Below are 40,863 nucleotides of genomic sequence, written 5' to 3'. Positions count from 1 at the left end.
CGAGGACTTAACAAAACCCTCGCTCTTTGGAGCGTCATAGATTCTTGTCTCGCACCCACTATGTTCTTCTGAAACAACACACAGAAGCACACCCCCTCACACCCCGACCAGGGGACAGGGACACCACTCACCACTAGTGAGTAGTCCCCTTCTGGTCACGGGTGGGTAAAGGGTCGTGCTCCGGTGACAAGTGAATGAAGAGAACCAACGCCTGTTGGTTCACCACACACCGTTGAACGTGTTGTTCACGAATGTGTCGGTGGTCATGGCGAAGGGGAAACGCCCGGTCCCATTCCGAACCCGGAAGCTAAGCCCTTCAGCGCCGATGGTACTGCCCTGGGAACGGGGTGGGAGAGTAGGACACCGCCGAACTTAACGAACGTGGCCCCGCAGGGACCCCGATGGGGGTACCTGCGGGGCCACAGTCATGTCCGGCCCGGGCAGGCGACTTCTTCCCGGCCGGAGACAATGAGCACGACAAGACAAAAGAGGTCGCCGCCACCGAGAGGTGGGGCCGCGGGCCGGGACGTGTCCGGCGGCGGGCCGGCGCTGTCGTTCGTGTGACGACGGCGGTGAAATACGGGTGCGGCGGTTCGGCTGCCGCGGGATACGAGAGAATGATGGGCATGCCAGCTGCTGAGGACCGTTCGGACAGGGACCGCAACTCCAGGCCTGGTGGTGACGGCCGGGGAGAGCGCGGCCGCGAACACCGCGGCCGGAGTGACCACAACAACGGCTTCCGCGACGGCGGCCGAGGCCGCCAGGGCGGCTACCAAGGCCGCGATGACCGCGGCGGCGGCTATCCGCGCCGTGACGACCGTGGCGGCCCGCCGCGAGGCGACGACCGTGGCGGATACCGCGGCCGTGACGACCGCGGTGGCGAACGTCGCGATGACCGCGGCGGTGACCGTGGCTTCCAGCGCAGGGACGACCGCCCCGGCGGGTTCCAGCGCCGTGACGACCGCCCGGGTGGCGACGGTGGTGGATACCAGCGCCGTGACGATCGCCCGGGCGGTGACCGCGGTGGTTACCAGCGTCGTGATGACCGTCCCGGCGGGGGTTACCAGGGCGGCCGCGATGACCGCGGCGGCGACCGTGGTGGATACCAGCGCCGTGACGACCGTCCGTCCGGTGGCGGCGGCTATCAGCGCCGTGACGACCGTCCCGGCGGCGACCGTGGCGGCTACCAGCGCCGCGATGACCGTCCTTCGGGTGGCAGTGGCTTCCAGCGCCGTGACGATCGCCCGGGCGGTGACCGCGGTGGTTACCAGCGTCGCGATGACCGTCCCGGCGGGGGTTACCAGGGCGGCCGCGACGACCGCGGCGGCGACCGTGGCTTCCAGCGTCGTGACGACCGTCCCGGCGGTGACCGTGGCGGTTACCAGCGTCGCGATGACCGTCCCTCGGGTGGCGGTGGCTTCCAGCGCCGTGACGATCGCCCGGGCGGCGACCGCGGCGGTGACCGTGGCAGCTTCCGCGGCCGCGACGATCGCGGTGGCGACCGCGGTGGATACCAGCGCCGTGACGACCGTCCCTCGGGCGGCGATCGCGGTGGCTTCCAGCGTCGTGACGACCGTCCGTCCGGTGGCGGCGGTTACCAGCGCCGTGACGATCGCCCGGGTGGCGACCGTGGGGGTTACCAGCGCAGGGACGACCGTGGTGGAGACCGCGGTGGCTTCCAGCGTCGTGACGACCGTCCCGGCGGCGGCCGTGACTTCCGCGACCGTGGCGACGACCGCAAGCCCTACCGCGACCGTGACGATCGCGGCGACCGCCGTCCTGGCGGCCGCGAAGGCGACGACCGGCACCGCGGTGGGGAGAACCCGCCCGTTCTCGCCGGCGGCAACGAGCTCAACGAGCCGACCCTGCCGGAGGACGTGGACTACCGCGACCTCGACAAGGAGGTCCGCGAGGGCCTGAAGTCGCTGCCGAAGGGCCTCGCCGAGCGCGTCGGCCGCCACCTGGTGATGGCCGGCCGCGTCCTCGAAGAGGACCCGAAGCTCGCGCTTGAGCACGCCGCCGTCGCGCGCCGTCTGGCCTCGCGCATCGGCGTCGTCCGTGAGGGCGCGGGTCTGACCGCCTACCTCGCCGGTGAGTGGCAGATCGCGATCTCGGAACTGCGCACGGCCCAGCGCCTCAACGGCACCCAGGACTATGTCGCGATCATCGCCGACTGCGAGCGTGCCCTCGGCCGCCCGGAGCGGGCCGTGGACGCGTGGCGTGAGGCCGACCAGTCGGCCCTCAACGACGAGGTCCGTATCGAGCTGCTGATCGTGGCCGCCGGCGCCCGCCGGGACCTCGGTCAGGACGCCGCCGCCGTCGGGATGCTCCAGGTCCCCGAACTGACCGCGAACACCGGTGACGGCTGGCTCGCGCGGCTGCGGTACGCCTACGCCGACGCGCTGAAGGCCACCGAGCGCCGCGAAGAGGCGATCGAGTGGTTCACCAAGACCCTTGAGGTCGACCCCGAGGGGGAGACCGAGGCGACCGAGCGTCTGCTGGAACTCGAAGGCGTCGTGCTGCCCGAGATCGAGGACGAGGACGAGATCCTCGCCGAACTGGCGTCGTCCTCGGAGCAGGCCGAGGTGCCCGCGCCCGTCGGTGAGCGCGCCGAGTCGGACGACGAGTCCGATGAGGACGACGACTCCGACGACGAGCGTCCGGAGGAGTCGGCCGAAGCCGAGGACGACGACGAGGACGAGGACGACGAGTCCGACGACGACTCCGAGGACGAGAACGAGGACGACGAGAACGAGGACGAGGACGACGAGTCGCCCTCCGACACCCGCCCTTCCGGCGTGGTGAACCCGCCGTTCTCCGGTGGTGAGAGCCCGGCGGACAAGCCGGACCAGACGCGATGACGGGCCGGCCGACCGTGCTGCGAGGCGGTCCCGAGCCCCTCGCGGCACGGTTCGGCCTGCTCCTCCTCGACCTGGACGGTGTCGTCTACCTGCTCGATCACCCCATCGACGGGGTGATCGAGACCCTCGCCGCGCATCGCGGTGAAGGCGGCCAGGTCGTGTTCGTGACGAACAACGCCGCCCGCAGCCCGGAGACGGTCGCGGGCGCGTTGTCGGGCATGGGCGTGACCGCCGACCCCGACGAGGTGCTCAGCTCCTCGCGGACGGCGGCGACGGTGCTGGCCGAGCGTGTCCCGCAGGGCGCGGAGGTCCTGGTCGTCGGTGCGGCGAGTCTGGCCGACGAGGTCCGCCGTGCCGGCTTGAAGCCCGTCGACGGGACCGCCGGATCGGTCGCGGCCGTCGTGCAGGGCTATTCGCCCGACGTCGGCTGGCGTGAGCTGGCCGAGGCGACCGTGGCGATCCGCGACGGCGCCCTCTGGGTGGCCACGAACCCCGACGTGACCCTGCCGTCGAAGCGCGGCCCGCTGCCGGGCAACGGTGCCCTGATCGGTGTCATCACGACCGCGCTGGAGCGTGGCCCGGACGTGATCGCGGGCAAGCCCGGTCCGGCGATGTTCCGGCAGGGCGCGCGGACGGCTCCGGAGCTGTCGGCGCTGGTCGTCGGCGATCGCTGGGACACCGACATCGAAGGCGCGGTCGCGGCCGGGCTGCCGAGCATGCTCGTGCTCAGCGGCATCACGCGGCCCGCCGACGTCCTGCGCATCCCGGTGAACGCCCGCCCGGACTATCTGGGCCGTGCCCTCGGCGACGTCCGGGTCGCGCATGCCGCACCCACGTGGCGCGACACGTCGGTCGCGTGTGCGGGCTGGGAGGCCCGTGCCGATGGCGATGTGCTGCGCCTCAACGGATCCGGTGATCCCCTCGACGCCCTGCGCGCGCTCTCCGAGCTCGCGTGGGGCACGTCGTCGTGGTCTTCCGTCGAAGCCGACGGCGACGCGGCCGCGGGCGCGCTGCGGGAGTTCGCGATCGCGTGACGGGCCGGGGTTGCGCGCCCTTGTCACCATGTCCGTTATGAGCACACTGCGACTTGTGCCGGGCCTGCGTTGGTTCCGGCGTGAAGAGACCCATGTCCAGTTCGGCGTCGACCAGCGCCGGGCCGTGATCGTCGACGTCGGCGAGCCGGGCCTGATCGGCCTGCTCGACCTGTTCGACGGGAGCCGCGACGAGGGCGCCTACCTGCGGGAGGCGCGGAAGTCGGGGGCCGATCCGCTCGCGGCGGCCGAGCTGCTGCGCGTGCTGCGTGAGGCGGGTGTCGTCGTCGACAGTGCGGCGCTGCTGCCGCCGTTCCCGCTCGCGGCCGCGCCGGTGGAGGTGCGGGAAGGGCTGGTCGGTGAGGCGGCGGCGATCTCGCTGCGCCGGAAGGCCGCGCCGGGGACGCCGGCGGAGATGCTGCGGGCGCGGGCGGCGGCGCGGGTCCTCGTCGACGGGACGGGTCCGCTGGTGGAGCTCGTCGCCGGGCAGCTGCGGGCGTCGGGTGTCGGGAAGGTGTGGACGGACGGTTCGGCGCGCCGGGCGCGGCCGACCTTCGCGGTCCTGGTGGACGTGCCGCAGCCCGCGGGGCTGCTGGCCTTCGCTTACGCCAGAAGGGACCTGCCGCACCTGGCGGTGACGCGGCGGGACGGGACGGTGTGCGTGGGGCCGCTGGTGGTGCCGTCGCGGACGGCGTGCCTCAACTGTGTGGACCTGTGGCGGCGGGACCGGGATCCGCGCTGGGGGACGGTCGTGGCGCACACGCAGACGACGGCTCCGGCGGTGGAGTACCTGGAGACTCCGGTCCGGTTGATCGCGGCGGGGGTGATCGCCGCGCAGGTTCTGTCGCATGTGGACGGTGCCAGGGCGGCGGCGGTGGAGGGCACGATCGACGTCAACGCCCCCGGCGAGGTGCGGCGGAGCGGATGGGCGCCGCACCCGGCGTGCGGGTGCGGGGTCGTGGCGCTGTCGGTGGAGCCGCCTACAGCAGGGCCTTGAGCTTCAGCAGGTCGAAGAGGTTGGCCTTGATCTTGACGCGGCCGGAGGCGAAGGCCTTGCCGAAGTCGAGTTCCCCGGCGACCAGGGCCACCAGGTCGTCGCTGGCGACGATGAGGCGGATCTTGGCGTCGGGGTCGTCGCCGTCTTCGAGGCCGGTGAGGCGTCCGCCGGTGAGCTGACCGTGGAAGCTGATGTCGAGGTCGGTGATGTCGCAGGCGAGGCGGCGGTCCAGGTCGACCTTGCCGCGCAGCGAGTCGGCGTTCTCGGCGAGCTTGGTGGAGAGGTCGTCGAGTGCCGTGCGGCATTCCTCTTTGGTCGCCATCAGTCATTCCTCCGGGTATTCGGATTGCACCGTTGGGCACGGTACCTCATGGGCGGTGGGCGCCTCCGGGGTAGCGTGAGTGAATCAAGCAAACCGGTATGGGGAATGCGGAGGCCGATATGCAGGACGCGTGGCGGGCTTATCTTGAGCTGGCGCTGGGTTTGACCGAGACCTCGCGTAAGCGCGCGACGAAGGTCGTCAAGAAGCTGGCGAAGCAGAGCGGGGCGACCGTCGACCAGCTTCAGACGATGGCCGAGGATCTGATGTCGGCGAGTTCGGCGAACCGGGACGCGTTGACCAAGCTGGTGCGTTATGAGCTCGACCGGAATCTCGGGCGGGTCGGTCTGGCGACGTCGGAGGAGGTCGGTGAGCTCAACGACCGGGTCCGTGACCTGGAGTCGAAGCTGAAGGAGGCGGAGGGCCGCGCGTCGGCCGCCGAGCGCGCCGCCGCGGCGGCGACGGTGAAGAGCACGGCCGCGACCGCCGCGCCGGCGAAGAAGGCCGCGCCGGCCAAGACGGCCGCGAAGAAGACCGCGGCGGTCAAGAAGACGGCGGCGGCGAAGAAGACGACGTCGGCCGCGAAGAAGACCACCGCGGCGAAGAAGACCACGGCCGTGAAGAAGGCCGCGCCGGCCAAGAAGTCGGCTCCGGCCAAGAAGGCCGCGGCGCCGGCCGAGGGTGAGAAGTGAGCGGGATTCCCAATCCGGCGGCGTTCGCGCAGTCCCTCGCGGGACGCGCGGCGCCGTCGGCTCCGTTCGGCGACGGTGACGTCGCGGTGGTGGACGACGCCCTCGCCGGGTTGGACGGGCTCGACGAGCTGTCGTGTGCCGAGCGGGTGGGCGTGTTCGAGACGGTGCACGAGCGGTTGCAGGACATCCTGGCGACCGTCGACGACGCGTGATGCGCAGGTTGCGGCTGGACGCCGAACTGGTCCGCCGTGGGCTGGCGCGGTCGCGTGAGCAGGCCGGTGAGCTGATCGCGGCCGGGCGGGTCGAGGTGCGGGGGATGGTCGCGAAGAAGGCGGCGACGTCCGTTGATCCGGCCGATCCGGTGCTGGTGCGCGAAGGTGACGGTGCCGAGGAGTACGTCTCGCGTGGTGCGCACAAGCTGCTGGGGGCCCTGGCGGTCTTCGGTCCTTCGGGTCTGTCGGTGGACGGGAAGCGCTGTCTGGACGCGGGGGCGTCGACGGGTGGGTTCACCGATGTGCTGCTGCGCAACGGTGCGAAGGTCGTCGAGGCCGTCGATGTGGGTTATGGGCAGCTGGCGTGGTCGTTGCGGACCGATGAGCGCGTTCATGTGCACGACCGGACGAATGTGCGGCATTTGACGCCGGAGGCGATCGGGGGGCCGGTCGAGGTGACCGTGTCGGACCTGTCGTTCATTTCCCTGCGGCTGGTGCTGCCGGCTCTGGTGGCGTGCACGCGCCCCGACGGTGACATCGTGCCGATGATCAAGCCGCAGTTCGAGGTCGGCAAGGAGCGCGTCGGTTCCGGCGGGGTCGTGCGTGATCTGGGGTTGCGGGCCGAGGCGGTCTCGGGTGTCGCGGCGGCGGCCGCGGAGCTCGGGTGGGGTGTGGCGGGGGTGGCGGCGAGCCCGCTGCCGGGCCCGTCGGGCAACGTCGAGTTCTTCTGCTGGCTGCGCGCCGACGCCGGGCCGATCGACGACGGGGAGGTCCGTCGTGTCGTCGCCGAATCGGACAACGCATGATTGTCCGGTGAACGACACGACACCATCGCCGCGGTCGGCGCTTCTCGTCACGCACACCGGGCGTTCCGACAGTGCCGAGCAGGCCCGTTCGGTGGCGAAGATCCTGCGCTCGGCCGGTTTCACCGTGCGGATGCTGGCCGAGGAGGCCGTCGACCTGCCGCTGCCCGATGTGGAGCTGGTCGCGGGGGCCGTTTCGGCCGGTGAGGCCGAGATCGTCATCGCCTTGGGCGGTGACGGGACCTTCCTGCGCGCCGCGGAGCTGGCGCGGCCGGCCGGGGCGCCGCTGCTGGGCATCAATCTCGGGCATGTGGGATTCCTGGCCGAGGCGGAGTGCTCGGACCTGGAGTTCGCCGTGCGGCAGATCGCGGCCGGGGACTACACCGTCGAGGAGCGTTTCACCCTTGAGGTGACCGCCACACTCGACGGTGAGGTCATCGCCGAGTCGTGGGCGCTGAACGAGGCGACCGTCGAGAAGGGCATGCCCTCGCGGATGCTGGAGGTGCTCGTCGAGATCGACGGGCGGCGGCTGTCGCGGTACGGGTGCGACGGGATCGTGTGCGCGACGCCGACGGGTTCGACGGCCTACGCGATGTCGGCCGGTGGCCCGGTGGTGTGGCCGGAGGTGGAGGCGCTGCTGTTCGTGCCGATCAGCGCGCACACCCTGTTCAGCCGTCCGCTGGTGGTGTCGCCGTCGTCCACTGTGGAGATCCGGGTGGAGCCGCACACGACGCTGGCGGTGCTGTCCTGCGACGGGCGGCGGGTCTTCGATCTCCCGCCGGGTTCGCTCGTGCGGGTGCGCCGGGGCACGCGGCCGGTGCGTGTGGTGCACCTGTCGCAGCAGTCGTTCACGGAGCGGCTGGTGGCCAAGCTGCGCTTGCCCGTGGACGGCTGGCGGCAGAACCGCACATAGATAACGGTGAGAAGTTGCGATCCGGATTGGCCATCCGTACGTCCGTGCTACTAGGGTCGGGGCTGTGCTGGAAGAGTTGCGGATCACCGGACTTGGGGTCATCGAGGACGCGAGCCTGCCCCTCGCCGAAGGACTGACCGTCATCACCGGTGAGACCGGTGCTGGCAAGACCATGGTGGTGGCCGGACTCGGGCTGCTGTTCGGGGGCCGGGCCGACGCCGGGCGTGTGCGCACCGATGCCGGCCGGGCCCAGGTGGAAGGCCGCCTGCGGCTCGACGGGCCGGACACGCGTACCTCCTCGGCGGTGCGTCAGCGTGCCGTCGACGCGGGGGCCGAGGTCGACGACGACGAGCTGCTCTTGAGCCGCACCGTCACCGCCGAGGGTCGTTCCCGGGCGCACGTCGCGGGACGGTCGGCGCCGATCGGTGTCCTCTCCGAGCTCGGCGAGCTCGTCGTGTCGGTGCACGGGCAGTCCGACCAGATGCGGTTGTTGCAGCCGGCCGAGCAGCGCGCCGCCCTCGACCGTTACGCCGGTGCCGAGCACGAGAAGCTCTACGCCCGTTTCCGGGAGACCTACGTGCGGTGGCGTGCGGCCGCCGACGAGTACGACAAGCGCCGCCGGGAGGCCGCCGAGCGTGGGCGTGAGGCGGAGCTGCTTGAGCTGGGGCTCGCCGAGATCGCCGACGTGGCGCCGGAACCGGGTGAGGACGAGTCCCTCGCCGAGGAGGCGCGGCGGCTGGAGCACGCCGAGGCCCTGCGGGCCGCGGCGGTCACCGCGCACGGTGCCCTGTCGGGTGATTCCGACGCGATGGACGAGTCCGTGGACGTGATGACGCTCCTGGCCGGTGCGCAGCGCGCGCTGGAGGCGCAGGCCTCGGTGGACTCGTCACTGGGGGAGATGTCGTCGCGGTTGATCGATGCCGCCTCGGTCATCGGTGACGTCGCGGGGGAGCTGGGTTCCTACCTGGCGTCGCTCGACGCCGATCCGGCGCGGCTGGAGGACATCTTCGCCCGCCGCGCGATCTTGAAGGCGCTGACCCGCAAGTACGCCGAGGACATCGACGGTGTGCTCGCGTGGGCGGAGGCGTCGTCGTTGCGGCTGGCCGAGCTGGACACCTCCGATGGGGCGATGGAGGCCCTCGCGGCCGAACGGGACCGGCTCGCCGGTGAGACGGCGTCGCTGGCGGCGCGTCTGCTGGCGTCGCGTCAGGAGGCCGCCGGGCGTTTCGCCGAGGAGGTCAGCGTCGAGCTGACGGGTCTGGCGATGCCGCACGCGAAGGTCCTGGCCGAGGTGACGCTTCGGCCGGCCGCGAAAGGCCCGCATCGACTGGCCGTCGACGGCGGTGAGTGCGGTGTGGGTCCCGACGGTTGCGACGAGGTGGAGTTGCGGTTGCAGGCCAACCCGGGCGCGCCGCCGGCGTCGCTGCAGCGGGGTGCCTCCGGTGGTGAGTTGTCGCGGGTCATGCTGGCCATCGAGGTCATCTTCGCGGGCGCCGGTGGTCCTCCGACGCTCGTCTTCGACGAGGTCGACGCCGGTGTCGGCGGTCGTGCCGCGGTGGAGATCGGGCGCCGTCTGGCCCGGCTCGCCCACCGTCATCAGGTTATCGTTGTGACACACCTGCCACAGGTGGCCGCGTTCGCCGACCGGCATCTCGTGGTCGCCAAGGACGTGTCCGGGGCGGTGACCACGTCGGGCGTGCACGCGGTGATGGACACCGAACGGGCCCGTGAACTGGCGCGCATGCTCGCGGGCCTCCCCGACAGTGATCTCGGCGTGGCGCACGCCGAGGAGCTCCTCGCCGTCGCGGGTAAGGAAAAGCGGGCAATTCACGCCAATTCATGACCGGAGCGCGTGGCGTTACCGGGTAGTCGGGCGACGGATGCGAGGATGGGGCGGATGCGTCTACCTACTCTGCGCCGGTCCCGCGCGGTCGAAGCCGGCACGATTGCCGGCCCGGCCCGGCTGGACCGCCGCACGAAGCGGCTCACCGGGCGGTTGCGGCCCGGTGACATCGCCGTGATCGATCATCTCGACATCGACCGGGTCGCCGCCGACGCGCTCGTGGCGACCGAGGTCGCCGCGGTGGTCAACGTGAAACCGTCGATTTCGGGGCGTTACCCGAACCTGGGGCCGGAGGTCTTGGTCAAGGCCGGGATCCCGCTCGTCGATGACGTCGGCGAGGACATCTTCCAGGAGTTGCGCGAAGGCACCACCGTGCGCATCGTCGACGGTGACGTCCTGGTCGGCGACAAGGTCGTGGCCAGTGGCGTCCGGCAGGACGCCGACTCGGTGACCGCGGCGATGTCCGACGCGCGCGAGGGCCTGTCGGTGCAGCTGGAGGCCTTCGCGGCCAACACGATGGAGTACCTCAAGCGTGAGCGTGAGCTGCTCCTCGACGGTGTCGGCGTGCCCGAGATCGAGACGCCCATCAACGGGCGGCACTGCCTGATCGTGGTCCGCGGCTACGACTACAAGGAGGACCTCGACGTCCTCCGTCCCTACATCCGCGAGTTCAAGCCGGTCCTGATCGGTGTCGACGGCGGCGCCGACGCGCTCGTCGAGGCCGGTTACACCCCCGACATCATCGTCGGGGACATGGACTCGGCCTCCGATGACGTGCTGCGTTGCGGCGCCGAGGTGATCGTGCACGCGTTCACCGACGGGCGCGCGCCCGGCAAGGCCCGCCTCGACGATCTGGGCATCCCGTCGATCACGTTCCCGGCGGCGGCCACCAGCGAGGACATCGCGATGCTCATCGCCGACGAGAAGGGCGCCGAGCTGATCGTCGCCGTCGGCACGCACGCCACGCTCGTGGAGTTCCTCGACAAGGGCCGCGGCGGTATGGCCTCGACGTTCCTGACGCGTTTGCGCGTCGGTGGCAAACTCGTCGACGCCAAGGGCGTGTCGCGCCTGTACAAGCAGAACGTGTCGGTGTCGTCCCTGCTACTCCTCATCCTCGCCGCGGTCGCGGCGATGGCAGCCGCATTGACGGTGTCGACAGTCGGGCGCTCCTATCTTGAGGTCGTCACCGAGTGGTGGGACGGCCTCCTCTTCCAGTTTCAGAGGTTGTTCTAAGTGATCAATTTCCGCTACCACCTCGTATCACTGACCGCGGTCTTCCTCGCCCTGGCGATCGGTCTGGTGCTGGGCACCGCCGCGCTGAACGGGCCCGCGGCGGATCTGCTCAACAACCAGGTGAACTCGCTGACCACCCAGAACGAGGGCTACCGGGACAACATCCAGCAGCTGACCGACCAGGCGGAGTCGCAGGAGGAGTTCGCGCGCCAGATCGCGCCGACCGCGCTGGCCGGCACCCTCACCGACCAGTCGGTGGTGCTGGTGACCCTGTCGGGCGCCAGCGAGGACGACGTCCTCGGTGTCCGGGAGATGCTCGGCTACTCGGGTGTGGAGATCACCGGCGAGCTCGGGATCACCGACAACTTCACCGATCCGGCCAACAACGACGAGCTCCTGGAGCTGTCCACCGACCTGCTGCCGACGTCGGTGGCGGGCCTGCCGAACAACAGCCTCGGTGTGGAGACGGCCTCGGCACTGCTGGCGGCGGTGCTGATGACGGCGACGCCGAACGTGACCGCGGCCGAGCAGAAGAAGGTCCTCGCCGGGTTCACCGAGGCGCAGATGATCACCGGTAAGGAGAACTTCTCCGGCGATCGGGCCACGACGGTCCTGGTGATCACCGGTAAGCCCTACGCCGACGAGAACGCCGAGGCCCGCAACGCCAACGTGCTGACCGCGGCGGTCCAGTTCGACAAGGGCGGTGCCGAGGTGCTGACCAGCCCGGGCATCGGCGGGGCGGGCAACGCCGTCCTGGCCGTCCGCAACGACCCCGCGCTGAGCGCCGCCCTGTCCACCGTGGACAATATCCTGACCCCGCAGGGGCAACTGGCCGCGGCGCTCGCGCTGTCCGCCGAACTGGCCGGGCACATCGGTCACTACGGGACCGGGACCGGTGCGCAGTCGACGGTGCCGATGCCCCCCGCGTAGGGGCCGGCGACCGCGTCGGCCATCGGACAGGAGAACCATGGGAATGTTGTCCCGGCTCGTGCTGGCCGGCACGGGCGTCCTCGTCGCGCGAGGGGTGATGACGGCGGTGCGCCGTTCGCCGCTGGCGTCGGGCCTCGAACGCGTCAACCGCAAGGGCAATCCGGTCAACCTCGCCGCCGGTCCGGCCGCGGCGATCTCGGGCGCGGTGAGCGCCGCCGCGGGTGCCCGCGACCCGCGCACGGCCGCCGCGGCGCTGACGGCCGGGCTGGGTGCCGGGGCCGTCGGTTTCTACGACGACGTCGTCGGCGACCGTCCCGAGCAGAAGGCCTACAAGGGTTTCAAAGGTCACCTGTCGGCCCTCAAGGAGGGCACGGTCACCAGCGGCCTGGTCAAGATCGCCGGTGTGGGCGCCGCGGGGCTCGCCTCGGCGGCGCTGCTCGACTCGCGCCGCCGCCGGGACGGTGACCTGTCGCTGTTCGACACGCTCGTCGGCGCGGGTGTCATCGCGGGCGCGGCGAACTTCTTCAACCTCCTCGACGTGCGCTCCGGGCGTGCGCTGAAGGTCGCGCTGATCACCGGGAAACTCGCCGAGCTGGGCCGTACGCCCGCCGCCGGGGACCTCGTGTCGGGCCCGGTCGGTGCCGCGGGTGCGATCCTGCCCGAGGACCTCGACGAGAAGGTCATGCTCGGCGACGCCGGAGCCAACGCCATCGGCGCGCAACTCGGCCTGGCGCTGGTCGCCAAGACCGGCCGCTTCGGGCGGCTCGGGCTGTTCGCGCTGTTCGCCGCGGCCGCCGCGGCCAGCGAGAAGGTCAGCTTCTCCAAGGTCATCGCCGAGACTCCCGGGCTGCGCGAGTTCGACGAGCTCGGGCGCAAGCCGTGACCGCCGCCCGTTCCACGCGCTGATGCGGCAGGCTGCCGCCACCGGTGAAGGCGGCCGGATCGGCGGAGCGGCGGCCCTCATCGCCGGGATCACCGTCGCCAGCCGCCTCGCCGGTTTCGCTCGCGTCCTCGTCTTCGGGTGGGCCGTCGGCGTCACCGACCTGGGCACGATCTACCAGACGGCCAACACCGTCCCCAACATCATCTTCGAGATCGTCGCCGGGGGAGCCCTGGCGAGCCTGGTGATCCCGGTCCTGGCCGCGCCCATCGCACGCAAGGATCCCGCGACGGTCGCGCGGACCGCCTCGGCGATGCTCACCTGGGCATGCGCGATCCTCGTGCCGATCGCCGTGCTCGTCGCCGTCTTCGCCGAGGAGATCATCGGGCTGCTGTCGGCCAACGCCGGACCCGAGATGACCGCCGTCGGGACGCGGATGCTCCAGGTCTTCGCGCCCCAGCTGCCGCTCTACGGGATCGGCATCGTCCTCACCGGCGTCCTCCAGGCGCACCGGCGGTTCGCGTGGCCGGCGCTGGCACCGCTGCTGTCGAGCGTCACCGTGATCGGGGCGTACACGATCTACGGGCTCATGGGCGAACCCGACGACCTCGCCGGGGTCTCCCGCGCCGGAGAGCTCGTCCTGTCGGTCGGCACGACCCTCGGCGTCGTGGTCCTGTCGGGCTGCCTGGTGGTGCCGACCCTGCGCCTCGGCGTGCGCGTGCGGCCCACGTTCTCCTTCTCCGACGGGCTCGGCGCCAAGGTCAAGAGCCTGGCCCTGGCCGGCGCGGTGACCGTCGGGGCACAGCAGCTCGCCACGCTCGTCGTCATCTACCTGACCAACCCCCCGGCCGGCCCCGGCGCCCTGGTCAACTTCACCATCGCCAACACCCTCTACCTGCTGCCCTGGGCCGTCCTGGTCGTACCGGTGGCGACCGCCGCCTACCCGACCCTCGCCGGTGCCTTTGCCGAAGGCGACGACGAACGCTTCGACCGCACACTGTCCTCGACGACGCGCATGGTCCTGCTCCTGTCCGGTCTCGGAACCGCCGCCCTCGTCGTCCTCGCCCGCCCCCTCGCCGAACTCCTCAACCCGATCCTGTCCGGCAGCCCCGACGCCGACCAGCTCACCACCGCCGTCATGGGCCTCGCACCGGGACTCATCGGCTACGGCCTGTTCGCGTTGCTCACCCGCGCCCTCTACGCCCGCGGCGACACCGCCAAAGCCGCCGGAGCCACCGTTCTCGGCTGGGGCGTGGTGATGGCCGCCACCATGACCCTCGCCGGGATCCTCCCGAACTCCGGGCGCCTTTTCGCCGTGACCGTCGGCAACTCCATCGGCATGGTCGTCCTCGGTGCCGCGCTCATCACCGTCGTCGCCGTCCGCGTGGGACGGTCGGCGCTGGTCGGCGTCCCACGCGCCTTCGCCGTGACCGTCCTCGCCGGCGGCCTCGCGCTCGCCGCGGGACTCCCGCTGGTGTCGGCGATGAACACCGTGCCACCGCTGTGGACCGGGGTCTGCGGAGGCGCGGTCGTGCTTGTCGTCTACGGTGCGGTGACGGTGCTGCTCGACCGTCACGACGTCCGGCCCCTCATCGGCCGTGTGACGCGAAGGTTCGGGCGGGGATGAACTCGGAGATGAACGTGGAAGCATTCGACGGCAAGCGCGTGTTCCTGGTCCTCGGGACCAGCACCGGTGGAGTGGGCGCCCACGTGGCGTCCCTCGCGGAAGGACTGGCCGCCGCCGACGCGCGCGTGACCGTCTGCGGCCCCGCGGCCACCGAGGAACTCTTCGGCTTCACCGCCAAAGGCGCCCGCTTCGTCCCGGTGGAGATCTCCGCCGGCCTCGACCCGGTCACCGACGCCCGCGCCACCCGCAGACTCCGCAAAGCCCTCCGCGGCCCCGGCGGCTCCACCGCCGTCGACCTCGTCCACGCCCACGGGATGCGCGCCGGGCTCATCGCCCGCGCCGCCCGGCCCGTCGGCGTCCCCCTCGTCGTCACCTGGCACAACGTCCTGATGGCCACCGGCACCAAAGGCCGCGTCCTCGGCGCCGCCGAAACCCTCGTCGCCCGCGGCGCCGACATGTCCCTGTGCGTCTCCGACGACCTCGTCGCCCGCGTCCTGCGCCTCGGCGGCCAAGACGTGCGCTTCGCCCCCATCCCCGCGCCCCCGCTGCCGCCCGCGACCCGCACCGCCGCCGAAGTCCGCGCCGAACTCCAGGCCGGCGACCGGCCCCTCGTCCTCGCCATCGGCCGCCTCCATCCCCAAAAAGGCCACGACGTCCTCATCGACGCCGCCGCCGCGCTCGCCGACCGCGACCCGAAACCGCTGTTCCTCATCGCCGGTGAGGGCCCGCAGCGCGAGGAGCTCACCGAACGCGTCAACCGCACCGGCGCCCCCGTGCGCCTCCTCGGGCACCGCGCCGACATCGCCGACCTCCTCGCCGCCGCCGACATCGTCGCCTCCACCAGCGAATGGGAGGGCTACCCCCTCTTCGCCCAGGAGGCCCTGCGCTCCGGAACGCCCTTGGTCGCCACCCGCGTCGGCGGTGTTCCCGCCGTCACCGGCGACGCCGCGCTCCTCGTCCCCGCCGGGGACGCCGCGGCCGTCACCGCGGCGGTCGGGAAACTCCTCGACGACCCCGCCGAACGCGAACGCCTCGCCAAGACCGGCCTCGCCAAGGGCGCGACCCTGCCGACCGTCGAAGACGGGCTCGCCCAGGTCCGCGCGGTCTACCGGGAGCTGACCGGGGCGTGACGAACCACGGCCAACACCACGGGGGAGGACCGCGAGACTGATGTCGACGCCGGCGAAACGATGGTCAGCACAACGCCTGCGCCGCTGGTGGGACTTGCACTGGCGGGGCACCCTGGCGTGGTTCGCGGTCGCCGCGATGATGTTCGTCGCCGGTATCGAACTCCTTCCGCGGCCCTCCAACGGCACCGAGCACGACACTGTCGAATACGTGGTCATCGTCGGCGTGACCGGCCTGCGCTGGGACGACGTCACACCCGAGAACACCCCGCACCTGTGGAACCTCGCCCAGCAGGGCTCGATCGCGTCCCTGTCGGTGCGTTCGGCCCGTTCCCTCACCTGCTCCATGGACGGCTGGTACACCCTCTCGGCGGGCGCCCGCGCCGCCGGTGACGACGAACCGGTCGACGGGATCTGCCCGCCCCTGAACGGCGAAGGCGTCGAACCCGACCCGGGCGGCACCGGCGCCCACATCGCCACGCAGGAAACCGCGGTCAACCGCAACCGCAGCCAGAACAAGGGCGCCGAGGTCGGCGCACTCGCCGAGGCCGTCCGCTGCACCGTCGCGGTCGGGCCCGGCGCCGCCTACGCCACCGCCCGCCCCACCGGCCGCGTCGACACCTACGCCTCGACCCTCCCCGAGAAACCCGAACGCGCCGCCGACCTGCTGTCGTCCTGCGCGCTGTCCGTCGTGGACCTCGGCGCGCTCCCCGAGACGCCCCAGCGGGCCTCGGCCGCCGCCCGGATGGACGCCGAACTCGCGCGTGTCCTGGCGGCGCGGCCGCCGGACTCGCTGCTCATGGTCGCCGGTGTCGCCGACACCGAGGCGCCGCCGCGTCTGCACGCGGCCATCGCCGACGCGCCGGGTATGACCGGCGGCTGGCTGAGTTCGGCGAGCACGAACCGGCCCGGCTACATCCAGCTCGTCGACCTGGCGCCGACGGCCGTGCAGGCGCTCGGGCAGCCCCTGTCGCGGGCCTTCCAGGGTGTTCCGGCCGACGTGGAGGACGATCGTCCCGACGACCTCGCCGAGGCGATCGAGGACCTCGCCGACGCCGACCATCAGGCGAAGGCGCAGCATTCGACGGTCGGCAACTATCTGATGATCTTGACCTTCGGGTTGTTCGTGCTGTTCGCCGTCGCGACGCCGGTCCTGCACCGGATGCGGCGTGGGCACGGCCCGGTCGGGATCACCCCGCCGTCGCCGTGGACGATGCGGATGCTGGTGGGCAGCGCCGTCGCGGGTGCCCTGTCGCTGCCCGCGGCGATCCTGAGCGACCTGGTGCCGTGGTGGCGGGCGTGGAACCCGTTCCTGGTGTTCATGGTCGTGTCGGTGACGATCACCCTCGCGTTGACGGCGGGGGCGCTGCTGATGCCCCGCCGCCGGACGCCGTTGCGGCTGATGACGATCGTGTCGAGCGTCGGCGCGATCGTCGTGGCGATCGACGTGCTGACCGGTGGCGGTCTCCAGCTCAACGGGATCGCCGGATATTCGGCGCTGGAAGGCGGGCGCTACTCCGGGCTCGGTTCGGTCGGGTTCGGTGTGTTCGCGGCCGGGCTGATGATGTCGGCGGGGTGCATCGCGCAGAACACCGAGCGGCGCTGGCGTCCCCTGGTGATCGCCGCGCTGGGCACCATCGGGATCCTCATCGTCGGCAGTCCCCATCTCGGGGCCGACCCGGCGGGCGCGATCGGCCTGACGGCCGGGGTGTGCCTCGCGGCGGTCATCTCGACCGGCGGGTGGCTCACCTTCGCTCGCCTGGCGTGGGCGACACTCGCCGGGTTCGGCGTGATGCTGGCCTTCGCGGCGATCGACCTGACCCGCGCCGAAGCCGACCGCGGCCCACTCGGCCGCTTCGTGGCGGGCGTGACCTCGGGGACGTCGAGCGGGACGCTGAGGGCCATCGCCGAGTCGGACGTGGTCGCGCTCGCCACGAGCTGGCTGACCGTTCTCGTCATCGGCGCGACGGGCTTCGTCGGGCTGGTGCTGCTGCGCCCGTCCGGCGGTCTGAAACGCGCATTCGGGCTCTATCCGGCCGTGCGCGGGGGGTTCGTGGGGGCGGCGGTCGCGTCGGTCCTGGGGGGCCTCCTCGACGGCAGTGGTCTCTACGCGGCCGGAGCCGCGGCGGCGATCACCGTGCCGCTGGCGGTGATCGTGGCCCTGCGGGTCCTGGCCAGGGCGCAGGTGCGCGGCGAGAAGCGGCGGCGGCGCATCGTCACCGTCGGCGGCTCGGTGGGGGACCGCTCCAGCTGAGGACGGGGGCGAGACGGCGGACGCGAGTCTGCGGCTTCCGCCTTCCGGTAACCACCGAACCCTGTCCCAGGCAGGCCGCAAACCCCCCAGCCGGGCCTCAACCACCCCGTCGCCGGGCGTCATCCCGACCCGCCAAGGGCGCAGGTCGGCGCGGTGTTACTGTGGAATCCCGTGGATAGCGTGGCTGCCACAAATTCTGACAAGCCACGCCTGGACGGCTACCACGGGAGACGGCATTGGCCACCTCGGTACGGAACTCGGCGCGTACTACGAAGCACATCTTCGTCACCGGAGGCGTCGCCTCCGCGCTCGGCAAGGGCCTGACGGCCTCCAGCCTCGGCAATCTTCTCACCGCGCGCGGTCTCCGCGTCGTCATGCAGAAGCTCGACCCTTACCTCAACGTCGACCCCGGAACGATGAACCCGTTCCAGCACGGCGAGGTCTTCGTGACCGAGGACGGCGCCGAGACCGACCTCGACGTCGGCCACTACGAGCGGTTCCTGGACCGCGCGCTGTCGGGCCGGGCGAACGTCACCACCGGCAAGGTCTACTCGAAGGTCATCGCCAAGGAACGCCGCGGCGAGTACCTCGGCGACACCGTCCAGGTCATCCCGCACATCACCAACGAGATCAAGGACCGGGTCAAGGCCATGGCCGAACCCGATCCCGACGACGCCGCCGCGCGGGTCCCGGACGTCGTGATCACCGAGGTCGGCGGCACGGTCGGCGACATGGAGTCGCTGCCGTTCCTGGAGGCGATCCGCCAGCTGCGGCACGACCTGGGCCGCGACAACGTCTTCTACCTCCACGTCTCCCTGGTCCCGTACCTCGCGGCCAGCGGTGAACTCAAGACGAAGCCGACGCAGCACTCGGTGGCGGCCCTGCGCAACATCGGCATCCAGCCCGACGCGATCGTCTGCCGCAGTGACCGGGAGATCCCCGAGCACCTCAAGGCCAAGATCGGCCTGTACTGCGACGTCGAGACCGAGGCGGTCATCTCCACCGCCGACGCCCCGAGCATCTACGACATCCCGAAGGTCCTGCACCGTGAAGGCCTCGACGTGTACGTCGTGCGCCGCCTGAGCCTGCCCTTCAAGGACGTCGACTGGTCGGCGTGGGACGACCTCCTCGACCGCGTCCACAACCCCGACGAGCGGATCACCGTCGCGATCGTCGGCAAGTACGTCGACCTGCCCGACGCGTACCTGTCGGTCGCCGAGGCCGTCCGCGCGGCCGGGTTCGCCCATCGCGCGCACGTCGACATCCGCTGGATCGAGTCCGACGACTGCCGTACCGCCGAAGGCGCCGCCAAGGCCCTCGCCGACGTGCACGGCGTGATCATTCCCGGCGGTTTCGGGTCGCGCGGTGTCGAGGGCAAGATCGGTGCCATCGACTACACCCGCCGCAACAACCTCCCGACCCTCGGCCTGTGCCTGGGTCTGCACTGCATGACCATCGAGGTCCTGCGCCACGTCGGCGGTCTGGCCGGCGCGAACTCCGTTGAGTTCGACGAGAACTGCGAGCACCCGGTCATCGCGACCATGCCCGACCAGGCCGACATCGTCGCCGGCAAGGGCGACATGGGTGGCACGATGCGCCTGGGCGCCTACCCGGCCGAACTCGCGCCGGGCAGCATCGTCGCCGAGGCCTACGGCTCCACCAGCGTCAGCGAGCGTCACCGCCACCGCTACGAGGTCAACAACGCCTACCGCGAGGCGCTGACAAAGGCGGGCTTCACGATCTCGGGCACCTCGCCCGACGGGCGTCTCGTCGAGTTCGTCGAACTGGAACGCGAGCGGCACCCGTTCTTCGTGGCCACGCAGGCGCACCCGGAGCTCAAGTCGCGCCCGACGCGCCCGCACCCGCTGTTCACCGCGTTCGTCGGCGCGTCGATGAAGCACGCCGCCGGTGACCGTCTGCCCGTTGCCTCCCTCGACGACGAGCTGGTGTCGTGAGCGGCGGACACGAGTACAAGGTCCGCTCGACCACCGAGCGTTTCACCGGGCCGCTGTTCACGATCGTGACCGACGAGGTCGAGATGCCCGGCGGGTCGGTCGCCGCGCGCGACTACATGCGCCACATCGGCGCCGTCGGCGTCGTCGCCCTCGATGACGACGACCGTGTCCTGCTGGTCCACCAGTACCGCCACCCCGTCCGCGACTTCCTGTGGGAGCTGCCCGCCGGGCTCCTCGACGTCGACGGGGAGGAGCCGGTCAACACCGCCGCCCGGGAACTCGCCGAGGAGGCCGATCTGACGGCCTCGTCCTACGCGCATCTGACCGACGCGCTGGTGAGTCCGGGATGCAGTGACGAGCGCATCCGCCTGTTCCTGGCGCGCGGGCTGAGCGAGATCCCGCACGCCGAACGGCATGTCCGCACCCACGAGGAGGCGGAGATGACGACGCGGTGGTGGAGCATCGAGGAGGCGGTGGCGGGCGTCCTCGACGGCCGGATCGCCAACGCGGCCTGCCAGATCGGTGTCCTCGCCGCCGCGGCGACTCTGCGGAGGTAGCGGGCGGGCACGGGGTACGGGGAGACAACGGGGAAAGCACACGAAGGGCGCGGCCTTGTGGGCCGCGCCCTTCGTCATGCCCGCGAGGTCGGCTGAAGATCCGTAACCCACAGCCCGCCGCTCACTGCTAATCGTGTGCCGCGCTCGATGTGCACATCAGGATTCGTCAGCAAGCAGCCACTCCGGCCTTCCGGCGTCGTTTTCGGCTCCGCAGCGTCACCGGCGCCCTGACGGAACGTGTTGCCCGTCGCGAAGACGATGTTGCCCGAACGCCCCTGACCTGCATGTCCTTTCGTGCAGACCTTCTCTGATTTCAGTGACATCACAAAAAACCGGGCCCTACCGCCCAGTATCTGGGAAGCGGGCCCGGTTTCGGGTCGAGGTCAGCTGCGCAGCAGACGGCCTTCGGAGTCGGTCGCCGTGCTCGACGTGAGCAGGACGATCCCGTCGATCAGCGGCCAGATGGCGCCGATGCCGCAGGTCAGCCACGTCGCGGCGATCTGGCCGATGGCCATGCCGATGTGCCCGGTGTAGAAACGGCCCACGCCGAAACCGCCCAGGAAGATCTGGAGCAGACCGGCCGTCATCTTCGACTTGTCGGACAGCGGACGCCCGGTCATCGGGTCCACGCCGTACCCGCCGACCGTCGAATACCCGGGAACGGGCACGGCCACCGGGACCGGCTGGTACACGGGTTGCGGCTGGTAGACCGGCTGCTGGTAGCCCTGGGCGTACGGGTCGGGCTGCTGAGCGTACGGGTCGGTGTAACCCGAAGGCTGCTGGTTCGGGTAACCCGAGACGGGCTGACCCGAGAGCTCGTAGGACGAGCCGGCGGCCGGGGGCGGCTGCTGGCCGTACTGCTGCCCGTACGGGTCACCCTGGGACGGATACGGAGAGGTCATACCCGCACGATATCCCACGGTTGCCCATGGTCGACCACCGGAAATACCGTCCGTCCGGTCAGTCTCTTTCCCCACCACTCCCGAACCTTCCCCACGCGCCCCCCGACACCCCCGCCGCCGCCCCGCGAGCGCGTCCCCGTGACCCGCGGGCCACTACCCCGACCGACCTGACCCCCGCTCCGACCTCACGTCTTACACTGCCGCTTGCGGGTGGGCGTGCCATCAGTGATCGACGGCACGGTGCCGTCGACGCGCCAGCCCCGCGACGAAGGAGTCGCAAGCATGAAGGTCGGTATCCCGAGCGAGGTCAAAAACCACGAGTACCGGGTGGCGATCACCCCGGCGGGGGTCCACGAACTGGTCCGCCACGGGCACGACGTCCATGTCCAGGCCGGAGCCGGGATCGGCTCCTCCATCCCCGACGCCGACTACGTCGCCGCGGGCGCCACGATCCTCCCGACCGCCGACGACGTCTGGGCGACCGGCGAGCTGATCCTCAAGGTCAAAGAGCCCATCGCCTCGGAATACCACCGCATGCGCAAGGGCCAGGTCCTGTTCACCTACCTCCACCTCGCCGCCTCCCGGGAGTGCACCGACGCGCTCCTCGAACGCGGCGTCACCGGCATCGCCTACGAGACCGTCGAGTCCGCCAACGGCGCCCTCCCGCTGCTCGCACCCATGAGCGAAGTCGCCGGGCGCCTCGCGCCCCAGGCCGGCGCCTACCACCTGATGCGCTCCGGCGGTGGCCGCGGCGTCCTCATGGGCGGGGTCTCTGGCGTCCACGCCGCCCGGACCGTCGTGATCGGCGCGGGCGTGTCGGGCATGAACGCCGCCGCTATCGCCCTCGGCATGCAGGCCGAGGTCCAGCTCCTCGACAAGAACATCGACAAGCTGCGCGACGCCGACCGCATCTACCAGGGCCACCTGCAGACCGTCGCGTCCAACGCCTACGAGGTCGAGCGCGCCGTCCTGGAAGCCGACCTCGTCATCGGCGCCGTCCTCGTACCCGGCGCCAAGGCCCCCACGCTCATCAGCAACGAACTCGTGTCGCGGATGAAGCCCGGCAGCGTCCTCGTCGACATCTCCATCGACCAGGGCGGCTGCTTCGAGGACTCCCGGCCCACCACGCACGCCGAGCCGACCTACAAGGTCCACGACTCGATCTTCTACTGCGTGGCCAACATGCCCGGCGCGGTCCCGCACACCTCGACCTACGCGCTGACCAACGTCACCCTCCCCTACGCCCTCGAACTCGCCAACCACGGCTGGCGCGAAGCCCTCCGCCACGACCGCGCCCTCGCCCTCGGCCTCAACACCCACGACGGGCACGTCACCTACGGCCCCGTCGCCGACGCGCACGGCCTCAACGCCGTCAAACTCGACGAGGTTCTCGCTTGACGGGACAGCGGATCGGTCAGGTGGTCGCGACATACCTCGACCACCTGGCCGTCGAGAAGGGACGGTCCGGCAACACCCTCGCCGCGTACCGGCGAGACCTCGACCGCTACATCGAATGGCTCATCGCCAAAGACCTCCCGGGCATCGACGACATCACCCCCGACGACGTCGAGGCCTACCGCGCCGACCTCACCCGCGGCTACGGCGAACACCAGCCCCTGTCGGCCGCCTCCGTCGCCCGAGCCGTCAGCTCACTGCGCGGCATGCACAAATTCGCCGTCGCCGAACGGCACGCCGCCGCCAACCCGCTCGCCGACGCACCACCCACCAACCTCCCGACCCGCCTCCCGAAGGCCATCAGCGTCGAAGAGGTAGGCCAGCTCCTCGACGCCGCCCGCTTCGGCGACGGACCCATCCCACTCCGCGACACCGCACTCCTGGAATTCCTCTACGGCACCGGATCCCGCATCACCGAAGCCGTCACCTGCGCCATCGACGACCTCGACCTCGGCGCCGGAGCCGTCACCCTCCACGGCAAGGGCGGCAAGACCCGCACCGTCCCACTCGGCAACTACGCCGTCGCCGCCATCGAGGCCTACCTCGTCCGCGGCCGCCCCGCCATGAACCCCAACGGCCCCGGCGTCTTCCGCAACTCCCGCGGCGGTCCACTGTCGAGACAAGGCGCCTGGGCCATCATCCAGAACATCGCCGAACGTGCCGGACTCACCGTCCACATCTCACCCCACACCCTCCGCCACTCCTACGCCACACACCTCCTCGACGGCGGCGCCGACGTCCGTGTGGTGCAAGAACTCCTCGGACACACATCAGTGGTGACCACTCAGGTCTACACACTTGTCACGGTCGATAGACTCCGAGAGGTGTACGCGACTTCCCACCCACGAGCCCGCCGATGATCGCGTCAACGCGACACGCCGATCGAGCAGCGCAGACAGATTCATGTCGCATATGGATCCCCGCTGCACTACAGTCGCAACCACGGGCGCACCGCCCTCTGCGCGCGAGAACCGTGGCGGCGCCGACCTCACCGGGAGGGGCGTGACATGAACGTCGACAGAGACGACAAGTGGGCCGCGCTGCGGCAAACACCGCCCGCGCCGGACGGAGCCGACGGCGACGCCGGCCCCGCCGACCCCGAGGCGTACACCGGCAAGCGCGACATCCCGCAGCCGCAACCCCTCGAACGCCACGGCCCGGCACGCGTCATCGCCATGGCCAACCAAAAAGGCGGCGTCGGCAAGACCACCTCGACCATCAACCTCGGCGCCGCACTCGCCGAGTACGGCCGCAAGGTCCTCCTGGTCGACTTCGACCCCCAGGGCGCGCTGTGCGTCGGTTTCGGCGTCAACCCGCACACCCTCGACCTGACGATCTACAACCTTCTGATGCAGGACGGCGTCAACATCGAAGACGTCGTCATCAAGACCAACGTCGCCGGACTGCACGTCCTCCCGGCCAACATCGACCTCTCCGCCGCCGAGATCCAGCTCGTCAACGAGGTCGCCCGCGAGCAGACCCTCACCCGAGTCCTGCGCCCCGTGATGAGCGAATACGACTTCATCATCATCGACTGCCAGCCCTCCCTCGGTCTGCTCACCGTCAACGCCCTCACCGCCGCCCACGGCGTCCTCGTACCCCTCGAATGCGAGTTCTTCAGCCTCCGCGGCGTCGCCCTCCTCCTCGACACCGTCGACAAGGTCCGCGAACGCCTCAACTTCGACCTCGAACTCGAAGGCATCCTCGCGACGATGTACGACTCCCGCACCACCCACTGCCGCCAGGTCCTCTCCCGCGTCGTCGAAGCCTTCGGCGACCGCGTTTACCAGACGGTCATCACCCGCACCGTGCGCTTCCCCGAGACCACCGTCGCCGGCGAACCCATCACCACCTGGGCACCCGCCTCCAGCGGAGCCCGCGCCTACCGGCAACTCGCCAGGGAAGTGCTCGCCGCACACGATCTGAGACGCTAGGGACTTGATCTACGCTCTCGGCCAGCCGGCCGCACTCGCCGGACTGGTCGCGGCCCTCGCACTGGGCCTGGGCATCAGGCACGTCACCCAAGCCCTCGCCGCACGAGGCCCGGGCCGCGCGACGGCCACCACCGTGCTGCCGCACTGGCGACGAGACCTCGACCCGATCGGGCTCATCGCCGCCGTCCTCGGCGGCACAGGCTGGGGCGCCACGGCACCCACCACCGGACTGCCCCGCCCACGAGCGATCTGGACGGCGCTCTCCGGGCCCGCCGCGACCCTCACCGCCGGCATCGTCGTCCTCGCCGCCTACGGCGCCGCCTACCCCGGCAGCATCACCGGCGCCGTCTACCGGCCCTCCGACGTCCTCCGCGGCGTACCGGGCCCCGCACCCGAACAGCTCCTCTTCACCGCCGGAGTCGGACTCCTCTGCTTCGCCGTCGTCGCCCTGATCCCACTCCCGCCCACCGACGGATGGGCACTGACCCGCGGCGAACGCGGGGGAGCGGTCGCGGAGTTCCTGGAAGGCCGCCGCGTCGGCGCGCTGATCATGCTGTTCGCGCTGGTCCTGCCCATCGGGGGAGTGCCGCCCCTGCACCGCGTCCTCGACCTGGTCCTCACCCCCGTCGTCGAATCGCTGACCTGAGTCGATACTTGAACCGAGGTGTCGCCTCATCGAGGCGCGACGCCGTTTAGGCTTTCGGGGTGATCACGGCGAACGAGCAGACCGGGGACGGTGTCACGGCGGTGGCCGGCGACACCGCGGCCGACGCCGCCCCCGAGCCGGCGCCCGCGACCGGTTTCCAGGTCCGCCTCGCCAACTTCGAGGGCCCCTTCGACCTTCTCCTCCAGCTCATCGGCAAGCACAAACTCGACGTGACCGAAGTCGCGCTGCACAAGGTCACCGACGAGTTCATCGCCTACATCCGCGCGATGGGCGACGACTGGGACCTCGACGAGACCAGCGAGTTCCTCGTCATCGCCGCCACCCTCCTCGACCTCAAGGCCGCCCGCCTCCTCCCCACCGCCGAGGTCGAGGACGCCGAAGACCTCGCCCTCCTCGAAGCCCGCGACCTCCTCTTCGCCCGCCTCCTCCAGTACAAGGCCTTCAAGGAGGCCGCCGCGCACATCCACGGCCTCGAACAGGGCGCCGCCCGCCGCTGGCCCCGCGCGGTGTCCCTCGAAGCGCGCTTCGCCGCCGCACTCCCCGAACTCGTCCTCGGCATCGGACCCGACCGCCTCGCCAAACTCGCCGGCGACGCGATGCGACCCAAACCGATCCCCGAGGTCTCCACCGCCCACGTCCACATGGTCCGCGTCAGCGTCGCCGAGCACGCCGCGATCCTCCAGGACAGACTCCGCGGCCTGGGCACCGCCAGCTTTCGTCACCTCTGCGCCGACTGCGAATCGACCCTTGAGGTCGTCGCGCGCTTCCTGGCGCTGCTGGAGCTCTACCGCGAGAACATGGTCGGCTTCGACCAGGTCGAAGCGCTCGGCGAACTCAACGTCCGCTGGATCGCCGAGGCCGACGCCCGCGACATCGAGGTCGACGAATACTCCGGGGCACCGGTGAGCACCGAAGACGACGAGGAAACAACGGAGGAACCCGACAGTGAGTGACGAGGCACGGGGGGCGTCCCTCGCCGACGCGGTGGCCGACTGGACCCCGCCCTGGCAGCGCGCGCAGGACGACACGCCTGAGGAGACCAGGGAACCCGCGACCGAAACGGCCGCACCGGACTTCCTGGCGTCCATCACCGCCGAGACCCCACCCGACACACCCCCCGACACCGAACCCGGCGCACCCGCCGACGGCTCCGACCTCGCCGAGTTCGGCGCACCCGCACCCGGCACCGCACCGGCCCCCGAGCCCGTCGCCGAGGCCGAACCGCTGCCCGTCGTCGACGACCTCGCCGGAACCCTCGAAGCGATCCTCATGATCGTCGACGAACCCGCCGGCGAGATCATGCTCGCCCAGATCCTCGACCGGAGCGCCGAGGAGATCACCGCCACACTCGAACGCCTCGCCGCCGAGTACACCGAACAGGCCCGCGGTTTCGACCTTCGCCGCCAGGCCGGCGGCTGGCGCTTCTACACCCGCGACGAGTACGCCCCCTACGTCGAACGCTTCGTCCTCGACGGCCAGCAGGCCCGCCTCACCAAGGCGGCCCTGGAAACCCTCGCCGTCGTCGCCTACAAGCAGCCCGTCACCCGCGCCCGCATCTCCGGCATCCGCGGCGTCAACTGCGACGGCGTCATCCGGACCCTCCTGTCGCGCGGACTCGTCGAAGAGTGCGGCGCCGAACCCGACAGCGGAGCGCACCTGTACCGTACGACGGTGCTGTTCCTGGAGAAACTGGGCATCAACTCGATCGCAGAGCTGCCGCCCCTCGCCCCGTTCCTGCCCGACGACCTCGACGACCTCACCGAGGGCGGCGTCGATGACTGAGAACGAGCAGCGACTGCAGAAGGTCCTCGCCTCCGCCGGTGTCGGCTCCCGCCGCGCCAGTGAGGAACTGATCGCCGAAGGACGCGTCACCGTCGACGGGAAGGTCGCCATCCTCGGCAGCCGCGTCGACCCGTCCACCGCCGTCATCCACGTCGACGGGGAACGCCTCATCACCGACGTGCGCACGGTCCACCTCGCGCTCAACAAACCACGCGGGGTCGTCTCGTCGATGTCCGACGAGCAGGGCCGCCCCAGCCTCGCCAACTACGTCACGGCCGTACCGGAGCGGATCTTCCACGTCGGCCGCCTCGACACCGACAGCGAAGGCCTCCTGCTCCTCACCAACGACGGCGACCTCGCCCACCGGCTCATGCACCCCTCGTACGAGATCGCCAAGACCTACCGCTGCGAGGTGCGCGGCCCGGTCTCACCGTTCCTGGGCAAGAAGCTCGCCAAGGGCGTCACCCTCGACGACGGGCCCGTCTCCGTCGACGACTTCCGCATCATCGACGAGTTCGAGAGCCGCTCCCTCGTCGAGATCGTCGTCCACGAAGGCCGCAAGCACATCGTCCGGCGCCTCCTCGACCACGTCGGCCACCCGGTCTACCGCCTCGTGCGCACCAAGATCGGCACCGTCGCCCTCGGCAACCTCAAACCGGGGACCGTGCGCAACCTCAACCAGGGTGAACTCGGGGCGCTGTACAAGGCCGTCGGACTCTAGTCGAACGTCCAATCGAACAGAGTCGGGGCGATCGACTCCTCCAACGTCAGCAGCCGCCGCTTGGTCTCCATCGAGGGACCACGGCGGCTGCCCGAGAACCCGCCCAGCCCGCCACCACTGTCCACGACCCGGTGACACGGCACGATGATCGGGATCGGATTGCTCCCCATGATCGCCCCGACCACCCTCGCCGCCCCCGGACGGCCCGCCCGAGCCGCCAGCTCGCCGTAACTGACCGTCTCGCCGTAGCCGACGGTCTCGTACAGCGTCTTGAGGACCTTCTGCTGAAAGCCACCGCTCAACGACCAGTCCAGCGACAGCGAGAACTCCCGCAGGTCACCGGCCAGATAGGCCGCCAGCTGCTTGGCGACGGCCGCCATGCGCGGATCCCCGGCATCGCTCGCCGGCGGCGGCCGATCCGCCGAACGCTCCTCCCGGTCGAGGAGGGACAATCGCAGCAAACCCACCTCGGAGAGCACCACGCCCACCGGGCCGTTCGGACCGGGAAGCACCCCAGAACACGTACCGTTGCCTGTGTCGTCGCCCACGCCACGAGACTAATTCACGCCTCCGACACGACGCGGGCCACGACCCCCGCCCGCAAACCCCGCCCGTGCCGGAGCTCACTTCGGGTGACAAGGCATGATTGGTGCGGCCCGAACGGTGATCAGGAGGCGAACGTGAACAGCCAGCAGGCACGAGTAGTCGCGGTGGACGGACCCTCCGGGACCGGAAAATCCACCGTGTCCAAACGGCTCGCGACCCAGCTCGGCGCCGCCTACCTCGACACCGGCGCCATGTACCGCGCGGCGACCCTCGCCGCCCTCCGCGCCGGCCTCGACCTCACCAACACCGACGCGGTCACCACGGCGGTCCACCACGCGAAGCTCGACTTCGGCACCACCCCCGCCGACCCCTACACCCGCCTCGACGGCGCCCCCGTCGACGCCGAGATCCGCGGACCCGAGGTCACCGCCGCCGTCTCCGCCGTCGCGGGCATCCCCGCCGTCCGCGCGCACCTCATCGCCGAACAGCGCCGCATCATCGCCGAAGCCCCCGCCGGCATCGTCGTCGAAGGCCGCGACATCGGCGAGGTCGTCGCACCCGACGCCGACCTCAAGATCTACCTCACCGCCGACGAAGCCGAACGCGCCCGGCGGCGCAGCACCGAGAACAACACCGACATCACCACCACCGCCGCCGACCTCGCCCGCCGAGACACCGCCGACGCCAAGACCACCAAACCGCATGAAGCCGCGCCCGGCGCCGTCATCCTCGACACCACCGGACTCGGCATCGAAGAAGTCGTCGACCGCATGCGCCGACTGCTCAACGACAGCAACGGGGAAGTACGTGACTGACGAGGCCATCTGGGCCGCCCTCGCCGAAGAGTTCACCGCCGACGTCGAGGCCGCCCGCGCGGAACTCGACGAGGGCCCGGTACCGGTCGTCGCCGTCGTCGGGCGACCGAACGTCGGCAAGTCGACCCTCGTGAACCGGATCCTCGGCCGCCGCCAAGCGGTCGTCGAAGACGTGCCGGGCGTGACCCGCGACCGCGTCGCCTACGACGCCCAATGGGCCGGCCGGCGCTTCACCCTCGTCGACACCGGCGGCTGGGAACCCGACGCGAAAGGCCGCGCGGCGGCCATCGCGACGCAGGCGGAGATCGCCATGCGCACCGCCGACGTGATCCTCCTCGTCGTCGACGCCATCGTCGGTGCCACCGACACCGACGAGGCCGCCGCCCGCGTCCTCCAGCGAGGCGGGAAACCCGTCCTGCTCATCGCCAACAAGATCGACGACCAGCGACTCGAACCCGAAGCCGCCGGACTCTGGTCCCTCGGCCTCGGTGAGCCCTTCCCGATCTCGGCCCTCCACGGTCGCGGCTCCGGCGACCTCCTCGACGAGATCCTCAAACTCCTCCCGGAGATGCCCGAGGACCGCGAACCCAAAGCGGGCGGCCCCCGCCGCGTCGCGCTCGTCGGACGCCCCAACGTCGGCAAGTCGAGCCTGCTCAACCAGCTCTCCAAAGACGACCGGGCCGTCGTCGACTCCGTCGCCGGCACCACCGTCGACCCCGTCGACACCCTCGTCGACATCGACGGCGAGACCTTCCACCTCGTCGACACCGCCGGCCTCCGCCGCCGCGTCGCACAGGCCAGCGGCACCGAGTACTACGCGAGCCTGCGCACCCAGTCGGCGATCGAGGCCGCCGAAGTCGCCGTCGTGCTCCTCGACTCCTCCGAACCGATCAGCGAACAGGACCAGCGCGTCCTGACGCAGGTCGTCGAAGCCGGACGCGCCCTCGTCATCGTCTTCAACAAGTGGGACCTCGTCGACGAGGACAGGCGCTACTACCTCGACCGCGAGATCGACCGCGAACTCAAGCGCATCACCTGGGCCCCGCGCATCAACATCTCCGCCCTCACCGGCCGCGCCGTCCAGAAACTCGCCCGCGAGATCCGCACCGCCCTCGACGGGTGGGAACAACGCGTGTCGACCGGCGAGCTCAACCAGTGGCTCGCCGCCCTCATCGCCGCCCACCCCCACCCCATCCGGGGTGGAAAGGCACCGAGGATCCTCTTCGCGACCCAGGTTGACATCCGGCCCCCCAGGTTCATCCTGTTCACCTCGGGGCGTCTCGACCCGCAGTACGTGCGCTACGTCGAACGGCGGCTGCGCGAAGACTTCGGCTTCATCGGCAGCCCGATCTCGATCACGGTGAAGGCCCGCGAGAAGCGCGGGAAGCCGGGCGGCAAGCCCGGCGGGAAGAAGTAGGGACGGACGTTGACGCGGCGCCCGGTGGGGGAGACCCCGCCGGGCGTTCGTGTTCTTGAGGCCGGTGGCGTTCGCCGGGACCCGAGTCCGCAGGCCACAGGGCATCCCTCGGGACGCCGCATCCACGTCACCGCCCCCGATCCCCGCGCACGGGAACCTGCTTGCGGACCCCATAGCCGCCTGGGTTAAGCTTCTCCTCGCTGCCAGCGCTCACAAGGTGCGGGTGGCTTCGGGACGTGGCGCAGCTTGGTAGCGTACCTGACTGGGGGTCAGGGGGTCGTGGGTTCGAATCCCGCCGTCCCGACAGTAATCGCCCGAGGCATATTGCCTCGGGCGATCGTTGTTTCCCGGCCTCCGACGAAGAAGGAATCGATCTCGTCGGTCCGGTAAGGAAGCAGACAATCCCTGCGCGGGCCGTTGGAGCGGCGTTTCCCGATCCTCGCGAGATAGTCCCCGCACGGATCCTCGAACGTCTCATCCATGCGCCGAAACCTCGCCGGAACCGGCTGAAAACCGGGTCTCCATATGTGCGGGCACCAGGCGTGCGGTTTCACCCGCTCGGGTGAGTCCGCAGCAGCTCCAGCATCCCCCGGAACGCCCCCGCCATGTCCACGGTCTCGTCGGACAGCAACCATTGCAGCTGCAGTCCGTCCATCACCGCGATGAGCAGTGTCGCCGCCGTCTCCGGGGTCATTCCGGCGCGCGGTGAGTCACCGAGCTCGGCGCGTACGACCTTGGCCAGTTCGAGGCGCAGCCGCTCGTAGCGCTCGGTGAAGAAGTCCCGGGCCGGGTGGCCTTCGGTGACGCTGTCGGCCGACAGCACCGTGTACGACTGCACCATCCCCCTGCGTTCCTGGTTGAGCTCGACGATCCGCGCGAGCGCGTCGAGGGTGGTGTCGGCGGTGCCGGTGGCGGCCATGTCGCGTTCGTCGCGGAGGCGGAGGACTTCGGTGAGGAGGCGTTCTTTGCTGGGGAAGTAGTGCAGCAGGCCCTGTTGGGTCAGTCCGGCCTTCTCGGCGATGGTGGCGAGGCTGGCGCCGCGGTAGCCGCGTTCGGCGAAGAGGGTGAGGGCGGCTTCGAGGATGTCCTGGCGGCGTTCCTCGGGTCGGACGGTGCGGCGGGTGGTGCGTGCCTGCGTCATGGGGCAGAGCCTATTCGTTCGGGGTCGGCATCGCGGTCGTGCCCGTTATGGTCTGGTTCGGGGAGTGGTTCGGTCTCTGTTGCGCAACGATACCTACCGAGTGGTCGGTAGGTCGTGCCATGCTTCGTGCATCGTCACCCGTCCGACCGTCGAAGGGGTCCGCCGCCATGTCGTACATCGAAGAGGTCGAAACCGCCGTCGAGAAGGCCCTCGCGGCCCTCGACCTGGACACCAAGACCCGCTTGCTGGCCGGACAGGACATGTGGTCCCTGCCGGGCGTGGCCGAGGTGGGGCTCGCCCCGATCGTGATGTCCGACGGGCCGATCGGCGTGCGCGGCCGCGAGTGGACGGGCGACGCGGCGATCGCGCTGCCCAGCCCGACGGCGCAGGCCGCGAGCTGGGACCCGGCGCTGGCCGAGGAGAGTGGTCGCCTGCTCGCCCAGGAGGCCCGCCGCAAGGGCGTGCACGTCCTCTTGGCGCCCACGGTGAACCTCCATCGCTCGCCGTTGGGTGGGCGCCACTTCGAGGGCTTCTCCGAAGACCCGCTGCTGACCGGTGAGATGGCCGCGGCTTTCGTGCGCGGTGTCCAGTCGGGTGGTGTCGCCACGACCGTGAAGCATTTCGTGGCCAACGATTCCGAGACCGACCGCATGAGCGTCGACGTCGTCGTCGGGGAGCGGGCGCTTCGTGAGTTGTACTTGGCGCCGTTCGAGGCGGTGGTGAAGAAGGGTGGCGCGTGGGGGGTGATGTCGGCGTATAACGCGGTGAACGGTCTGTCGATGACGGAGAACTCCGGTCTGCAGAACGGGGTTCTGCGTGGCGAGTGGGGTTTCGACGGGTTCGTGGTGTCGGACTGGACCGCGTCGCGGGACACGGTGGGTTCGGTGTCGGGTGGTACGGATGTGGCGATGCCGGGGCCGGTGACGGTGTACGGCGAGCATCTGGCGGCGGCGGTGCGTGACGGGCGCGTCGAGGAGTCGGTGGTCGACGATCTGGTGCGCCGGGTGTTGCGGTTGGCGGCGAGGGTGGGGGCGTTGGAGGGTGCTCCGGCGGCGGTGGCGCAGTTCCCGGCGGAGATCGATGGTGCGGCGCATGCGCGGGTGGTGGCGGCGCGGTCGTTCGTGCTGGCGCGCAATGAGGGGGATCTGCTGCCGTTGGCGGGGGTGCGGAGTGTCGCGGTGAGCGGTATGGCGGCGAGCGAGCCGCGGGTGATGGGTGGTGGGAGTGCGCAGGTGTTCGTGCCGCACGTCGCTTCGCCGTTGGAGGCGTTGCGGGAGGCGCTGCCGGGTGTGGAGGTCTCCTACGAGGTGGGGACCGATGCCCGGACGCAGTTGCCGCCGGTGCCGGGGGAGTTTCGTTCGTTGGCGCGGGACCGCGAGGGTGCGGTCTTGCGTGAGGACACGTTGGTGGAGAGCCGGGTGGGCTGGATGGGGGAGTTGCCCGAGGGGGTCGATCCGGAGCGGTTGGCCTCGGTGGAGTTGACGGGTTCGTTCACGCCGGAGGTCTCCGGTGACCATCGGTTCGCGGTCGCGGGGATCGGGCGGTTCACGCTCACGCTGGACGGCGCTTCGGTCTTCGACGGCGCGCTGGTGCCGGGCAGCCCGGATCCGGTGGCGGCGTTCATCGATCCGCCGAGCATGCGGGTCACGGTTCCGTTGACCGCGGGTGTGCCGGTGTCGCTGGTGCTGACGGCGGGGATCGCGCCCGAGCAGGTGAGCGGTCCGTTGAAGCTGGTGTTCTTCACTCTCGGGCACACCGGTCCGCGGCACGACGACGAGACGGGCATCGATCGGGCGGCGCGGGCGGCGGGTGAGGCGGACGTGGCGGTGGTGTTCGTCAACACCACCGAGTCGGTGGAGAGTGAGGGTTTCGACCGGAAGAGCCTGGTGTTGCCGGGGCGGCAGGACGATCTGGTGGCGCGGGTGGCGGCGGCCAACGAGCGCACGGTCGTGGTGATGACCGCGGGTGCTCCGGTGGAGATGCCGTGGGTGGAGGACGTCTCGGCGGTGCTGCTCACCTGGTTCGGTGGGCAGGAGTTCGCCGGCGCGCTCGCCGATGTGCTGACCGGTGCGGCGGAACCGGGTGGGCGGTTGCCGACCACGTGGCCGGTGCGTCTGGCGGATGCTCCGGTGTCCGAGGTGGTGCCGAGCGGCGGGAAACTCGTCTACGACGAGGGCGTGTTCATCGGCTACCGGGCGTGGGAGCGGGGGGAGACGGCGCCGGCGTTCTGGTTCGGGCACGGGCTGGGGTACACCGACTGGTCTTACGACGACGTCGCGGCCGAGGCCGGCGGTGGTGAGGTGCTGGCCACGGTGAGGGTCCATGTGGCCAACGCCGGTGATCGCGCGGGCCGTGAGGTCGTGCAGGTGTATCTGGAGCCGGTCGACGCCGATGCCGAGCGTCCCGCGCGGTGGCTGGCGGGCTTCGCGTCGGTGGCGGCCGGTGCCGGGGACGTGGCCGAGGCGGTCGTGGAGGTCCCGAAGCGGGCGGTGCAGGTGTGGGACGAGGGTGCCGGGGATTGGCGCACGGTCGGTGGGAGTTACGTCGTGCACGCCGGGCGTTCGGTCGCCGACCTGCGGATTTCGGCGGTCGTGGAGGTGTAACGGGTGTCTCGGGTCGTCCGTGACGCGGGCGACCCGAGAGTCAACGGTTGTTGACGTAGGATGCGTTCATGACCGCGACCGAAGAGACCCCCGTGCGGCGGCGCCGTTCCGACGCGACCAAGGCCGCGATCCTCGACGCCGCCCGTGAGCGCTTCATCGCCGAAGGCTACGAGGGCGCCACCATCCGGGGCATCGCCGCCGACGCGCACATCGATCCGGCGATGGTGATGCGCTACTTCGGCAGCAAGGAGAAGCTCTTCGCACTCGCCGCGAGCTACGACCTGCATCTGCCCGACTTCACCACGCTGCCGCGGGAGCGGCTCGGTGAGTCGATCATGCGGCATCTACTGAACCTGTGGGAGAGCGACCGCACGCTCGTGGCGCTGCTGCGCACGGCGGTGTCCAATGAGGAGGCCGCCGCCGAACGGGTCCGCGAGATCTGGTCCGGGCAGGTCCTGACCGGTCTCGGGAAGCTGTTCGGCGACGACCGGGAGCTCGCCGCCCGCCGTGCCGGGCTCGTCGTGACGCAACTGCTGGGTGTCGTGCTCTGCCGGTACGTGCTGCGCCTGCCCCCGGTGGTGGATCTGGAACCGGAGGAGATCGTGGCGTGGGTCGGCCCGACCGTGCAGCGCTATCTCACCGCCGGGGAGCCCTAGGCCGCGAGGCGGGAGAGTTTGTCGTTGAGCAGCGGGGTCAGGTCGCCGGTCTCGGTGTGGGGGAGGGTGAAGCGGTTGAGCGCGTCGCGCCCGGACGACAGGAAACCGCCCCGTTTGTCGGCCTCCAGGATCACGTCGACCGCCGAGGCCGTGGTGATGAAGGTCAACTCCAGTTCCTTGAAGGAGTTGCGGAACTGCCCGCCGGGCCAGTACTCGATCTCCTGGTAGAACGGCATCGTCGAACCGGGGATCGTGCCGGCCTCCAGGTCGGCCTTGGAGAAGGTGAAGCCGAGGCGGCCCAGCGCGGTCAGCACCGCCTGCTGCACCGGCAGGGGCTCGACGTGCAGGGGATCGAGGTCGCCCTTGTCGAGCGCGCCGGCCAGCTCCAGTTCGGTCGCCACACCCAGGCGCATCCCGTACAGCTGGTGCCCGCCGAGTGCGGTCACCGGTGTTTCCCAGGGGACGGGCAGCGAGAACGGCACCGAGTGGGACGAGCCCGCCGCGAGCATGACCTCCCCGGCGACCTTCGCGTCGAAGAAGTCGTAGCGGGAGCGGTGCGTCGAACCGTCGCGTTCCACCTCGACCTCGGCGACGAATTCGAGGTTGATCGCGGTCACCCGGTGGTCGGACTTCCCGCCCGAGAAGCGGACCTCCCCGTTGAGCGTCCCACCTGGACGGACGGCCGACGCCGACAGCAGCGTGTCGACCTCCACGCCCGCACCGAACGCGGCCAAGATCTTGCGCAGCACCATCAGGGGTGTTCCTCTCCTCGCCTACCGGGGTCGCCGGCCGCGCCAGGGTCTGCCCGCCGACCGACAGACAGACCCTAGCCCAGGCCGGTGTCAGTACCTGGTCCCCATCGCCTCGCGCACCTCGGCCAAAGTGGACTCCGCGATCGCGTCGGCGGTTTCGTTGCCGCGACTCAGGACCCGGTGCACCAGGCCGGGCTCGGCGGCCAGCTCCAGCCGCCGTTCCCGCATCGGCCGCAAGCATTCGTTGACGGCCTCGGTGACCGTCCGCTTCAGCACCGCCGCGCCACCGTCACCGACCTCGTCGGCGACGTCGTGCGGGTCGCGTTCGCCGGCCAGGGCCGCCAGCAGCACCAGGTTCGACACCTCCGGCCGGTTGACCGGATCGAAGGTGATGCGCCGCTCGGCGTCGGTCTTGGCGCCCCTGATCACCCGCGCGGTCTCATCGGCCGTCGCCCGCAACTCGATGGAGTTCCCGCTGCTCTTGCCCATCTTCGCCCCATCGGTGCCGAGGAGACGCGGAGCCGTCGACAGCATCGCCTCCGGCAGCGGGAACAGCGGCCGGTACCGGTCGTTGAAGCGCCGCGCGATCGTCCGCGTCAGCTCGATGTGCGGGAGCTGGTCGTCCCCGACCGGTACCAGGTTCGACTTACAGAACAGCAGGTCGGCGGCCTGATGCACGGGATAGGTAAACATCAGCCCGCTGACCATCGACCGCCCCGAGGACGCGATCTCCTCCTTGACGGTCGGATTACGGCTCAGTTCCGAGGTCGACACCAGACTCAGGAACGGCAGGACCAGCTGGTTGAGGGCCGGCACCGCCGAATGCGCGAAGATCGTCGCGCGTTCCGGGTCGAGCCCGGCGGCCAGGTAGTCCAGCACGATGCCTTCGACGACCGACCCGATCCGGCCGGTCACATCGCGGTCGGTGATGACCTGATAGTCGGCGACCAGCACGAACATCTCCACACCCAGGTCCTGCAGCAGGACCCGGTTGTGCAGCGTGCCGAAGTAGTGACCGACGTGCAGCGCGCCCGTCGGCCGGTCCCCGGTCAGGACCCGGAAGTCCTGCGGTGAGGCCAGCACACGCGCCGACAGTTCGAGGTCACGGGGAACAGTGGTGGTGCTCATGTCTCTCGATCTCCTTTGCCCGGGAGCCGCCGTGAGCTCACCGTGCCGGAGAGACACCGCGGGCCGTCACAGCGGACGGCCCGAATGGTGGGTTGCGCATCTGAGCGGCCGTCCTAGGACGGCCACCAGGCGAGATTCGCGCGCAGATGCATACGGCAAGACTAACCGACGGCGCAGTGCCCTTGCCGCCCCACGCCACGGCTGCGAGGATCCCGTGATGATCCTTCCCGCCGACAGTCACGTGCACAGCGAATACTCCTGGGACGCCGCCGAAGGCTCCATGGAGGGGACCTGCGAGCGCGCCGTCGAACTCGGCCTGCCCGCCGTGGCCTTCACCGAACACATGGACTTCACCGGATGGGAGGTCATCGACCGTCACCTCCCCGAAAACGCCTTCCTGGCCTCGCTCGCCGACACCGACGGGATGCTCACCCCGCCCCCGATCGACCTCGACGGGTACTTCGAGACCGTCGAACGCTGCCGGGAGAAGTACCCCGGCCTGCGGATCATCACCGGCGTCGAACTCGGCGAACCCCACCGGCACGCCGCCACCGCCGCCCGGCTCCTCGCCGCCGGGAACTTCGAGCGTGTCCTGGGCTCCCTGCACTGCCTGCCCACCGGCGAGGACCGCTTCGACGAACCGCCCGGCCTGTTCCGGCGCCGCGAAGCCGCCCAGGTCGTCCGCGACTACCTCGGCGAGATTCCCCTCGTCGTCGCCTCCGACCTGTTCTCCGTCCTCGCCCACATCGACTACGCCGTCCGCTCCTGGCCCGCCGAGGCCGGGCCCTTCGACCCCCACGACTTCGGCGACGAGTTCCGCCACGCCCTGCGCGCGCTCGCCGCCACCGGACGGGCCCTGGAGGTCAACACCAGCCTCCCCATGCACCCCACCATCCTGCGCTGGTGGCGTGAAGAAGGCGGTGACGCCGTCACCTTCGGCAGCGACGCCCACTCACCCGCCGGACTCGCCCGCCGCTTCGCCGAAGCCGTCGACATGGTCGAGGCCCACGGCTTCCGGCCCGGCCGTCACCCCTACGACATCTGGAGCCGCGCCTAAGCGGTGCGGATGCGCGCCCGGCGTGTGCCCGAAAGCACGCCGGAACACGTCGATGAACGCACTCGCCGACGCCCACCCGCAGCGATGCGCGACCACCGTCACCGGTGTGCCCTCCGCCAGCAACAGCAACGCCCGGTGCAGCCGCACCTGCGTACGCCACCGCGGGAAGGTCATGCCCAGCTCCGCCCGGCACAGCCGGCTGAGCGTCCGCTCGCTCGCCCCGACCCGCGCGCCGAGCTCGGCGAGGGTCCGGTCGTCGGCCGGGTCGGCGCGCAACAGCGCGCACATCGCCACCAGCCGCGGGTCACGGCCCGCCGGGACGTGCACCGGCCGCTGCGGCGAACGACGCAGCCGGTCGAGAAGGACCGCCAGCATCCGGTCGCGCTCGGCACGATCGGCGAGACCGGCCTCGGTGTAGGCAGGGATCAGTTCCCGCAACAGCGGATCGACGCCCAGCACCGCCGGACCGTCCAGGCCGAGCGGATTGTCCGACACGGGCAGCCCGACCATGTGCAGGTCGGTGTCACCGTGCGCGCGATGCTCGTGGACCGTCCCCGCCGGCACCCAGATCGCCCGCGTGGCCGGCGCCACCCAGCTGCCCTCGCTCGTGGTCACCGAGAGCACCCCGCGCCCGGCGTAGACGATCTGATGGTCGTCGTGACGGTGCGCGTCGACCTCCGACCCGGCCGGCAGGACCCGGATCCCGGTCGGCGCCTCCGGCTGGTGGCGGATATTCGGCATCACTCGGCATTTTATCGGAAGCCGGACAGGTCCCGCCCGGCCGAGGATCGGAACGTGACAAGCAACAGGCACCGGATCGTCCTCCTCGCCGCCGGCCACGCGAGCGTCGACCTCTATCAGGGAGCCGTACCCGCCGTCGTGCCCTTCCTGGACGCCGAACGCCACTACGGTTACGCCGCGGTGTCCGGCATCGTCCTGGCCGCCACGCTGCTGTCGTCCTTCGTCCAGCCCCTCTTCGGGATCCTGAGCGACCGGTGCCCCATGCCCTGGCTCCTCCCGGTCAGCATGACCACCGCCGGGCTCGGGCTCGGCCTCAGCGGCGTCGGCGACTCCTACCTCACGACCTGGCTCGCCATCGCCCTGTGCGGGCTCGGCGTCGCCGCCTACCACCCCGAATCGGCCCGCCTGGCCCGCCTGGTCAGCGGGAACAGTCACATCGGGATGAGCTGGTTCTCCCTCGGCGGCAACATCGGCTTCGCCCTGGCGCCGATCGCCGTCACCCCGATCCTGTCGGCCGGTGGACTCCGGGCCACCCCGTTCCTGCTCGCCCCGGCCGTCCTCGGCGGCCTGATCACGCTGACCGTCATGCGCTCCCTCACCCGAGCCCGAGCCGGTGCGCGCGCCAAGGCCCACCGCGCCGGACGCGACGACTGGCCGGGTTTCCTGCGCCTGTCGGGAGCCGTGATCTGCCGATCCATCGTCTACGTCGGCTTGAGCGCCTTCGTCGCCCTCCACGTCCAGCAACGCACCGGCGGCGGCCCCGGCACGGGCGCCTCGGCCCTCTTCGTGCTCTTCACCGGAGGGGCCGTCGGCACCGTCCTCGGCGGGCGCCTGGCGGCCCGGTGGGGACGCGTCCCCGTCGCCCGCGCCGCCTGCCTCGCGGCGATCCCGGCCGTCGCCGGAGTCGTGTTCATCCCCGGCCCCGCCGTCTACCTCTTCGTCGCGGCCGCCGCGATCGCCCTCTACGTGCCCTTCTCCCTCAACGTCACCCTCGCCCAGGACTACCTGCCCAACCGCGTCGGCACCGCCGGCGGAGTCACCCTCGGCCTCGCCGTCAGCATCGGCGGCGTCGCCGCCCCCGGACTCGGCGCGCTCGCCGATGCCACCATGCTCGCCACCGCGCTCATCGTGCTCGTGCCGACGGCCGTTGCCGGGTGGCTCTTCGCGCGCGGACTCACCGAGCCCGGCGAACGCGCGGTTCAGCCCGGCGGGGCTCCGGCCGTCTCGCGCACCTGAACCCGGCGCGACCGCAGCGCCGTCGCGGTGAAGACCACCAGGCACAGCCCGCACAGCACCGCCGGGACCCAGAAGATCCCCGGCAGGCCCAGCGAGCCGATTCCGGCGAACCCGACCAGACCGCTCACCGGTTTCGCCGCGGTCTGCGCGCTGAAGAAGGTCGCCGAGGCCAGCCCCGCCCTGCCCGGCACGAGACTCTGGGCGTAGCTGAGGCCGAGCCCGGTCGTCGCGACGAACAGCACGATCTGGAGGTCGTAGAACAACCACACCTGCCACATCTGCGTACTCGACGCCAGGATCGCGTAGGCCACCACGCCGACGGCGAGCGCGGCGGCGATGACGCGCCGGATGCCGAAGCGGTCGGCGAGGGAGCCCATGAGGGGGAAGACGCCGACTTCGATGGCGGCCGCCGAGGAGGCGAGGACGCCGAAGACGAGGGTGCTCTGGCCGAGGTGCTCGACGACGTAGATCGACAGGTAGGCGCCGCGGAGCATCTCGCCGGAGAAGACCGCGCACAGGCCGCAGGCGAACAGGACGAGCGGGAGCATCGAGGCGCGGGGGGTTCCGGCGGCCGTGGTGTTGTCGGTGGAGGGCGGGGCGGTGGTTTCACGGAGGACGAGGGTGAGTGCGGCGACGGCGGCGTAGGCGGCGACGGCGATCCAGAAGGCGGCCTGGAGTCCGGAGGTGGCGGCCAGGGCGGTGCTCAGCAGTGGTCCGGCGATCCAGCCGAAGGAGTAGCCACCGCGGAGGGTGGCGTTGATGGTGGAGGGGCGGGGTTCTTCGCGGTGGCGCATGGTGTCGCTGAGGGAGGCGAAGATCTGGGCGCTGAGGGTGCCCGAGGGCGCCGCGACGAGTACGGCGTAGATCGCGACGGCGGTCCAGAACGAGGGCGCGAAGCCGAGGAGGGCCCAGCCGAGGCACATGGTCACGGCGAGCGCGAACATCAGTTTCCGGCGGGAGTGGAGGCGGTCGCTGAGGCGGCCGAGGGGGAGGTTGAGCGCGATGCCGAGGAGGCCGGAGAGGGTGATGACGGCGATCTCGGCGAGGCCGGCGTGGAGTTCTCGCAGGAGGAACAG

The 40,863-nt window shown here is 70.8% G+C and carries 38 protein-coding genes, 1 tRNA gene and 1 rRNA gene (1 of these 40 cut by a window edge); 31 read left to right on the top strand and 9 right to left on the bottom strand.

All coding sequences use genetic code 11. The features are described from left to right. The first annotated feature begins 255 nt into the window (after nt 1-255). Nucleotides 256-372, top strand: a 5S ribosomal RNA gene (gene rrf, locus HNR73_RS18620). A 53-nt stretch (nt 373-425) separates the two neighbouring features. Here the strand turns inward: rrf and HNR73_RS39895 are convergent. Further along, nucleotides 426-1,961 carry a hypothetical protein gene (locus tag HNR73_RS39895; protein ID WP_260337237.1) on the bottom strand — a complete coding sequence of 512 codons (1,536 nt, stop codon included), beginning with the start codon at nt 1,959-1,961 and terminating at the stop codon, nt 426-428. On the opposite strand from HNR73_RS39895, the gene HNR73_RS39890 reads away from it, so the two are divergent. The 3 genes from HNR73_RS39890 to HNR73_RS18605 are packed head-to-tail and all read left to right on the top strand — an operon-like array spanning nt 1,878 to nt 4,889. Further along, entirely contained in the window at nt 1,878-2,861 is a 984-nt protein-coding gene (locus HNR73_RS39890) for a tetratricopeptide repeat protein (protein ID WP_239122392.1), read from the top strand. The two genes, HNR73_RS39895 and HNR73_RS39890, sit on opposite strands and share 84 nt — an antisense overlap. Next, nucleotides 2,858-3,895 carry an HAD-IIA family hydrolase gene (locus tag HNR73_RS18610; RefSeq protein ID WP_184788757.1) on the top strand — a complete coding sequence of 346 codons (1,038 nt, stop codon included), beginning with the start codon at nt 2,858-2,860 and terminating at the stop codon, nt 3,893-3,895. The genes HNR73_RS39890 and HNR73_RS18610 overlap by 4 nt, the downstream gene beginning before the upstream one ends. Nucleotides 3,896-3,932: 37 nt before the next feature. After that, the gene (locus tag HNR73_RS18605; RefSeq protein ID WP_184788756.1) at nt 3,933-4,889 is read left to right on the top strand and encodes a hypothetical protein; all 957 of its coding nucleotides are present in this window, start codon (nt 3,933-3,935) and stop codon (nt 4,887-4,889) included. Here the strand turns inward: HNR73_RS18605 and HNR73_RS18600 are convergent. Further along, nucleotides 4,873-5,211, bottom strand: a complete 339-nt coding sequence (locus tag HNR73_RS18600) for an SCP2 sterol-binding domain-containing protein (RefSeq protein ID WP_184788755.1) — start codon at nt 5,209-5,211, stop codon at nt 4,873-4,875. The genes HNR73_RS18605 and HNR73_RS18600 overlap by 17 nt on opposite strands. Before the next feature lie 119 nt (nt 5,212-5,330). On the opposite strand from HNR73_RS18600, the gene HNR73_RS18595 reads away from it, so the two are divergent. From HNR73_RS18595 to HNR73_RS18535, 13 genes are all read left to right on the top strand, one after another. Continuing rightward, complete coding sequence (locus tag HNR73_RS18595; RefSeq protein ID WP_184788754.1) at nt 5,331-5,900, top strand: phasin family protein; 570 nt, start codon at nt 5,331-5,333, stop codon at nt 5,898-5,900. Then, on the top strand, nt 5,897-6,112 hold the full coding sequence (locus HNR73_RS18590; RefSeq protein ID WP_184788753.1) for a hypothetical protein: 216 nt from the start codon (nt 5,897-5,899) through the stop codon (nt 6,110-6,112). Before HNR73_RS18595 ends, HNR73_RS18590 begins: the two co-directional genes overlap by 4 nt. Beyond that, on the top strand, nt 6,109-6,918 hold the full coding sequence (locus HNR73_RS18585; RefSeq protein ID WP_184788752.1) for a TlyA family RNA methyltransferase: 810 nt from the start codon (nt 6,109-6,111) through the stop codon (nt 6,916-6,918). Before HNR73_RS18590 ends, HNR73_RS18585 begins: the two co-directional genes overlap by 4 nt. Before the next feature lie 7 nt (nt 6,919-6,925). Next, nucleotides 6,926-7,828: an NAD kinase gene (locus tag HNR73_RS18580; RefSeq protein ID WP_203686975.1), complete on the top strand. Its 903-nt coding sequence runs from the start codon at nt 6,926-6,928 to the stop codon at nt 7,826-7,828. Nucleotides 7,829-7,892: 64 nt separating this feature from the next. Next, nucleotides 7,893-9,671: a DNA repair protein RecN gene (recN, locus tag HNR73_RS18575; RefSeq protein ID WP_184788750.1), complete on the top strand. Its 1,779-nt coding sequence runs from the start codon at nt 7,893-7,895 to the stop codon at nt 9,669-9,671. Nucleotides 9,672-9,725: 54 nt separating this feature from the next. Further along, nucleotides 9,726-10,904, top strand: coding sequence for a putative cytokinetic ring protein SteA (gene steA / locus HNR73_RS18570; protein ID WP_184788749.1), 1,179 nt, complete (start codon nt 9,726-9,728; stop codon nt 10,902-10,904). Further along, the gene (locus HNR73_RS18565) at nt 10,905-11,834 is read left to right on the top strand and encodes a copper transporter (protein ID WP_184788748.1); all 930 of its coding nucleotides are present in this window, start codon (nt 10,905-10,907) and stop codon (nt 11,832-11,834) included. Between the two features lie 37 nt (nt 11,835-11,871). Next, nucleotides 11,872-12,717, top strand: coding sequence for a hypothetical protein (locus tag HNR73_RS18560; protein ID WP_184788747.1), 846 nt, complete (start codon nt 11,872-11,874; stop codon nt 12,715-12,717). A gap of 22 nt (nt 12,718-12,739) precedes the next feature. Beyond that, nucleotides 12,740-14,341, top strand: a complete 1,602-nt coding sequence (gene murJ / locus HNR73_RS18555) for a murein biosynthesis integral membrane protein MurJ (RefSeq protein WP_184788746.1) — start codon at nt 12,740-12,742, stop codon at nt 14,339-14,341. 8 nt (nt 14,342-14,349) lie between these two features. Then, the gene (locus tag HNR73_RS18550; RefSeq protein ID WP_184788745.1) at nt 14,350-15,471 is read left to right on the top strand and encodes a glycosyltransferase family 4 protein; all 1,122 of its coding nucleotides are present in this window, start codon (nt 14,350-14,352) and stop codon (nt 15,469-15,471) included. A gap of 40 nt (nt 15,472-15,511) precedes the next feature. Next, nucleotides 15,512-17,722, top strand: a complete 2,211-nt coding sequence (locus HNR73_RS18545; RefSeq protein WP_184788744.1) for a hypothetical protein — start codon at nt 15,512-15,514, stop codon at nt 17,720-17,722. Between the two features lie 236 nt (nt 17,723-17,958). Then, entirely contained in the window at nt 17,959-19,677 is a 1,719-nt protein-coding gene (pyrG, locus tag HNR73_RS18540; protein ID WP_184788743.1) for a CTP synthase, read from the top strand. Continuing rightward, on the top strand, nt 19,674-20,234 hold the full coding sequence (locus tag HNR73_RS18535; protein ID WP_239122394.1) for an NUDIX domain-containing protein: 561 nt from the start codon (nt 19,674-19,676) through the stop codon (nt 20,232-20,234). The genes pyrG and HNR73_RS18535 overlap by 4 nt, the downstream gene beginning before the upstream one ends. Nucleotides 20,235-20,617: 383 nt before the next feature. Here HNR73_RS18535 and HNR73_RS18530 read toward each other — a convergent pair whose 3' ends face one another. Beyond that, a complete protein-coding gene (locus tag HNR73_RS18530) occupies nt 20,618-21,136 on the bottom strand; it encodes a TM2 domain-containing protein (protein WP_184788742.1) in 519 nt (172 codons plus the stop codon). 282 nt (nt 21,137-21,418) lie between these two features. Between HNR73_RS18530 and ald the strand changes: the two genes are divergently transcribed. The 7 genes from ald (at nt 21,419) to HNR73_RS18495 (ending at nt 27,695) form a co-directional block, all read left to right on the top strand. Next, nucleotides 21,419-22,534: an alanine dehydrogenase gene (gene ald, locus HNR73_RS18525; protein ID WP_184788741.1), complete on the top strand. Its 1,116-nt coding sequence runs from the start codon at nt 21,419-21,421 to the stop codon at nt 22,532-22,534. Further along, entirely contained in the window at nt 22,531-23,451 is a 921-nt protein-coding gene (locus HNR73_RS18520; protein ID WP_203686977.1) for a site-specific tyrosine recombinase XerD, read from the top strand. Before ald ends, HNR73_RS18520 begins: the two co-directional genes overlap by 4 nt. Nucleotides 23,452-23,598: 147 nt before the next feature. Then, nucleotides 23,599-24,525, top strand: a complete 927-nt coding sequence (locus tag HNR73_RS18515) for a ParA family protein (RefSeq protein WP_184788740.1) — start codon at nt 23,599-23,601, stop codon at nt 24,523-24,525. Nucleotides 24,526-24,529: 4 nt separating this feature from the next. After that, nucleotides 24,530-25,171, top strand: a complete 642-nt coding sequence (locus tag HNR73_RS18510) for a zinc metalloprotease (protein WP_184788739.1) — start codon at nt 24,530-24,532, stop codon at nt 25,169-25,171. Between the two features lie 59 nt (nt 25,172-25,230). After that, complete coding sequence (locus HNR73_RS18505; RefSeq protein WP_373316654.1) at nt 25,231-26,145, top strand: segregation and condensation protein A; 915 nt, start codon at nt 25,231-25,233, stop codon at nt 26,143-26,145. Beyond that, nucleotides 26,138-26,974, top strand: coding sequence for an SMC-Scp complex subunit ScpB (scpB, locus tag HNR73_RS18500; RefSeq protein ID WP_184788738.1), 837 nt, complete (start codon nt 26,138-26,140; stop codon nt 26,972-26,974). Before HNR73_RS18505 ends, scpB begins: the two co-directional genes overlap by 8 nt. Next, nucleotides 26,967-27,695, top strand: a complete 729-nt coding sequence (locus tag HNR73_RS18495; protein WP_184788737.1) for a pseudouridine synthase — start codon at nt 26,967-26,969, stop codon at nt 27,693-27,695. The genes scpB and HNR73_RS18495 overlap by 8 nt, the downstream gene beginning before the upstream one ends. Here the strand turns inward: HNR73_RS18495 and HNR73_RS18490 are convergent. Continuing rightward, entirely contained in the window at nt 27,692-28,243 is a 552-nt protein-coding gene (locus HNR73_RS18490; RefSeq protein ID WP_203686979.1) for a methylated-DNA--[protein]-cysteine S-methyltransferase, read from the bottom strand. The two genes, HNR73_RS18495 and HNR73_RS18490, sit on opposite strands and share 4 nt — an antisense overlap. A gap of 132 nt (nt 28,244-28,375) precedes the next feature. Here HNR73_RS18490 and cmk point away from each other — a divergent pair, with 132 nt between their 5' ends. The 3 genes from cmk to HNR73_RS18475 all read left to right on the top strand — a co-directional run bounded on the left by cmk (nt 28,376) and on the right by HNR73_RS18475 (nt 30,777). Continuing rightward, on the top strand, nt 28,376-29,056 hold the full coding sequence (gene cmk / locus HNR73_RS18485; RefSeq protein WP_184788736.1) for a (d)CMP kinase: 681 nt from the start codon (nt 28,376-28,378) through the stop codon (nt 29,054-29,056). After that, nucleotides 29,049-30,473 (top strand): ribosome biogenesis GTPase Der, encoded by a 1,425-nt coding sequence (der, locus tag HNR73_RS18480; RefSeq protein WP_239122395.1) that lies wholly within the window; start codon nt 29,049-29,051, stop codon nt 30,471-30,473. Before cmk ends, der begins: the two co-directional genes overlap by 8 nt. Nucleotides 30,474-30,703: 230 nt before the next feature. After that, nucleotides 30,704-30,777: transfer RNA gene (locus tag HNR73_RS18475), tRNA-Pro, on the top strand. A gap of 246 nt (nt 30,778-31,023) precedes the next feature. Here HNR73_RS18475 and HNR73_RS18470 read toward each other — a convergent pair. Continuing rightward, nucleotides 31,024-31,614, bottom strand: coding sequence for a TetR/AcrR family transcriptional regulator (locus tag HNR73_RS18470; RefSeq protein WP_184788734.1), 591 nt, complete (start codon nt 31,612-31,614; stop codon nt 31,024-31,026). 167 nt (nt 31,615-31,781) lie between these two features. Between HNR73_RS18470 and HNR73_RS18465 the strand changes: the two genes are divergently transcribed. After that, on the top strand, nt 31,782-34,217 hold the full coding sequence (locus tag HNR73_RS18465) for a beta-glucosidase (RefSeq protein ID WP_184788733.1): 2,436 nt from the start codon (nt 31,782-31,784) through the stop codon (nt 34,215-34,217). Nucleotides 34,218-34,285: 68 nt separating this feature from the next. Then, nucleotides 34,286-34,873 carry a TetR/AcrR family transcriptional regulator gene (locus HNR73_RS18460; RefSeq protein WP_184788732.1) on the top strand — a complete coding sequence of 196 codons (588 nt, stop codon included), beginning with the start codon at nt 34,286-34,288 and terminating at the stop codon, nt 34,871-34,873. Here the strand turns inward: HNR73_RS18460 and HNR73_RS18455 are convergent. Both HNR73_RS18455 and trpS read right to left on the bottom strand, forming a co-directional pair. Then, the gene (locus tag HNR73_RS18455; protein ID WP_184788731.1) at nt 34,870-35,625 is read right to left on the bottom strand and encodes a sporulation protein; all 756 of its coding nucleotides are present in this window, start codon (nt 35,623-35,625) and stop codon (nt 34,870-34,872) included. The two genes, HNR73_RS18460 and HNR73_RS18455, sit on opposite strands and share 4 nt — an antisense overlap. Nucleotides 35,626-35,715: 90 nt before the next feature. Next, nucleotides 35,716-36,753, bottom strand: a complete 1,038-nt coding sequence (gene trpS, locus HNR73_RS18450; RefSeq protein ID WP_184788730.1) for a tryptophan--tRNA ligase — start codon at nt 36,751-36,753, stop codon at nt 35,716-35,718. A 217-nt stretch (nt 36,754-36,970) separates the two neighbouring features. On the opposite strand from trpS, the gene HNR73_RS18445 reads away from it, so the two are divergent. After that, the gene (locus tag HNR73_RS18445; protein WP_184788729.1) at nt 36,971-37,810 is read left to right on the top strand and encodes a PHP domain-containing protein; all 840 of its coding nucleotides are present in this window, start codon (nt 36,971-36,973) and stop codon (nt 37,808-37,810) included. Here HNR73_RS18445 and HNR73_RS18440 read toward each other — a convergent pair. Continuing rightward, nucleotides 37,706-38,551 (bottom strand): AraC family transcriptional regulator, encoded by an 846-nt coding sequence (locus HNR73_RS18440; RefSeq protein WP_184788728.1) that lies wholly within the window; start codon nt 38,549-38,551, stop codon nt 37,706-37,708. The two genes, HNR73_RS18445 and HNR73_RS18440, sit on opposite strands and share 105 nt — an antisense overlap. 54 nt (nt 38,552-38,605) lie before the next feature. Between HNR73_RS18440 and HNR73_RS18435 the strand changes: the two genes are divergently transcribed. Continuing rightward, complete coding sequence (locus HNR73_RS18435) at nt 38,606-39,787, top strand: MFS transporter (RefSeq protein ID WP_203686981.1); 1,182 nt, start codon at nt 38,606-38,608, stop codon at nt 39,785-39,787. Here the strand turns inward: HNR73_RS18435 and HNR73_RS18430 are convergent. Continuing rightward, nucleotides 39,751-40,863: the 3' portion of an MFS transporter gene (locus HNR73_RS18430; protein WP_184788726.1), read on the bottom strand. Its footprint extends 108 nt past the window's final position; 1,113 of the gene's 1,221 nt are visible here — the last part of the coding sequence; the start codon falls outside the window, past its right edge — the gene reads right to left on this strand; the stop codon is at nt 39,751-39,753. The two genes, HNR73_RS18435 and HNR73_RS18430, sit on opposite strands and share 37 nt — an antisense overlap.

The organism is Phytomonospora endophytica (assembly GCF_014202425.1).
Lineage (GTDB): Bacteria > Actinomycetota > Actinomycetes > Mycobacteriales > Micromonosporaceae > Phytomonospora > Phytomonospora endophytica.
The sequence above is the reverse complement of the archived record's forward strand: the minus strand, read 5'-3'. Positions and strand labels throughout refer to the sequence as shown.

Excerpts from the sequence above, each read along its gene's own strand:
- HNR73_RS18465 (WP_184788733.1), top strand. The coding sequence starts at position 31,782 with ATGTCGTACATCGAAGAGGTCGAAACCGCCGTCGAGAAGGCCCTCGCG.
- HNR73_RS18600 (WP_184788755.1), bottom strand. The coding sequence starts at position 5,211 with ATGGCGACCAAAGAGGAATGCCGCACGGCACTCGACGACCTCTCCACC.
- HNR73_RS18595 (WP_184788754.1), top strand. The coding sequence starts at position 5,331 with ATGCAGGACGCGTGGCGGGCTTATCTTGAGCTGGCGCTGGGTTTGACC.
- HNR73_RS18605 (WP_184788756.1), top strand. The coding sequence starts at position 3,933 with ATGAGCACACTGCGACTTGTGCCGGGCCTGCGTTGGTTCCGGCGTGAA.
- HNR73_RS18530 (WP_184788742.1), bottom strand. The coding sequence starts at position 21,136 with ATGACCTCTCCGTATCCGTCCCAGGGTGACCCGTACGGGCAGCAGTAC.
- HNR73_RS18550 (WP_184788745.1), top strand. The coding sequence starts at position 14,350 with ATGAACGTGGAAGCATTCGACGGCAAGCGCGTGTTCCTGGTCCTCGGG.
- HNR73_RS18560 (WP_184788747.1), top strand. The coding sequence starts at position 11,872 with ATGGGAATGTTGTCCCGGCTCGTGCTGGCCGGCACGGGCGTCCTCGTC.
- HNR73_RS18610 (WP_184788757.1), top strand. The coding sequence starts at position 2,858 with ATGACGGGCCGGCCGACCGTGCTGCGAGGCGGTCCCGAGCCCCTCGCG.
- ald (WP_184788741.1), top strand. The coding sequence starts at position 21,419 with ATGAAGGTCGGTATCCCGAGCGAGGTCAAAAACCACGAGTACCGGGTG.
- murJ (WP_184788746.1), top strand. The coding sequence starts at position 12,740 with ATGCGGCAGGCTGCCGCCACCGGTGAAGGCGGCCGGATCGGCGGAGCG.
- HNR73_RS18460 (WP_184788732.1), top strand. The coding sequence starts at position 34,286 with ATGACCGCGACCGAAGAGACCCCCGTGCGGCGGCGCCGTTCCGACGCG.
- steA (WP_184788749.1), top strand. The coding sequence starts at position 9,726 with ATGCGTCTACCTACTCTGCGCCGGTCCCGCGCGGTCGAAGCCGGCACG.
- HNR73_RS18470 (WP_184788734.1), bottom strand. The coding sequence starts at position 31,614 with ATGACGCAGGCACGCACCACCCGCCGCACCGTCCGACCCGAGGAACGC.
- HNR73_RS18440 (WP_184788728.1), bottom strand. The coding sequence starts at position 38,551 with ATGCCGAATATCCGCCACCAGCCGGAGGCGCCGACCGGGATCCGGGTC.
- HNR73_RS18445 (WP_184788729.1), top strand. The coding sequence starts at position 36,971 with ATGATCCTTCCCGCCGACAGTCACGTGCACAGCGAATACTCCTGGGAC.
- HNR73_RS18545 (WP_184788744.1), top strand. The coding sequence starts at position 15,512 with ATGTCGACGCCGGCGAAACGATGGTCAGCACAACGCCTGCGCCGCTGG.
- HNR73_RS18455 (WP_184788731.1), bottom strand. The coding sequence starts at position 35,625 with ATGGTGCTGCGCAAGATCTTGGCCGCGTTCGGTGCGGGCGTGGAGGTC.
- trpS (WP_184788730.1), bottom strand. The coding sequence starts at position 36,753 with ATGAGCACCACCACTGTTCCCCGTGACCTCGAACTGTCGGCGCGTGTG.
- HNR73_RS18515 (WP_184788740.1), top strand. The coding sequence starts at position 23,599 with ATGAACGTCGACAGAGACGACAAGTGGGCCGCGCTGCGGCAAACACCG.
- HNR73_RS18495 (WP_184788737.1), top strand. The coding sequence starts at position 26,967 with ATGACTGAGAACGAGCAGCGACTGCAGAAGGTCCTCGCCTCCGCCGGT.